Annotated in this window: 48 protein-coding genes and 1 tRNA gene (2 of these 49 only partly in view); 20 read left to right on the top strand and 29 right to left on the bottom strand. The window is 33.6% G+C overall.

Annotation, left to right across the window (positions count from 1 at the left end; translation table 11 throughout):
- Together AAFU52_RS07580 and AAFU52_RS07575 are read left to right on the top strand one after the other, a co-directional pair.
- On the top strand, positions 1–607 hold the 3' portion of the coding sequence (locus AAFU52_RS07580; RefSeq protein WP_438425999.1) for a DMT family transporter. Its footprint begins 287 nt before the window's first position; the window shows 607 of its 894 coding nt (coding positions 288–894); its start codon lies off the left edge, out of view; the stop codon is at positions 605–607.
- Positions 608–662: 55 nt separating this feature from the next.
- The gene (locus AAFU52_RS07575; RefSeq protein WP_438425998.1) at positions 663–1,472 is read left to right on the top strand and encodes an MOSC domain-containing protein; all 810 of its coding nucleotides are present in this window, start codon (positions 663–665) and stop codon (positions 1,470–1,472) included.
- 85 nt (positions 1,473–1,557) lie between these two features.
- On the opposite strand, the gene AAFU52_RS07570 is transcribed toward AAFU52_RS07575, so the two are convergent.
- Both AAFU52_RS07570 and mce read right to left on the bottom strand, forming a co-directional pair.
- Positions 1,558–1,631, bottom strand: a tRNA-Ile gene (locus AAFU52_RS07570).
- A 142-nt stretch (positions 1,632–1,773) separates the two neighbouring features.
- Entirely contained in the window at positions 1,774–2,196 is a 423-nt protein-coding gene (mce, locus tag AAFU52_RS07565; protein WP_024768381.1) for a methylmalonyl-CoA epimerase, read from the bottom strand.
- A 63-nt stretch (positions 2,197–2,259) separates the two neighbouring features.
- Between mce and rbfA the strand changes: the two genes are divergently transcribed.
- The gene (gene rbfA, locus AAFU52_RS07560) at positions 2,260–2,652 is read left to right on the top strand and encodes a 30S ribosome-binding factor RbfA (RefSeq protein WP_024768380.1); all 393 of its coding nucleotides are present in this window, start codon (positions 2,260–2,262) and stop codon (positions 2,650–2,652) included.
- A gap of 119 nt (positions 2,653–2,771) precedes the next feature.
- Positions 2,772–3,974: an ABC transporter permease gene (locus tag AAFU52_RS07555; protein WP_024768379.1), complete on the top strand. Its 1,203-nt coding sequence runs from the start codon at positions 2,772–2,774 to the stop codon at positions 3,972–3,974.
- 154 nt (positions 3,975–4,128) lie between these two features.
- Here the strand turns inward: AAFU52_RS07555 and dusB are convergent, their stop codons facing one another.
- Positions 4,129–5,121 (bottom strand): tRNA dihydrouridine synthase DusB, encoded by a 993-nt coding sequence (gene dusB, locus AAFU52_RS07550; RefSeq protein WP_438425997.1) that lies wholly within the window; start codon positions 5,119–5,121, stop codon positions 4,129–4,131.
- A gap of 349 nt (positions 5,122–5,470) precedes the next feature.
- On the opposite strand from dusB, the gene lepA reads away from it, so the two are divergent.
- Together lepA and AAFU52_RS07540 are read left to right on the top strand one after the other, a co-directional pair.
- Entirely contained in the window at positions 5,471–7,267 is a 1,797-nt protein-coding gene (gene lepA / locus AAFU52_RS07545) for a translation elongation factor 4 (RefSeq protein WP_024768377.1), read from the top strand.
- A gap of 106 nt (positions 7,268–7,373) precedes the next feature.
- Positions 7,374–8,450, top strand: coding sequence for a hypothetical protein (locus AAFU52_RS07540; RefSeq protein ID WP_438425996.1), 1,077 nt, complete (start codon positions 7,374–7,376; stop codon positions 8,448–8,450).
- Between the two features lie 5 nt (positions 8,451–8,455).
- Here the strand turns inward: AAFU52_RS07540 and AAFU52_RS07535 are convergent, their stop codons facing one another.
- A complete protein-coding gene (locus AAFU52_RS07535; RefSeq protein WP_106791044.1) occupies positions 8,456–9,268 on the bottom strand; it encodes an HAD family hydrolase in 813 nt (270 codons plus the stop codon).
- 176 nt (positions 9,269–9,444) lie between these two features.
- Here AAFU52_RS07535 and AAFU52_RS07530 point away from each other — a divergent pair, with 176 nt between their 5' ends.
- Positions 9,445–9,867 (top strand): secondary thiamine-phosphate synthase enzyme YjbQ, encoded by a 423-nt coding sequence (locus AAFU52_RS07530; RefSeq protein ID WP_438425995.1) that lies wholly within the window; start codon positions 9,445–9,447, stop codon positions 9,865–9,867.
- A 145-nt stretch (positions 9,868–10,012) separates the two neighbouring features.
- On the opposite strand, the gene AAFU52_RS07525 is transcribed toward AAFU52_RS07530, so the two are convergent.
- The 12 genes from AAFU52_RS07525 to uvrC form a co-directional block, all read right to left on the bottom strand.
- A complete protein-coding gene (locus AAFU52_RS07525) occupies positions 10,013–10,453 on the bottom strand; it encodes a hypothetical protein (RefSeq protein ID WP_024768373.1) in 441 nt (146 codons plus the stop codon).
- Between the two features lie 148 nt (positions 10,454–10,601).
- A complete protein-coding gene (locus tag AAFU52_RS07520; RefSeq protein WP_438425994.1) occupies positions 10,602–11,654 on the bottom strand; it encodes a cytochrome-c peroxidase in 1,053 nt (350 codons plus the stop codon).
- A 263-nt stretch (positions 11,655–11,917) separates the two neighbouring features.
- Complete coding sequence (locus AAFU52_RS07515; RefSeq protein WP_438425993.1) at positions 11,918–15,172, bottom strand: TonB-dependent receptor; 3,255 nt, start codon at positions 15,170–15,172, stop codon at positions 11,918–11,920.
- Between the two features lie 460 nt (positions 15,173–15,632).
- On the bottom strand, positions 15,633–17,282 hold the full coding sequence (gene pgi / locus AAFU52_RS07510; RefSeq protein WP_438425992.1) for a glucose-6-phosphate isomerase: 1,650 nt from the start codon (positions 17,280–17,282) through the stop codon (positions 15,633–15,635).
- 3 nt (positions 17,283–17,285) lie between these two features.
- The gene (locus tag AAFU52_RS07505; RefSeq protein WP_024768369.1) at positions 17,286–18,548 is read right to left on the bottom strand and encodes a peptidoglycan DD-metalloendopeptidase family protein; all 1,263 of its coding nucleotides are present in this window, start codon (positions 18,546–18,548) and stop codon (positions 17,286–17,288) included.
- 12 nt (positions 18,549–18,560) lie between these two features.
- Entirely contained in the window at positions 18,561–19,526 is a 966-nt protein-coding gene (locus AAFU52_RS07500; RefSeq protein ID WP_024768368.1) for a tryptophan 2,3-dioxygenase family protein, read from the bottom strand.
- Positions 19,526–20,305, bottom strand: a complete 780-nt coding sequence (locus AAFU52_RS07495) for a DUF3108 domain-containing protein (RefSeq protein ID WP_024768367.1) — start codon at positions 20,303–20,305, stop codon at positions 19,526–19,528. The genes AAFU52_RS07500 and AAFU52_RS07495 overlap by 1 nt, the downstream gene beginning before the upstream one ends.
- 507 nt (positions 20,306–20,812) lie before the next feature.
- On the bottom strand, positions 20,813–21,805 hold the full coding sequence (locus AAFU52_RS07490; RefSeq protein ID WP_024768366.1) for a fumarylacetoacetate hydrolase family protein: 993 nt from the start codon (positions 21,803–21,805) through the stop codon (positions 20,813–20,815).
- A 205-nt stretch (positions 21,806–22,010) separates the two neighbouring features.
- Positions 22,011–23,150: a 4-hydroxyphenylpyruvate dioxygenase gene (gene hppD / locus AAFU52_RS07485; protein WP_438425991.1), complete on the bottom strand. Its 1,140-nt coding sequence runs from the start codon at positions 23,148–23,150 to the stop codon at positions 22,011–22,013.
- A gap of 189 nt (positions 23,151–23,339) precedes the next feature.
- A complete protein-coding gene (locus AAFU52_RS07480; protein WP_024768364.1) occupies positions 23,340–24,497 on the bottom strand; it encodes a homogentisate 1,2-dioxygenase in 1,158 nt (385 codons plus the stop codon).
- A 179-nt stretch (positions 24,498–24,676) separates the two neighbouring features.
- Positions 24,677–26,959 (bottom strand): patatin-like phospholipase family protein, encoded by a 2,283-nt coding sequence (locus AAFU52_RS07475; protein WP_438425990.1) that lies wholly within the window; start codon positions 26,957–26,959, stop codon positions 24,677–24,679.
- Positions 26,960–26,961: 2 nt separating this feature from the next.
- Entirely contained in the window at positions 26,962–28,761 is a 1,800-nt protein-coding gene (gene uvrC / locus AAFU52_RS07470; protein WP_024768362.1) for an excinuclease ABC subunit UvrC, read from the bottom strand.
- A gap of 125 nt (positions 28,762–28,886) precedes the next feature.
- Between uvrC and AAFU52_RS07465 the strand changes: the two genes are divergently transcribed.
- The 5 genes from AAFU52_RS07465 to AAFU52_RS07445 all read left to right on the top strand — a co-directional run bounded on the left by AAFU52_RS07465 (position 28,887) and on the right by AAFU52_RS07445 (position 32,243).
- Positions 28,887–29,357: an ATP-dependent zinc protease family protein gene (locus AAFU52_RS07465; RefSeq protein WP_438425989.1), complete on the top strand. Its 471-nt coding sequence runs from the start codon at positions 28,887–28,889 to the stop codon at positions 29,355–29,357.
- Positions 29,357–30,229 (top strand): 30S ribosomal protein S6--L-glutamate ligase, encoded by an 873-nt coding sequence (gene rimK / locus AAFU52_RS07460; protein ID WP_438425988.1) that lies wholly within the window; start codon positions 29,357–29,359, stop codon positions 30,227–30,229. The genes AAFU52_RS07465 and rimK overlap by 1 nt, the downstream gene beginning before the upstream one ends.
- 4 nt (positions 30,230–30,233) lie before the next feature.
- On the top strand, positions 30,234–31,214 hold the full coding sequence (locus AAFU52_RS07455) for a succinylglutamate desuccinylase/aspartoacylase family protein (protein ID WP_024768359.1): 981 nt from the start codon (positions 30,234–30,236) through the stop codon (positions 31,212–31,214).
- Positions 31,207–31,776, top strand: coding sequence for a 5-formyltetrahydrofolate cyclo-ligase (locus AAFU52_RS07450; RefSeq protein WP_024768358.1), 570 nt, complete (start codon positions 31,207–31,209; stop codon positions 31,774–31,776). The genes AAFU52_RS07455 and AAFU52_RS07450 overlap by 8 nt, the downstream gene beginning before the upstream one ends.
- A 65-nt stretch (positions 31,777–31,841) precedes the next feature.
- Complete coding sequence (locus tag AAFU52_RS07445) at positions 31,842–32,243, top strand: response regulator (RefSeq protein WP_024768357.1); 402 nt, start codon at positions 31,842–31,844, stop codon at positions 32,241–32,243.
- 19 nt (positions 32,244–32,262) lie between these two features.
- Here AAFU52_RS07445 and AAFU52_RS07440 read toward each other — a convergent pair whose 3' ends face one another.
- The 8 genes from AAFU52_RS07440 to ileS form a co-directional block, all read right to left on the bottom strand.
- The gene (locus AAFU52_RS07440; RefSeq protein WP_035090110.1) at positions 32,263–32,865 is read right to left on the bottom strand and encodes a lipoprotein signal peptidase; all 603 of its coding nucleotides are present in this window, start codon (positions 32,863–32,865) and stop codon (positions 32,263–32,265) included.
- Positions 32,866–32,994: 129 nt separating this feature from the next.
- Entirely contained in the window at positions 32,995–34,443 is a 1,449-nt protein-coding gene (locus AAFU52_RS07435; protein WP_438425986.1) for a S41 family peptidase, read from the bottom strand.
- 78 nt (positions 34,444–34,521) lie between these two features.
- Positions 34,522–35,238, bottom strand: coding sequence for a hypothetical protein (locus tag AAFU52_RS07430; protein WP_438425985.1), 717 nt, complete (start codon positions 35,236–35,238; stop codon positions 34,522–34,524).
- Positions 35,239–35,273: 35 nt separating this feature from the next.
- Positions 35,274–36,029, bottom strand: coding sequence for a DUF4097 family beta strand repeat-containing protein (locus AAFU52_RS07425; protein ID WP_438425984.1), 756 nt, complete (start codon positions 36,027–36,029; stop codon positions 35,274–35,276).
- A gap of 25 nt (positions 36,030–36,054) precedes the next feature.
- On the bottom strand, positions 36,055–36,849 hold the full coding sequence (locus AAFU52_RS07420; RefSeq protein WP_438425983.1) for a HEAT repeat domain-containing protein: 795 nt from the start codon (positions 36,847–36,849) through the stop codon (positions 36,055–36,057).
- A gap of 5 nt (positions 36,850–36,854) precedes the next feature.
- On the bottom strand, positions 36,855–37,388 hold the full coding sequence (locus AAFU52_RS07415) for an RNA polymerase sigma factor (protein WP_024768352.1): 534 nt from the start codon (positions 37,386–37,388) through the stop codon (positions 36,855–36,857).
- Between the two features lie 188 nt (positions 37,389–37,576).
- Positions 37,577–37,960, bottom strand: coding sequence for a TraR/DksA family transcriptional regulator (locus AAFU52_RS07410; RefSeq protein ID WP_024768351.1), 384 nt, complete (start codon positions 37,958–37,960; stop codon positions 37,577–37,579).
- A 5-nt stretch (positions 37,961–37,965) separates the two neighbouring features.
- Positions 37,966–41,370 carry an isoleucine--tRNA ligase gene (gene ileS, locus AAFU52_RS07405; RefSeq protein WP_438425982.1) on the bottom strand — a complete coding sequence of 1,135 codons (3,405 nt, stop codon included), beginning with the start codon at positions 41,368–41,370 and terminating at the stop codon, positions 37,966–37,968.
- Positions 41,371–41,698: 328 nt separating this feature from the next.
- Here ileS and AAFU52_RS07400 point away from each other — a divergent pair, with 328 nt between their 5' ends.
- The gene (locus AAFU52_RS07400; RefSeq protein WP_024768349.1) at positions 41,699–42,481 is read left to right on the top strand and encodes an amidohydrolase; all 783 of its coding nucleotides are present in this window, start codon (positions 41,699–41,701) and stop codon (positions 42,479–42,481) included.
- Here AAFU52_RS07400 and AAFU52_RS07395 read toward each other — a convergent pair.
- Positions 42,473–44,086, bottom strand: coding sequence for an Ig-like domain-containing protein (locus AAFU52_RS07395; RefSeq protein ID WP_438425981.1), 1,614 nt, complete (start codon positions 44,084–44,086; stop codon positions 42,473–42,475). The two genes, AAFU52_RS07400 and AAFU52_RS07395, sit on opposite strands and share 9 nt — an antisense overlap.
- A gap of 178 nt (positions 44,087–44,264) precedes the next feature.
- Positions 44,265–44,945: a ComF family protein gene (locus AAFU52_RS07390; protein WP_024768347.1), complete on the bottom strand. Its 681-nt coding sequence runs from the start codon at positions 44,943–44,945 to the stop codon at positions 44,265–44,267.
- Positions 44,946–45,018: 73 nt separating this feature from the next.
- On the opposite strand from AAFU52_RS07390, the gene AAFU52_RS07385 reads away from it, so the two are divergent.
- The 3 genes from AAFU52_RS07385 (at position 45,019) to AAFU52_RS07375 (ending at position 50,830) form a co-directional block, all read left to right on the top strand.
- On the top strand, positions 45,019–45,900 hold the full coding sequence (locus tag AAFU52_RS07385; protein WP_024768346.1) for a hypothetical protein: 882 nt from the start codon (positions 45,019–45,021) through the stop codon (positions 45,898–45,900).
- 176 nt (positions 45,901–46,076) lie between these two features.
- A complete protein-coding gene (locus AAFU52_RS07380; RefSeq protein WP_024768345.1) occupies positions 46,077–47,612 on the top strand; it encodes a glycine--tRNA ligase in 1,536 nt (511 codons plus the stop codon).
- A 230-nt stretch (positions 47,613–47,842) separates the two neighbouring features.
- The gene (locus AAFU52_RS07375; RefSeq protein WP_438425980.1) at positions 47,843–50,830 is read left to right on the top strand and encodes a GEVED domain-containing protein; all 2,988 of its coding nucleotides are present in this window, start codon (positions 47,843–47,845) and stop codon (positions 50,828–50,830) included.
- Between the two features lie 5 nt (positions 50,831–50,835).
- Here AAFU52_RS07375 and AAFU52_RS07370 read toward each other — a convergent pair whose 3' ends face one another.
- Positions 50,836–51,204, bottom strand: coding sequence for a hypothetical protein (locus AAFU52_RS07370; protein ID WP_438425979.1), 369 nt, complete (start codon positions 51,202–51,204; stop codon positions 50,836–50,838).
- Positions 51,205–51,351: 147 nt separating this feature from the next.
- Between AAFU52_RS07370 and AAFU52_RS07365 the strand changes: the two genes are divergently transcribed.
- Positions 51,352–52,116, top strand: a complete 765-nt coding sequence (locus AAFU52_RS07365) for an exodeoxyribonuclease III (RefSeq protein ID WP_024768342.1) — start codon at positions 51,352–51,354, stop codon at positions 52,114–52,116.
- A 48-nt stretch (positions 52,117–52,164) separates the two neighbouring features.
- On the top strand, positions 52,165–53,124 hold the full coding sequence (locus AAFU52_RS07360) for an OmpA/MotB family protein (RefSeq protein WP_024768341.1): 960 nt from the start codon (positions 52,165–52,167) through the stop codon (positions 53,122–53,124).
- 65 nt (positions 53,125–53,189) lie between these two features.
- On the opposite strand, the gene AAFU52_RS07355 is transcribed toward AAFU52_RS07360, so the two are convergent.
- The gene (locus tag AAFU52_RS07355; RefSeq protein ID WP_024768340.1) at positions 53,190–53,594 is read right to left on the bottom strand and encodes a hypothetical protein; all 405 of its coding nucleotides are present in this window, start codon (positions 53,592–53,594) and stop codon (positions 53,190–53,192) included.
- Between the two features lie 300 nt (positions 53,595–53,894).
- On the opposite strand from AAFU52_RS07355, the gene AAFU52_RS07350 reads away from it, so the two are divergent.
- A complete protein-coding gene (locus tag AAFU52_RS07350) occupies positions 53,895–54,407 on the top strand; it encodes a hypothetical protein (protein ID WP_152538425.1) in 513 nt (170 codons plus the stop codon).
- A 293-nt stretch (positions 54,408–54,700) separates the two neighbouring features.
- Here the strand turns inward: AAFU52_RS07350 and AAFU52_RS07345 are convergent, their stop codons facing one another.
- Positions 54,701–54,937, bottom strand: coding sequence for a GIY-YIG nuclease family protein (locus tag AAFU52_RS07345; protein WP_438425978.1), 237 nt, complete (start codon positions 54,935–54,937; stop codon positions 54,701–54,703).
- Between the two features lie 689 nt (positions 54,938–55,626).
- Between AAFU52_RS07345 and AAFU52_RS07340 the strand changes: the two genes are divergently transcribed.
- On the top strand, positions 55,627–57,671 hold the 5' portion of the coding sequence (locus tag AAFU52_RS07340) for a CHAT domain-containing protein (protein WP_438425977.1). It continues 1,330 nt past the right edge of the window; only the first 2,045 of its 3,375 coding nucleotides appear in the window; it begins with the start codon at positions 55,627–55,629; its stop codon lies beyond the right edge, outside the window.

Here is a 57,671-nt window from a genome sequence, read left to right as displayed (position 1 = left end):
TGCAGTAAATGGATCTCTTATTATTGCAACTAGTCCTGCAATTACTGCTGTTTTTGCTTTTGTGTTTCAAAGAAAGAAGGTGAAACTAATGCAGTGGATCGCTATTGCGATTAGCTTTTTTGGAGTAGCAATTATTTTGGTAAAAGGAGATTTTAGTAAGTTGGCAGAATTGCAGTTCGAAATAGGAGATGTTTATATTATGGGTATGGCAATTGTATTCTCACTTTCTCAGATCATTGTGAGTAAGTATCTACCTCATATAGATGCTGTTGTAATGACAACGATCACCTCGCTTATGGCTTTTGTTTTGTTTGCGGTTTTGTCATTACCAGAATTTATAGCAACCGATATCCCTATAGATTTATCTTTTTGGGGTAGCATCTTATTTATGGGTGTACTAGGAACGGGAATTGCATATACTGCATTTTATTTCTGTGTTGTTAAACTGGGAGCGACAACCTCGACACTGTTTATGAACCTTATTCCGTTTTTTACGGTATTACTTGCCTTTCCTTTTGGGGAAAAATTATATGCTGTGCAACTCATAGGAGGAGGTATTGTAATTATTGGTCTGTTATTATTTGGGTTTACTAAAAAGAAAAGATGAACTTTACAAAACCATTCTGGTTAAACTATAGATAACAAATATCAAAAGTTAAAAGATGCTAAAAATCTCAAAACTATATGTGTACCCGGTTAAATCGCTGGGTAGAATTGAATTACAAAGTGCTACTATATCCGAAACAGGTTTTGAGTATGATCGGCATTGGATGCTGGCCGATAGCAATGGAAAACATATTACCCAGCGAGAAGAACCTAAATTAGCATTGTTTCAGGTGGCACTATCACAGGATTCATTATTGGTGACCTATAAAGAAAGTAGTATTAAAATTCGATTAGAAAATCCAACCTTAAAAGAACCTATTTTAGTTTCTGTTTTTAAAGAAAAAGTAGAGGCTATAAAAGAAGAACAGGTGGTGAATGATTGGTTTTCGGATTGTTTAGGAAAAGAAGTATATCTGGTTAGGCAATCGAGTACAGCAAAAAGATGGGTTAAACAAAATAATGATGCACGAATTCTTTTTCAGGATGGTGCCCAGTATTTGATTGTAGGAGACAGTTCTTTGGATGATCTAAATAGTAAGTTATCCTCTCCTGTTAAAATGAACAGATTTAGACCTAATATTGTCTTTACAGGAGGAAGCTCGTTTATTGAAGATCAATGGAAGAAGATTATAATTAACGATTCTACTTTCGAAATCACCAAATCATGTGCTCGGTGTACAGTAACGACGGTAAATCAGGAAACGGGAGAAAAAGGAGAAGAACCGTTAAAAACACTATCGCAATATCGATTGTCAGAGCGAAAAATCTGGTTTGGAAGATATCTTAAACTTGTCGATAGTAAAGATTTTGCCATTGCTGTGGGAGATGAAATTAGTATTAAGCAAGATAGCACTCGGGTTTTGTAAAAAGCGGGCTTATAAATAATGATAGCAGTATCATGAGTGAACAAAAAAAGCTGTTTCTAATACAAGAAACAGCTTTTTAACTAGGTGGTCCCACTTGGGCTCGAACCAAGGACCCCCTGATTATGAGTCAGGTGCTCTAACCAGCTGAGCTATGGGACCTAAAACGGAGGGCAAATTTAAGGATTTGATATAAACACGCCAAACATTTTTCTATTATTTTAATAGTCTTTTATTCCTAAGCCAGATAATGGCTTTGATTCCTCTTTAAAAAAGGAAAAAAGAGCTATAAAAACGATAGTATTTATTTTGTAATATCCTGATCAATAGGTTTTTCCTGGCATAACTCTATTAAAACCCCATTTGTGCTTTTAGGATGAAGAAAAGCAACTAATTTATTATCAGCACCAGGTTTTGGTGTTTTATTGATTAATTGAAACCCTTCTTTTTCTAATCGATCCAGCTCTAGTTCGATATTATCGACATCAAAAGCGATGTGATGAATACCTTCTCCCTTTTTGGTAATAAATTTTCCGATAGGTCCATCCTCCCGGGTACTGGCCAGTAATTCTATTTTACTATCTCCCACTTTAAAAAAAGAGGTGATTACAGCTTCGCTTTCTACGGCTTCCTGCTTATATGGAGCGACTCCCAAAAGTTTCTCATATAATGTATTTGCTTGCTCGATATCTTTGACTGCAATGCCCAGGTGTTCTATTTTATTGATATGATTCATAATATACTTTTATCACTATGTGGCAAAAATACATATAAATTGTACTTTTGCACCATGGAAACAAACAGACAGAAAAAAATTGGAGGAGTATTACAACGCGATGTAGCCGATGTGATACAACTTGCATTACGTGAAGCGGGAGTACAGGGGATTTTGGTTTCCGTTACCAAAGTAAGTGTGACTACAGATCTATCTATTGCAAAAGTATATATGAGTGTATTCCCGCATCAGGAAGGAGAAAGAGTGCTAAAAGAAGTAAACCAGGTAAGATCACAAATAAAACATCAGGTAGCACAGCGTACCAGAAATCAGTTACGCCGTATGCCAGAATTATCCTATTTTATTGATGATTCTCTTGAGTATATTTCTAATATAGAAGAAGCTGTAAAAGGGAAAGAAGATCCGATTAATAATCCCGAACTTCTCGAAAAACGTAAAAAGAAGTAATTTTAGGTAGTGCCATAAAATAGAAAAATCATAGAAAGTAGAAGAAATAGAATTTTCTTTTCTCTTATCTTTATTGCAGAATTAAAATTTCATACATATCTAATGCTCATCATAAGGATTTGAATTTTTCATACTACATCGCAAAGCGATACCTGTTTTCTCCTGGTAGTAGCAATGCTATTAATATTATTACAATTATTGCTGCGACCGGTGTAGTCATAGGAGCGATGGCATTATTTCTTGTGTTATCGGGATTTGCAGGGCTTAAGGATTTTAGCCTTCAGTTTTCTTCATATTTTGATCCCGATCTTAAGATTTTTCCGTCAAGCGGAAAGACATTTACATTTACCGATACCCAAAAAGAAAAACTAGCTAAACTTGATGGGGTTGCCAATTTTTCTGAAATTGTAGAAGAGCGTGTTTTCCTAGAGTTTATGGATAAACAAAAGATGTCCTATATCAAAGGAGTAGATGCTAATTATCATAACGTTATTCATGCCGATAGTATACTGGTATTCGGGGATTGGTTAACCAATAATGATTTTCAGGTAGTTGCGGGTAATGGCATTAGCAGGGAACTTAATATGGGAGTTGAGCAAACGTATACAAACCTGCTAAGTATTTATGTACCAAAACCGGGTAAAGGTATTCCCAGCGACCCATCAAAAGCATTTAGATCAGAGAAAGCAGTAAATATTGGGGTGTATAGTGTAAATGAAGAACTTGATAAAAAATATATTTTTGCAACTACGGGATTAGTACGAAAATTATTGGAATTACCAGAAGATAAAGTGACTCATATAGAGCTTAAACTATCACCACAAGCTAATGAAGAAGTAGTGATAGATGAATTACAGCAGATTTTTGATCATAATGTGATTGTAAAAAACAGGGTACAGCTTAATGATACATTGTATAAGATGTTAAATACCGAGAATTTAGTATCCTATCTGGTGATCACGTTGATTGCCATTATTGCCCTGTTTAATGTCGCCGGAGCCATTATTATGATGATTATCGATAAGAAAAACAATGTAAAAACACTCTATAATGTGGGGGCTTCTCTGCCGAGTATCAGAAAAATATTTTTGTTTCAAGGTTCACTTATGACCGTTTTGGGTACAGTATTAGGATTGTTATTAGGGTTTATACTTATTGTATTGCAACAGCAATTTGAATTATTAATGATCACACCTTCGTTACCTTATCCAACTCGTATTACCATGATTAGTTTTGTTGTGGTGTTTTTTACGATTACTATTATCGGTTTTATAGCTTCTCTTTTAGCTTCTAGTAGAATTAATCAGAAATTGGTGAATTAGTGTAGTCATTATTATAGATAAAGATATGGGTGTTCGGGCGGGCTATCCGTTTTTACTCCTCGATATGTTGATCTTTAGACTGGGCTCAGAATGGCAACTTTTCTGTGGGGTAATCACTACTATCCCTAACACAATGCCTTTTGGTTTTTTAAAATTATACAAACTCAAAACCGGTGAATGTAGACTGTACTTCATCAAAAGCAGCAAATACATCTTTTGGGAGGTCGCTGGTTACCATTTTGGTCCGATATTCTTTAAAATGAGGTATTCCTTTAAAGTAATTGGTATAATGTCTACGGGTTTCAAAAACACCTAGTTTTTCGCCTTTCCAATCGATTGCCATTTGTAAGTGTCTACGTGCTGCATTTACTCGTTCTTCTATAGTTGGTGGTGGTAAAAGCTTACCAGTTTCAAAATAGTGTTTTACTTCCTTAAAAAACCAGGGATAACCAATGCTGGCACGGCCAATCATAGCACCATCAAGACCATATTGATCTCTCATTTCCATAGCGCGTTCGGGAGTATCTACATCACCATTACCAAATACAGGAATGTGCATTCTCGGATTGTTTTTTACTTCGGCAATAGGTTTCCAATCTGCATTGCCTTTATACATCTGTGCCCGGGTACGACCATGAATAGAAATGGCTTTGGCTCCCACATCCTGTAGTCGCTCTGCAACTTCTACAATTCTGATAGAGTCATGATCCCAACCCAATCTGGTCTTTACGGTAACAGGTAATTTGGTATGTTTAACCATGGCTTCGGTAAGAGAAACCATAAGATCAATATCTTTAAGAATTCCTGCTCCGGCACCTTTGCTCACTACTTTTTTTACGGGGCACCCAAAATTAATATCAATAATATCAGGGCCTGATGCTTCTACAATCTCAACAGATTTAAGCATAGAATCCAAGTTAGCTCCAAAAATCTGAATACCAACCGGGCGTTCTTTTTCATAAATATCAAGCTTCATGACGCTTTTGGCAGCATCACGTATTAGTCCTTCACTAGAAATAAATTCTGTATACACTACATCGGCTCCTTGCTCTTTACACAATGCACGAAAAGGAGGATCGCTTACATCTTCCATCGGGGCTAATAATAATGGGAATTCTCCTACATCTATGTCTCCTATTTTGGTCACAGCAACTATTTTTTTGGTAAAAATACAAATTCTTTAAGACCTCACAGGTCTCTGAGATCTGTGAGGCCTTATTTTTTTGAAATGAGTAAGATCTAAAAATACAGGGAGAGATAGTATAAAGCTTCTAAAATCGATTATATTTGCAAGTTATTAAGAGTGTGAAAATTGCGTTAGGGATAGGAGCAAGCTACCATGTAGCGCAGATAGCCCGCCCCATAATGTAATGACGGGTCACGCCCTAAAACGTATTGAAAAAGAAGAATGAGACCCATAATGGGTATTTAAAAATGATTGATATACCTTTATAAATGATTATGTTAGATTTGACGGTATACAAGAGAGAGACTACATGAAAAATATTAGAAATTTTTGCATTATCGCACATATTGATCACGGTAAAAGTACACTGGCAGATCGATTATTGGACTTTACCGGATCAGTAACCGCACGCGAAGCTCAGGCGCAATTACTTGATAGTATGGATTTGGAGCGCGAGCGTGGGATTACCATCAAGAGTCATGCAATCCAGATGGAATATACGCATAAAGGAGAGGAGTATATCCTTAATCTTATTGATACTCCTGGCCATGTTGATTTTTCATATGAGGTTTCTCGTTCTATTGCAGCTTGTGAAGGAGCATTGCTAATTGTAGATGCAGCACAAAGTATACAGGCACAGACAATTTCTAATTTATATCTGGCTCTCGAAAATGATCTGGAAATTATTCCGGTACTCAATAAAGTAGATTTACCAAGTGCTAATCCAGAAGAGGTTACCGATGATATTGTGGATCTTTTAGGATGTGATGCAGAGGATGTAATTCCTGCAAGTGCTAAAACAGGAATTGGGATAGAAGAGATTCTTACTGCAATTATAGAGCGCGTTCCCTCACCAAAAGGAAATCCTGAAGAGCCATTACAAGCCCTGATTTTTGATTCGGTATATAACTCATTTAGAGGCGTAGAAACATATTTTAAGGTAGTTAATGGTGAGATTAAGAAGGGGCAACAGATTAAGTTTGTGGCTACCGGGAAAAACTATTTTGCTGATGAGGTAGGAACATTGAAATTAAATCAGGAACCTAAACAAGTAATCAAAACAGGTGATGTGGGATACCTGATTACAGGAATCAAAGATGCTCGAGAAGTAAAAGTAGGAGATACTATCACAGATGCTAAAACACCTACACAAAATGCAATCGAAGGTTTTGAGGATGTAAAACCCATGGTATTTGCAGGGATTTATCCTGTAGATACAGAAGATTATGAAGAGCTTCGTAATTCTATGGAAAAATTACAGCTTAATGATGCTTCTCTGGTTTTTGTACCAGAGAGTTCTGCAGCATTAGGTTTTGGTTTTAGATGTGGATTCTTAGGGATGTTACATATGGAGATTATCCAGGAGCGATTAGAACGTGAGTTTAATATGACTGTGATTACTACAGTACCTAACGTATCTTATCATGCGTTTACTAATAAAAATCCCGATGATATCATAATTGTAAACAACCCATCGGATTTACCTGACCCTTCTTCTATGAACAGAGTAGAAGAACCATATATCAAAGCTTCTATTATTACCAAATCTGATTTTGTAGGATCTGTAATGTCTTTATGTATTGAGAAACGTGGAGAGATTACTAATCAGACCTATTTAACTACAGAACGAGTAGAGCTTACTTTTGATATGCCATTGGCAGAGATCGTATTTGATTTTTATGATCGCTTAAAAACAGTATCAAAAGGATATGCGTCTTTTGATTATACGCCGATCGGTTTACGTGCTTCTAAACTGGTAAAGGTAGATATATTACTTAACGGAAATATTGTAGATGCGTTATCTGCATTATTGCACAAGGATAATGCTTATGATATTGGTAAAAAAATCTGTGAGAAATTAAAAGAATTAATCCCTCGCCAACAATTTGATATCCCGATACAAGCAGCAATTGGAGCTAAGTTTATAGCTCGTGAAACGGTAAAAGCTCTTCGTAAAGATGTAACAGCCAAATGTTATGGTGGTGATATTTCTCGTAAGCGTAAATTATTAGAAAAGCAGAAGAAAGGAAAGAAACGAATGCGTCAGGTAGGAAATGTAGAGATTCCTCAGGAAGCGTTTATGGCGGTATTAAAGCTAAATGACTAGAAATTTTGTTATCAGTTCCTTATAAATAGGTTCAATTTATTTGCTGTGTAATTCAAATAAAGTGTCTATTATAGCGTTGTTTTTTTATAACTTAAGAATTTATATCATGCTAAAGCCCCAACCAAAGCAGAGCCTAAAGATCTTATCTTTTGTAGGTTTATTTGTTTTTTGTTTTTTATCCTGTAGTAAAGATGATACTACCGACTCTACAGATACAGGAGTTGATCCTGATCCTGATCCATCAGGAGAACAAACTGTTTTTACAGAAGATTTTATTTTAGGCAAAGACAGCAAACTTATAAACTATGTTTTATCAGAAGCGGATTATAATAAATTTATTGCCGGAAATGGTGATTTTGCTATGGTGTCTAAAAAGGTGTATGAGCATTTAAATGACAATTTTGATTTTATTTTTATACTCTCTGTTGAAACAGAACAACCTAATGATTTGTATTATGGAGTTACTCAAAAGGTTAAAAATGATGTAGAAGGTATAGGTTCGTCCATATATAATAATACTGCTGCCTATGGATCTCAGGGCACATTGAAGAGTATCATTCATATGCCAAGGGCCGAATATATTAAAAATGGCCCCTTTTTACATGAAATAATGCATTATTGGGGGAATTATGATTTTATCCCAACTACGGTTGGTGGTCACTGGGGATATTCTAGCGTAGGAGGGCAACTTGGTGGTTTTGATGAGCTTATTGATTTAGGAGGTAATAATTATCAAGGAAAACGGAATGGTGAAAATGGATTTGGAACTTTTGCTAATGGAGGAAACACATTGCCGTATGGGAATTTAGAATTATACCTTATGGGGCTAATAAAAGAAAGCGAACTCGAATCGATTCAAGTGGCTGAGAATCCACAAGCAGTAGCAAGTGGAGGTAAATTTGCAGCAGATAAAATTACAACTTTTACAGCAGCAGACCTTATTGCAAAGAATGGAGCTCGCGTACCTTCTGAAGAGAATTCTCAAAAAAGCTTTAAAGGAATTACCGTAGTTATTTCTACTTCAAAATTAAGTGATGAAAGGATTGCATCTATTAATATGGATCTAGATAACTTTACTAAAAAAGGAACTCCTGATTGGGGTAATTTTTTCTTTAATTTTTGGCAGGCTACAGGAGAAAAAGCTACTATAGAGATTGATATTTCTCAGGCTAATATAAAATAGCAGATTTAGTTAGCTTTCTTGGCTTCAATCATTTTGTGTAACATATATTCTACACCATTGTCATTATTGCTCTTTGTCGAGTAATTAGCAATTGCTTTTATGTTTGGGTGGGCATTTTCCATAGCAAAGCTATACGTTGCTTTGGTCATCATTTCAAGATCATTGTTATAATCTCCAAAAACCATAGTCTCTTCAGGTAATATATCATTATTTTTTTGCAACTGTTGTAGCGCATGACCTTTATTAGCGAGGTTATGAGAAAGGTCCAACCAGATTTCTCCAGACACTTTTACTTTCAATTTGTTTTCCAGATGTTTTAAAGCAGGATAGAGATATTCTTCTGCTCCCTTTTGATTACAAATGGCAATTTTGAGATATTGATCATCAATTACTTCAGAAAGATCTTCTACAATTTCATACCGGTCATAAAATTCACTAAACATATCGACAAAATCTTGTCCGTAGTCTTCAATATACCCTCGTTTTCTTCCACAAACGATTACTTGTGAACCTTGTAATGTTTTAGTAATATCAAGGAGTTCCAGGTATGTTTTACGATCGATTTCTGTAATCTGAAGTTCTTTGTCTTGTTGCATGGTTAAAGCTCCATTTTCGGCAATGACATAAATGTCATCTTTAATGGGTTTTAGTTTATCAATAATACTATAGTATTGTCTTCCGCTAGCAGCAACAAAAGTTACGCCCAGGCTATTTAGCTCTTCAAAAAGTTCAAAAAAATGACGACTTACTTCACCTTTAGCGTTAAGAAGTGTGCCATCCATATCTGTAGCAACCATTTTGATTTGGGATAGATCCATAGTAGTGTATAATTTTAATTGTAAAGGTATTAGAGTTAGAATAAATACAGGGTATTATAACTGTAAAATTTGTATTAAATTGCTAGTAAATAAAGAGCTTTGATCGGTTTGATATTACCTGCCAAAGTAAATTAAATACTAATTAAAAAAATCCCGAGTCGTACTAGGACAATACCATGAAATTTTTTCAAAAAGAAATACAATTACCATCATACCCCAGAGGGTTTCATTTGATTACTTCTAAGATTCTTGCCAAGATACCCGAAATCAAACAGATACGAATGGGACAATTACAAGTGTTTATTAAGCATACATCTGCTAGTCTTACTATAAATGAGAATGCGGATCCCACAGTAAGACAGGATTTTGAAAGTCATATGAATATTATGGTTCCAGAAAATGCTTTGTATTATATTCATACCTACGAAGGACCTGATGATATGCCTGCTCATATCAAAGCTTCTTTGATGGGGACTTCTGTTTTGATTCCTATTACTAACGGAGAATTAAATCTGGGAACATGGCAAGGCATTTATCTCTGTGAACATAGAGATTCTGGAGGCCTCAGAAAACTGGTTTTAACAGCTTATGGGTCTTAGAGACTATAAGTTAATCGAGATTACTTCTGTAACAAAACCATTTTGGTTTTATTCTAATTAAACTTGTCATTCCAGCGTAGACCAGAATGACAAGCATTATAGATTTTTACAAGCCTAGTTTAGCTATAATTAAAACACTTTTGATTTAGAACCATTGTGCCCAAGGTATTCTTGAAAGCATAAGAATCCAGGCAATAGTATAGAAAATTGCTAGCATTTTAAACTTAGGTGTAGAAGTAAGTTTCTTTTTATGTTTAGAGTATCCCATTGTGATAAAAACAATGGTTAAGATCATTACCATAGGATGCTCTACATTATATAATCGTAAAGTAGCGTCCTTCATAATTTCTCCCATTTTGTGAGTTCCAGAGAACCAAACTACCAGAGGAGATACAAAGAAAATAATAATACCAATTAGAAGCTGAATATGGGTAACGATAAGCGCAAATAGAGAGACTCTAAAATCTTTTGGAGCATATTCTCTTTTGGTAAAAAATCCAGCTAGGGCATTAATAGTTGCTAGTGTAACGATAAGAACAACAAGATAAGCCCAATATGAATGGACGATTTGAATAGCTTCGTACATAATGATGTGTTTAATTTTTTCAAAGGTACATATAATGCATAAAAAAGCCTCATCCTACGAGCACAGGAGTCTTTATTTAGACTTATTCTACAAAGTGTTTGCTCTATTGAAAATTTATTTAGTCATAGCTATATATAACATACCAGTTTTATTCTAAAGCTTCTTCTGGGACCTCTCCTGTTAAGGTTTGTAAAAATAAGTGAATCTCATTAACTTGCTGTGGATTTAATTTTTGATTTAATTGAGTTTCTCCCATAATTGAGATGGCTTTTTTAAGGTCTTTAATACTGCCATCATGAAAGTAAGGTGTGGTTTTTTCAATATTAAGTAGCGAAGGAACTTTAAAGACATATTTATCAGCTTCATTTTTGGTGAGATCAAACCTACCATTATCTACTTTTTCACTATTTGTATACTCCCAATAATTTACGGTAAGCCCAAATTTTTGATACATATTACCTCCTAGTAATGCTCCTGTATGACAAGTAATACAACCAACACTTATAAAGGTTTCCATACCTTTCTTTTCATATTTGTTTAGTGCAGAACCATCTCCAGCCATATATTTGTCGAACTTAGAGGGAGTAATCAGTTTTCGTTCAAAAGCACCAATAGCTTTTTCTATATTTCTATATGTTATCGGAGTTTTTTCCTCTGGAAAAGCTTTGGCAAAAAGCTCAATATACTCATCGATTTTTGATATTCGGTCTACCACTACTGCTTCGTTAGGCATTGCCATTTCTATTGGGTTTAATATGGGGCCTCCGGCTTGTGCTTCTACATCGGGTTCTCGTCCATCCCAAAATTGAGTCATATGTAATGCAGCGTTTAAAGTTGTAGGGGAGTTACGTCCTCCCGGTTTACCATCGTTACCTATTGAAAAAGACAGATTGTCTACTCCATATGTTTTTAGATTATGGCAGGTATTACAACTTTGTGTATTGTCTTTAGAAAGTCGTTTGTCATAATAAAGTGTTTTCCCCAGAGTTACTTTTTCCTGGGTTATTGGATTGTCTGGGTTTTCTGCTATTTCGGGTAATACACCAAAAATTTCTCGGGCTTTCTTGTCAATTTCTGATACTGCAACTGTCTTATTTTCAGTTGAAGAAACTGGAACGTAATCTTTGTCTTTTTGTTTAGAATCGTTTTTACATCCTATACATATTGCAAGGATTACACCCCATTGAAGTACGTTTTTCATAGTGTTTTTTTTGTGTTAATATATATATGTTAAAGTTGGATTTTTTACTGTCGTTATCATATGGAGATACTTACAGATAAAAGGGTGTTTTTTTGAAAAAAAATAAACCGTTGTAAATATTTCGATATCAGAAATTTACAACGGTTTTTACTATGATTTAGTATTCATTATTATGGAGAATAATGAAGATCAGAAATTGAGGAGATAAAAAAAACCTCATTCGATCTTCGAATGAGGTTTTTGATATTTGATTTATAAATTTCTTAGTTGAATATATAACGTAATCCAACTTGCATTTGCCATCTTGATGATTGAAGACCATTATCATCTATTTGTTCAATTCCATCTTCAAAAGAACTAGCGTCAAAGGTAAACTCTGGATCTGCTGTTCCACCTCTTACAGTTTCAATTAATGCAACATTTCCAGGGATGAATTTACGTTTTCCCCAATCTTTATTTAAAAGATTAGTGAAGTTAAAGATATCAAGAGAAAGCTGAAGCGTATTTTTCTTTTCGCCGGTTTTGATATAAAAATCCTGTAAGAATTTTAAATCAATAGCATGACTCCAAGGACCTCTGTCTCCGTTACGTTCTGCATATCCACCTCTTCTTTTTCTTAAATAATCATTTCCTTCTATAAAAGCATTTAGTGCAGCCCATTGCTCTGCAGGAGTATCTGATCCTGGGATTATGTCTCCGTCACGATCTCTAAAAGGAACAAGGTTAATTTCACTTGCGTTTGAAGGAATATAGATAAGAGCATTATCTCTAGAATCATCATTTAAAAGGTCTCTACCTTCTCTGTAAACAAAAGAGTGAGGAGCACCTTGTGTACCTTCATAAAATAATGCAATTGTTGATTTCATAAACCCTAGGTATTCTTTTTCATAACTAACATTAGCAGAAAAACGAGACCCTTGTGAAAAATCAGATCTTGATGTTGGTAAGAATGAGTTCTTACCATTTACCGTTTGAATACCTCTCCACTGTGAACTGTTTTGTGAAGAAGTACCATCAAAAATAGCTTCTGATTCACCATAAGAATAAGATACACTTCCCTGAAATCCATTGTCAAAAGGTTTTCTTAGGGTAAAAGATGTATTATAAGAGAATCCCTCACCAGTATTGGTTCCAAGGGTTATTCTACCATAAGTATTATCAATTAAGTCTCCAAAACTATCACTATAGTATGGTCTGTTATCAGCACCATTCAAGGCTCCTTCTGGGCCGCGAATATTTAAGTTTTGATAATAAATATTAGTAATAACATCAGTATATAAAAAGTCTGCACTTGCAATTAATCCCCAAAGTGGTAATTTTTGATCAATAGCGATATTATATTTCATTACCTGAGGTAATTTTAGGTCAGGAGTGAAAATATCGATATTTCCTGCTGTTCCTCCTGTTCCTGGTGTTACAGCTACAGGTTGTTGATTAACATCTGGGTTAAACGTTATTGTAGAAGGATCTAGATTAAATCCGCCAGTAAATCCACCAGTAATACCATTATTGTTATATGAACCACCAGGCCATACTAACGGAATTCTTGAAGTAAAAATACCAAAACCACCACGTACTTGAGTAGTCTTATCATTTTTTACATCCCAGTTAAATCCAACACGAGGAGATAAATGTGCAGAAGGTCTTATTTTTTTACCTACTCTTGCTCCTTGAAGATCTTTTCCGGCAGCTTCAAGAAGAGGAATAGTTCTGTCATTAAAATCAGCATTTTCAGCACCAGCATCAAAAATAGGAACATCAACTCTTAATCCAGCTGTTAGTTTAAAATTATCAGTTACACTTATTTCATCCTGAACATAAAAACTCGGTTGGTATAATTTAAATTCTGATGCTCCGGCAGATTCATCACCTACTGCAGTACCACCTACTAGAGAATATCCTTTTTGGTATTCATCAATAACACCATTAAAGAAGTCACTTAAGTTATTAAAGGTGTAATCTCCGTAATTAAAAGCAAAGAATAAGTTTTTAATTTTTGAAAACTCATGTTGAGTACCTATAGTTACAGTATGTTTACCACTATAAATCTCAAAATTATCGGCTATATTAACAATATCCTGATCTAATAGGTTTGCAGTAGAAAATGGTTCTGCTCCAAAAGAAATTGTTCCTCCACCATCACGAATATCAACAGTTGGAAACGGGTTACCAGAAGGATCACGATCATCTCTTACTGATTTATAACCAATAAGTAAGTTGTTAGAAGCCCAGCTTCCTATAGACGAACTAAATTCTAAAGTAGTTTCATTTTTAGTACTTTCAAAAAGCTCAGAACCATTAATAAAACCAATATTTCTGTTTCCACTATTTCTTGCTTCTAGATTATCAGCTTTTACAAAATTGTGCTTTACACTTAATTGATGGTTATCATTAATATTCCAATCTAGTTTAACTGTTAACTTATCACTTTCTAATGTTCTTGTGTTATTGTCAAACCCACCAGGGTTATAGCCATATGTAGTCTGTAAGAAATTAGATAGATTTTGGATATCAGCCAAAGTAGAATTTCCTTGGTAATTACTAAAATTAAACGGCTGTGGAGTTTCTTGTTCTTCTCTCTCATAATTAACAAAGTAAAATAATTTGTCTTTTATGATTGGACCACCAATACGAGCTCCGTAAATTTTTGCAGAATAATCAGATAATTTTTCCCTTGAATCACCAGCTCCTACTAAATCTGGAGGAGTTTTTCCTGAAAGACTTTCGTTTCTAAAATATGTATAGGCAGATCCTTCGATGCTATTTGTTCCTGATCGAGTAATTGCATTTATAGCACCACCAGAAAATCCTGATTGTCTTACATCAAAAGGAGCAATGTTAATTTGAAAAGTTTCAATCGCATCGATTGAGAATGGGTTTACCCCTGTTTGACCACCATCAGTACCAGAACCAGCTAGACCAAATACGTCATTACTTACTCCCCCATCAATATACAAAGCATTGTATCTGTTATTTTGCCCAGCTAAAGAAACTGAAAAGCCATCATCTCCTTCAGTTATTTGAGCTTGAGGAGTAATTCTTACAAAGTCGGCAACAGATCTTGATACCGAGGGTAAAGAATTAATTTGTCTCTCGGTCACCGTAGTTTCTGTACCCGTTTTACCAGAATCAAATACACTATTGTTAGTTACTGTAATTATAACTTGTTCAAGTGCACTAGCTTCTTCAATCATTTGAGTGCTTATATTTTGCGAATCCCCTAATTGAAGAAAAACATTGTCTTTTACATAATCCTTAAAACCAACATATGAGATAGTAACCTTGTATGGTCCACCAGTTCTCATATTTGCTATTCTGTAAAAGCCATCAAAATCAGTAATTGCGCCATATTTTGTTCCAGATGGAGTGTGGATCGCAACTACATTGGCACCAGGAAGAGCTTCTCCTGTATTATCAGTCATTTTACCATTAATGGAAGACTTAGTTACCCCTTGCGCAAACGTTTCCCCAACGACTGCCATAAGGATTACAACAAATAAAAATGTAATCTTTTTCATGAGTGTGTTTTAATAGTTTTTAATTGTCTCATGAAACTCTTAACGATTAAAATAATTACACTAAAAGGTTTAAAATCATTTAAATCGTATACAGTTTCGTAAATAATTGATAGAGTTAATAATCTTCGCAAAAGAACGAATCTTTATGCGTGCATAGTTTATTAAAATGTTAAATTTTATACAGATTTATATTATAGTTTTTAAGATAATTTTTTTTTGTACCAGATTGATTATTAATTAATTGAAGATATTAAAAAGTTATTAACTAAGAAATTGTTAATTAAAAATTGATTCAATCTTGTAACATTGAGTAAAAAAAACGTCTAGAGCTTGGAAAACAGCCTCTAAATAGATTAATATTAACACATTACTATTTTCAAAAAAAGAGTATAAGTCTCAAATCAATTTATAATCATAAACCGATTTGAGACTTATTTTTTTATGTTATCTGAAAATAGATTTAGTATTCAGATTTCCCTAAATACCGTTGTAAAAGAGTATGTGTTGAAGAATCATGTTCTTTAATCTCACGAGTGTCGATCTCAGATAAAATAGTAGTAGCCAATTGCTTACCTAATTCTACACCCCATTGGTCATAGCTAAAAATATTCCATATAATACCTTGAACAAAAATACGCTGTTCATACATCGATATTAATGCCCCTAGGCTTTTAGGGGTAAGGGTGTCGATTAAAATAGTGGTCGTAGGTTTGTTACCTGCAAATACTTTAAAAGGTAGCAGTTTTTTCAGCTTTTCTTTAGCGGTGTTTTTAGCACTTAATTCCCGAAGCACTTCGTCTTGGGTTTTACCATTCATCAAGGCTTCTGTTTGTGCAAAAAAGTTGGCCATTAATTTATTTTGATGATCTTGATCATCAAATAAAGAGTGCTTAAAACCAATAAACTCTGCTGGAATCAATTTTGTCCCCTGATGAATTAATTGAAAGAATGCATGCTGGGCATTGGTTCCTGGTTCTCCCCAGATAACCGTACCAGTTTGGTAGTTAATAGGGTTACCATTGCGATCTATACTTTTTCCATTACTTTCCATAATACCTTGCTGTAGGTACGCTGGTAATCTATGTAAATATTGAGAATAAGGGATGACAGCCTCACTTTCTGCATTAAAAAAATTATTGTACCATATGCTAAGCATTCCTAAAATTACAGGAATATTTTCTTCAAAAGGAGTATTCTTAAAATGCTCATCCATCTCATGAGCACCTGCTAGCAGGGCTTCAAAATTTTCATAGCCTACGGATAAACTTATAGATAGTCCTACTGCACTCCATAAAGAAAAACGACCTCCAACCCAATCCCATAGCGGGAAAATATTTTCTTCTGCAATCCCAAAATTAGTAACATTAGGAATATTACTTGATACGGCTACAAAATGCTTCTCTATAGCTTCTTTTGGCGCATTTTTGGTGAACCAATTTCTTGCTGTTGTAGCATTTGATATAGTTTCTTGAGTAGAAAAGGTTTTAGATACGACTACAAATAAGGTAGTCTCTGGATCTAATTTTTTTAGGCTTTGATGAACATGATCTCCATCTACATTAGAAATAAAATGTAGAGTAAGATGATTCTTATAATAAGCTAAGGACTCGGTAATCATAGCAGGACCAAGATCAGATCCTCCAATACCAATATTTACAATATCGGTAAAAGCTTTACCTGTATATCCTTTAAGATTTCCCGAAATAACCTGGTGGCTAAAGGACTTTATTTTTTCTTTTATGTTTGTAATTTCCGGAATTACATTTTTACCATCAACATTAACTTGATGTGTTGATGGTGTTCTGAGGGCGGTATGTAGAACGGCTCTATTTTCTGTTTCATTAATGGTACTTCCATCAAAATAATGTTGTATCGCTTCATCGAGCTTTACTTCTCTGGCTAGATCTAATAACAGTTTTTTTGTAGTTTTATCGATTCTGTTTTTAGAATAATCTACATAAAAATCCTTCCATTCAATCGAAAAAACATCTGCACGATCCGGATTGTGTTCAAAAAGATCTTTAAGATGTGTTTCTTTTATGGTTTCGTAATGAGATTTTAATGCTTCCCAGGCTTTTGTGGTGGTTGGGTTAATAGTTGGTAATGTCATGGTTTATAAAATTTCCAGGGGTTTTTGTGGTTTAAAAGGAATGCTATCTAATTCGGTCTTTAAAGGCTGGACATGGTTATAAAATCCTTGTTTAAGACTATCGGCTAGTGGTTTTGAAGCCGGAAGATCTTGTTTAAATGGGTCTACTTCTTTTCCGTTTTTCCAGAATCTGTAGCATACATGGGGACCTCCTGTATTACCAGTCATCCCAATATAGCCTATAACATCTCCTTGCTTTACAAACTCACCTACTTTTACAGCTTGTCTGCTCATATGTAGGTATTGAGTGTCATAAGTGGCATTATGTCTTATTTTTACATATTTACCATTTCCACCTCTTCGCTCAGATTTGGTTATGACTCCGTCTGCAGTGGCTAATATCGGTGTGCCAATAGGAGCGGCAAAATCGGTGCCTCGATGTGGTCTTACTTTATTACCATAGTATTTGATTCTACGTTTAAGGTTGTATCTCGAAGAAATTCTACTAAATTTTACCGGAGCAGTAAGAAATGCTCTACGCAAATTATTAGCTTCTTCATCGTAATAATCTATAGAATTGTTAATTGAATCATCTATAAATCTAAAGGCATAAATAGGTTTGCTTCTATGTTCAAAATAGGATGCTTTGATCTGGTCAACTCCTGCAGGAATAGTATCGTCAATAAATTTTTCGGTATAAATTACCTTAAATCTATCTCCTGCTTGTAATCTTGTAAAATCAATAGTCCAGGCATAAATATCTGCCATGTTATATGCAACCAGAAAATTGAGATCCATATCATCAAATGTTTGCATTAAACTACTATTTATGATTCCAGAAGCAGTTTTTTCAACCAGTGTTACCGGTTTTTTACTTTTTTTGGCAATGATACTATCTCTAAAATCAATTACGGTATAATCGATTTTGTTATTTTGATATACAAACACCTGTGCTTTTTCTGTTGTATCCTTTGTTTTAAGAAGCATATAAGGTTTTCCTGCCTGAATTCTGGCTACATTAAAAGTATCTTTAATTGTATTGGTGATTTCGAATACTTTAGTTCTACTTATACCATGAGTATCCATAATGGCACCAAAACTATCTCCGGGGCGTATGGTATCTTTGACAACATTAAAATCATTTAGGACATAACCAAATTCGGTTATAACGGGGGGTGCTTTTTCTTCCTCGATAACTTCAGGAACAATAATTTTTGCTTCTTTTTTTTCTTTCTGACATGAAAATAATACTACCGCTATAAGTAGTAAATAACCTATTTGCTTCAACTGACGACTATTTTATTTTGCGGCATTAAATTGATGAGCAACCCATTGTTGGCCCCAGTTTTCTTTTTCTTCCTTGGTCCAAAGATTAGGGAAAAACATAATTCTTTGAAAACTTGGAGGCAAGAAACTTTTCCAGTTCGTTCCTCCTGTGGCCAAAACTTCACCTTTCTCTTTATTGAGATACCTATAGGCAGCACCCATGTGCATTAATAACCAATTAACATTCACATTAATGTCAAAAGTACGCAAAGCTTCGATAAGGAGCACATTATTTTGCTCTTTTTCTGGTAGTTCGAGGTATTTATGAAAAATAGTGCTGTGTTGTACCTGGTGAGCAATACGCATCATTCTTGGCGTATATCGATATTCGAATTGCTTAAGGGTAAGTGTTTTTTCACCAGTTTCTTTATCAGTAGCACCAGATTTCCAGTATAAATGTTCGAATACTTCTTCGAGGACATCTTTTTCAGAAAATAAACTTCTTTCTTTAGCACTTACAAGATTTGCAAGGGGAGTTGAATATATTTCGATCAACCTGAATTGCACCGATTGAAAACCACTTGCTGGCAGAAGAGACATTCGGTATTTAAGAAACTGTTCTTTGTCCATTCCTCTAATCATGACATCAAAAGAATTGATCAAAACTCTAAAATAACGATTTACTCGATCAATTTTAGCGGTAAAAAACGCTGCATTTTGTAATTTATCATCAATAATTTGTTTTAACTCATGTATAATGAGCTTAAAATAAAGTTCTGTAATCTGATGATAAGTAATAAAAATTTCTTCGTCGGGAAAATGCGTTCTTGGAATTTGCAAACTTAATAGAGTGTCCAGATGTATATAGTCCCAATAGGTTAAATATCGATCATGAAGCAAGCCATCCAAATATGATCCCAAATCCTGGCCAGAATTTTTAAATTTCTTTTCTAGTTGCTTTATTTTTTCAGCAATCTCTGGTTTTATAGATTCATTCATTAATCTACTATAATTTTAAATGGGTGTTTAAGTCCTTTAAATGCATCTAAATCTGCTTTTATCGAGCCTACAACAATATCAGCTTTTATTCTTACAGGCATACGATTATCATCATCACTTACCCATACAGTCATACTTTCTTCTTCTTTAAAAACTCGATCTGCTTGGACATATGGCCTAAATTTTAAACATGCAATTTTACCCATTTTGGTTTTAATTACTTCTCTTCCTAAGAATTTTAACTTAAAACGATAGCTTTCATTATCAAAAAACATATTTACATATTGTTCGTCTCCTTTTTTTAGAGAAGATGTATTAATGCTATTACGCAAGTAGTAAAAAGAAGACATCATATCCTGTACATCAGATTGTATAGGGTAAGATTTTTTTGTGTTGTGTTTTTTGTTGAAAACTAATGCTTTGTTTTCATTATGATCGAAGTTAATTTCTATATTCTTGGTATGCCCTCCTTCATTTATTTTTCGAATAAAACGATATGGTTTTACTCTATCCATGTCAATATAAGTTTCATAATAGTCTTCTACTTTAAAAAAGACACTTAAAAAACCAGATGATTTACCTGTACCAATTATATGATGTACTGGTTTCCCATTTAACTGCTCTTTTTTAATTTCAAGTGTAGCATAACTAGCTGTAAAAAGACCATAATGAATTCTGAATTTAAACCATTCTCCAGAATCGAATGCTTTATGGTTCTCTTGCGCAAAAGCAGGAACTATACTTGTTATCAAAAGCAATATTATGATATACTTTTTCATAGTTTAGGGCATTGTTATTATTTGATATACATATTATTTGAATATGCAATTACAATATCCATTCCAAAAATACTATTTAATATGAAGAGATAAAAATGAATATTGTTATCTAATCTAAAAATATAAACAAAAAAAGAGAGCCACCACAGCTCTCTTCTTTACTTTTATTAACCAACTAAAAACTTAAATTATGAGAATAATTATTGTTTTAGATATAGGCGGTAACCACTCCACCTATTATATGCAAAAATGGACTTTTTTTGAATAATTATCAAACGAAAACGTTTTTTTATTATGAAATTTAACAAAAGTTTATATCGATTGCTACGAAAATTGCATTTTTCTCAAAAATCAAAAAGTAGTTTTAATCCATAAAAAAGAGCCTATTTCAGTTATTTTTTTTAACCAAAATTCTTTCCATTTTAAATTTAAAAAGGAGATTTGATCTGCTTGTCGATAACTTGAGTTAACTTGTCTTTGATTAAAAATGTTAAATTCACAATTTATTTAATTTATAGGTTCGTATTGTTTTACTACCTGATCTATTTTTCCAAAAATTGTTTCTCCTTGTTTATTTTTCATTTCGATTTCTATACGATCGTCAAAACTCATGAAAGGAGTGGATGGTTTCCCGTTTTTTATAATTTCTAAACATCTAACTTCTGCCAAGCAACTTGATCCATCTGGACTCCCTTGGTTAGCAACAGTGCCTGAGCCTATTACGGATCCAGCCATTAAAGATCTTGATTTAGCTGCATGAGCAATCAATTGGCCAAAATCAAAAGTCATATCTATTCCTGCATTAGGTGATCCTATAACTTTAGAATTTAATGTAGAGACTAACGGTAGATGTACTTTTGCATTACTCCAGGCATCATCTAGTTCATCTGGTGTAACTACTACCGGAGAAAATGTGGTCCATGGTTTAGATTGATAAAACCCAAATTGTTTAGCTAGCTCATTAGGGATTAAATTTCTTAATGAAACATCATTAATGATTGCCACAAGTTTAATATGCTTTTGAGCATTTTTTGCACTTACACCAGCAGGAACATCATCTGTTATTACAGCGACTTCAGATTCAAAATCTATTCCCCACTCTTCTTTTTCAATTTCAATATCTTCATTTGCTCCAATGAATGCATCAGAAGCTCCCATATACATTAAGGGGTCGGTCCAGAAAGTCTCTGGTAATTCGGCATTCCTTGCTTTTCTTACTAGTTCTACATGAGTAACATAGGCGCTACCGTCTGCCCAATGATAGGCTCTGGGAATTGCAGCCATGGTTTCGGTCGAATCAAAATCAAAAGTATTTGGTAATGTATTATTTTGTAACTGATCGTACACTTTTTCTAGTTTAGGAGAAATATCATCCCAATTATCCAAGGCTTCTTGCATTGTTTGAGCAATTTCAGGAACTTTTATTGCTTTGGTTAGATCCCTGCTTACTACCACTAGTTGTCCGTCTCGGCTGTTATTTTTTATTGTTGCTAATTTCATTGTATCGTTTTTCTTTGAAGTTCATAACCTGTATTATAATTTCATTTCGAGGAAACTATTTTTACGGGAAACTTTTGTTTGATTTTTTAGAAATACTATACCATACATTATATACCAATTAAAAGATAAGTTCTAAATAATTGGTATATAAAAATGGTAAGAAAATAATAAGTCTATTTTCTTAAAATGTAGTGTTATGCTCTTTTTAAAGCGTACCTCTTTGTTCTTGTTCTCTCTCGATAGCTTCAAACAATGCTTTAAAATTACCTTTACCAAAAGACTGAGCTCCTTTACGTTGTATAATTTCGAAAAACATTGTTGGGCGATCTAAGACTGGTTTAGTAAAAATCTGAAGCAGATATCCTTCATCATCCCGATCGATTAGAATTCCTAATTCTTTAAGTGGTGCAAGATCTTCATCGATTTCTCCAACTCGATCCAAAACAGTTTCATAATAACTAGAAGGAACAGTAAGAAATTCTATTCCTCGATTCTGAAGTGAAGAAACGGTTTCAATAATGTTATCGGTAGCTAATGCTATGTGTTGCACTCCGGCACCATTATAAAAATCGATATATTCTTCAATTTGAGATTTTTTTCTTCCCTCTGCAGGTTCGTTTATAGGAAACTTTATACGGCCGTTACCATTACTCATTACCTTACTCATTAAGGCTGTGTATTCTGTAGAAATATCTTTATCATCAAAAGAGACTAATTGTGCAAACCCCATAACTTTGGCATAAAACTCGCACCATTTGTTCATCTCATTCCATCCTACATTACCTACCATATGATCAATAAACTTAAGACCTGTAGTTTCTGTTTTATAGGGTTTGTTCCAAGCCATATAGCCGGGTAAGAATATTCCGTGATAATTTTTTCGTTCTACAAAAATGTGTACTGTTTCTCCATAAGTGTGGATTCCCGAAAACACAACACGACCGTTTTCATCTTCTTCAACGGTGGGTTCCATATAGGATTCGGCACCACGTTTTACGGTTTCCTGATAGCTTTTGGTAGCGTCATCAACCCAAAGAGCTACTACTTTTACTGCATCACCATGGGCATTTATGTGTTTGTTAATATCTCCATCTGGTTGTAGAGGAGAAGTAAGAATCAATCTTATTTTATCCTGTTGTAGTACATAAGAAACACTATCCTTGCGTCCTGTTTCTAATCCGGCATAGGCTATAATTTGAAACCCCCATGCTGCTTGATAATAATAGGCCGCTTGTTTGGCATTACCTACATAGAGTTCTACATAATCTGTTCCTAATAGCGGCAAGAAATCTTCTGCTTGTGGAACTACTTTTTCTAAATTCTGAGGTGTTATGTTGGTCGACATAATGCTTTTAATTTTTATAGTTAAATAAATGAGTCAATGAGAAAAATATATTCATGATTTTTCTCGAATAGGGTAGTCTAAAAACATTACCACATGGCTCTTAAATGCGCTGTAATATCTTTCCTGTAATTTAGCATAACAAATTATCTTTTTTAAAGCTATTTTGGTTATAAAACATTTCCTGATGTGTTACTCAAGCCAGGATTTATGATAGTCTTCGTCGGCTATTTTCATAGCTTCTTCGGTAACCATAAGAGGTTTAAAGGTATCTACCATAACGGCTAATTCATCAGTTTTGGTTTTCCCAATACTTCGCTCTACTGCTCCAGGATGAGGACCATGAGGTATCCCTGCAGGATGTAAGGAAATATGTCCTGCATCAATATCGTTTCTACTCATAAAATCACCATCTACATAGTATAATACTTCATCACTATCTATGTTACTATGATTGTAGGGAGCAGGAATACTGTCTGGATGATAATCATATAGTCTTGGTACAAAAGAACAAATCACAAAAGCATCAGTTTCGAATGTTTGGTGCACTGGTGGTGGTTGATGTATTCTACCAGTGATAGGTTCAAAGTCGTGTATCGAAAAGGCATAAGGGAAATTAAATCCATCATATCCTACCACATCAAACGGATGTGTAGCATAGATCATATCAAAAATTTCATCCTGCTTTTTTACCTTGATTAAAAAGTCTCCTTTTTCATCGTTAGTTTCTAATTCGTATGGAGTCCTGATATCACGCTCACAAAATGGAGAATGTTCTAGCAATTGCCCAAACCAATTTCGATATCTTTTTGGAGTATAAATTGGTCTTCTTGATTCTACAATAAACAAGCGATTATCAGAAGTATCAAAATCAAGTTTATAAATAGTTCCTCTGGGAATCAATATATAATCTCCATATTTAAAATCGAGATTGCCTAGGTGGCTACGAAATTTTCCACTTCCGCGATGTACAAAAATTAACTCATCCGCATCTGTATTTTTATAAAAATAATCGGTAGTGGATTCCTGAGGGGCAGATAAAATAATACTTACATCACTATTGATTAGTACATTTTTTCTGCTCTGTAAATAATCCTTTTCCGGATTGACTTTAAAGCCGTGGAGTCTATAGGATTTGATATTATTTTTAATAGCTACTTTGGGAGCTACACTATAACTTCCTTTAATTTCTTTTACTTGTGTCGGTCTATGGCAATGATATGAATTGGTTGACATTCCGTCAAAACCTATTGTTCCAAATAATTGCTCATAATATAAATTACCATCGGGTTTTTTAAAGATGGTATGGCGTTTTGGGGGTATTTCCCCGAGAGTATGATAAAAAGGCATGATGTTGCAAATTTATAATATTAACTACTTTTTTTAATAAGACAATAATAAATAGCAGATCTACCTTATTCGGGATTGCGCTTAATAAGGTAGTGTAGTAATAATAGTAAATCCTGCCAAAACAAGTTCATAACAATACAAATATCGTAAATATTTCTATTCTTTTGCAGTATAATTTTTTAAAACCAAAAACCAATACTAAAAAACCAGCTACTTTCGTCTAGTTCTGGGGAATAAGAATATTTAACTTGTACGGGTCCAGCAAAGGTATCCAAGCCATAACCCAAAGCATAACCAGAAAATTCTGGGCCTTCAAACCATTTTCCGGTACTAAATAACTTATTGCCTACATTTGCAAAGTTGGCAGATGCGTTAATATGGTTATTTTTAAACATCTCATAATCTACAGATAGTAAGGCTTTCACAAAACTTTGCCCTGTCATTCCGAAAAAATCATATCCATAAAAAGGAATAAAATTATTAATAGTTTTAGCGCCAAAACCTCCAAGTAGAAAATCGAGAGAACTTAGAGAAGTATTTCCAATTTTAGTACCTGCTTCCAGGCTAATATTCATAGAAAAATCATTATATAATGGTGTAGCGAACCCTAGTTGCGCTTTGGTAATTGAGAATTCATCAAAACTTTCTGTAAAATCAGAAGAAAAGAGATAGGTGTGGATATCACCTTCAAATAAAAATCCACGCTTTGGAAAATATTTATTGTCATAAGTATCTAGTTTAATATACCCAAAGGCACTCCAATAATCGCTGTCATCAAATACAGTTCTTGGAATTTGATTTTCATCTTCTCCAAACGTTTCAGAAATAATACTAAGGCGTTTATATTCTGCACCTAATCCAACAGAAAAGGTTTGTTGTAATAAGGTTTCTGCATAGATTTGTGCATTATAGTCGGTATAATCTACATCGATAGTATTAATATCTAAATCAGGGATTTCTCCAAATCTTCCTATAAAATCAAAATCAATCGCTTTTTTAAAATTGGTATAGCGAACTTTTAGCCCGGTACTCCAATAAAAACCTTTGTCTATATAGTAGTCCAGATTATAACGAATATTATCACCTAAAGCTACATCGGCAGAAAGTACATCATTATCAAATAACAGGCTTTTTCTGGTAACATTAATTAGGGCTGCAGTTTGATATAGATCATCATAATGAAGTGCAAAACGTAGTAACATTTTGTTATCACTCTCTTTTACATTAAGTGCTAGATGCTTGCCATCTTTTGTGTCAATGAGTTTGTGACTTACACGATCAAAATTTCCCGTTGCCGATAAGTTGTTAATGCCTTCATTTAATTTTCCATAGGTAGTAACTCTAGGAGTTTTTAGTTTTAGCTTTCCCTTGATATAAGCTCTTGTATATCTTTCATTTCCTGAAATGGCCAAACTGCTGACCAATATGTTTTCTGAGCTTTTAGCAATTACAGGTTTCTTTGATCGAGGTTTTTGACGCATTGCAATTGCTTTGAGCTTTTCATAATTTGCAAAGGCAGCTTTTTCGCCATTAGCAATAATTTTATCAACCTGGTCAAAAGAGATTACCGAAAAATCCGTTATCGAAGGCTTAATGTATAAATCTGTTTCAGAAGCTTTATTTTTCATGGCTTCATAAGTTCTGAAATTGTTGATTTGAAGCATGATATTAGTTACCGAGGTTAGTTGGTCTCTAGACATTAGGCTGTCTTGTACGTCAATCCCTATTACTATTTCTGCTCCTTTTTCTTTAATTTCTTTAACAGGATAGTTATTGGTCACTCCTCCGTCTGTCATTAAAATTCCATTTAATTCTACAGGGCTGAAAACAGAGGGCAATGCACCACTAGCAGCAACAGCATCGGGCAAATATCCTTTGTCCAGCAGTACTTGTTCTCCAGTCTCAATATTAGTAGCCATACAGAAAAAAGGGATTGGCAGGTCATTAAAATCACGTATTTCACTTACATGAGCTGTAAATCTTGAGAATTGGTTATAAAAATTTTGTCCTTTAGATAGCCCTTTGGGTAAACCGATTTTAAATTTATCAAAAGGAAGGGTTATGGCATATTTTTCTGAATCTTCTCGTTCATAAAAAGTTTTAGCACTTCTCGGAAGTTCGTCTTGTATAAATGCATCAAAGTCAACAGCCCTAAAGATAGAGTCGAGTTCTGCCGCACGATATCCAGAAGCATATAAAGCTCCTACAATAGCTCCCATACTGGTACCACCAATATAATCGATACGTACTCCTGCATCTTCTATTATTTTTAAAGCACCAATATGAGCAAGTCCTTTTGCACCACCGCCACTTAAGACTAATCCTATCTTTAGATCTTCTGTAGCAGGATTATCGTGAACTTCTAAGGATTGTTTTTCTTGCGACCAAATTATATCGGGAGTGAGGAATACTAAAAGTAGTATTCCAGATAAAAAAAATCTTAATGTATTGTGTCTGGCCACGCTTATTCTTTTTTAGAAAGATAATAATTATACACTTTGGTTGCGCGCGAATCCCCTATCACTTCACTTAATTCGTGTTTAGAAGCTTCACTTATTCTTTTTACAGATCTAAAGTTTTTTAATAATTCTATTACGGTTTTTTCTCCAATCCCAGGAATTAAATCTAATTCGGTATCTAAAGCGGCTTTGCTTCTTTTTTGTCTATGGAAAGTAATTCCGAATCGGTGTGCTTCATTTCGTAAATGTTGTATGACCTTTAAGGATTCTGATTTTTTATCTAAATATAGTGGTATAGAATCTCCTGGATAATAAATTTCTTCTAATCGTTTTGCAATACCAATAATGGTTATTTTTCCTCTTAAACCCAATGCGTCCAGAGCTTTTAATCCTGAAGAAAGCTGTCCTTTCCCTCCATCTACAATCACTAGTTGAGGTAAAGGTTGATTCTCTTCTGTTAATCGTTTATATCGTCGATATACGACTTCTTCCATAGAAGCAAAATCATTGGCACCTTCTACCGTTTTTATATTAAATTTTCTATATTCTTTTTTACTGGGTTTTCCGTCTTTAAATACCACACAGGCAGCGACTGGATTAGTCCCCTGGATATTCGAATTGTCAAAACATTCGATATGTCTTGGTTCTTCGGGTAACCTCAAGTCTTTTTTCATTTGTGCCATCAAGCGTTTTATATGTCGATCAGGATCCATGATCTTGATTTGCTTAAAACGTTCTTGTCTATGGTATTTTGCATTTCTTAAAGATAAGTCTACAATCTTTTTTTTGTCACCTAATTGCGGAATTGTGATTTTTAGACCTTCTCCTACTTCTACATTAAAAGGAACAAATATTTCTTTAGATGTAGAGTTAAAACGCTGTCGGAGTTCAATAATGGCAAGTTCCAAAAGTTCTTTATCAGACTCGTCCAATTTCTTTTTAACCTCTGTAGTATGTGATCTAATTATCGCACCATAGGATAGTTGAAGAAAATTTATATACCCATAGGATTCATCTGATATGATAGAAAACACATCGACATTACTTATTTTAGGATTAACTACAGTTGATCTTGCCTGGTAGTTTTCTAGTATTTGTATTTTTTCCTTAATCCGCTGGGCATCTTCAAACTCCATTTTTTCTGCATGTATCATCATTTGACCTCTAAAGCGATTAAGAGAATCTTTAAAGTTTCCTTTTACAATTTGACGAATAGCTTCAAGGTTTTCGAGATATTCTTTTTCATCTTGTAACCCTTCGCAAGGTCCTTTACAATTACCTAAATGATATTCTAAACAGACTTTATATTTTCCATTATTTATTTTTTCCTGGGATAAATCATAAGTGCATGTTCTAAGCTGGTATAGTTCTTTAATAAGATCCAAAAGGACATGTACTGTTTTTACAGAAGTATAAGGGCCATAGTACTCTGAGCCATCTTTGATAAGATTACGAGTAAGAAATACTCTGGAGAAACGCTCTTTTTTGATACAAATCCAAGGATATGTTTTATCATCTTTGAGCATGACATTGAACCTGGGTAAATATTTTTTAATCAGATTGTTTTCTAATAACAGCGCGTCTGTTTCTGTTTCAACAACAATATGTTTTATAGTATGAATCTTCTTTACAAGAACCTTAGTTTTATAGTTATCATGATTCTTTGTAAAGTAAGAAGAGACTCTTTTTTTTAGATTCTTTGCTTTTCCTACATAGAGTATTGTATCGTCTTTATCATAATATTGATATACTCCAGGACTGGTAGGTAATATTTTAATTTGTATGTCTAAAGTAGCTTCTTGCATATTCGAATGGTAAAGTTAAGAGTTTACCTCAATTGTAATACGAATATTAGGAGTTTAAATTTTTGTTAAGTACTGTTTAGTGTTATGGTTTTCTATTAAATAGTGAGGATGTAATACAATGCTTATTGATTTTTATTACATTAGTAGCGCAATATCAATCATATCTTTTGGAGAAAGAAAAGAAAATAATTGGCAGGACTGATAAAGTGGATTTTCCTCTTTTAGAATTGAAAGATATCGATACCAAAATCGATACAGGAGTATATACTTCATCTATTCACTGTATTGATATAAGAGAGGTTGATCAAACATTGCAATGCAATCTTCTTGATATAGCGCATTCAGAACATAATGGCAAAAGATTTACATTTAAAAATTATGACATTACCGCAGTAAAAAGTAATAATGGAAAAGTAGAAGTGCGATATGCCATTAGAACACAAATTATTGTATTTGATAAAACGTATCCTATAACTCTTACATTATCTCCCCGTGATGATATGCGTTTTCCAGTGTTAATTGGCCGTAAATTTTTAAGTGGTAAGTTTTTGGTTGACCCCCAATTAGAAAATCAGTCTTATAATAGAAAACGGTAATGAATATCAAAATCTTGTCGCGTGGCGCAAATTTATATTCTACTGATGTTTTGGTTCAGGCAGCAGTAAAACGAAAGCATAATGTACAGGTAATAGATCCTCTTAATTGCGATATTATCATTGAAAAACAAAAGCCTGAAATTTATTATCGAGGTAAAAAATTAGATCATGTAGACGCTGTGATTCCCAGAATTGGAGCTTCTATTACTTTTTACGGGACTGCGGTAGTACGACAGTTTGAGTTAATGAATGTCTTTACTACGCTTAAATCACAGGCGTTACTACAATCTAGGGATAAACTAAGAAGTTTACAAATATTATCTAAAGCAGGATTGGGACTTCCGAAAACAGTATTTACCAATTATTCTAAAGATGTTTCTGAGGTTATATCTCATGTAGGAGGAGCTCCTTTAATTATTAAATTATTAGAAGGAACCCAGGGATTAGGAGTTGTGTTGGCCGAAACTAAAACTGCTGCGGAATCTGTGTTAGAAGCTTTTAATGGATTACAGGCTCGTGTAATTGTACAAGAGTTTATAAAAGAAGCCAGAGGAGCAGATATAAGAGTTCTTGTTGTTGATGAAAAAGTAGTCGGAGCTATGAAAAGACAAGGTAAAGAAGGTGAGTTTCGATCTAATTTACATAGAGGAGGTAGTGCATCGGTGATTACTCTTAGTGAAGAAGAAGAACAAGCTGCTATAAAAGCAGTGAAAGCTTTAAAAATGGGTGTAGCAGGTGTAGATATGCTACAAAGTGATAGAGGACCTCTCATTCTCGAAGTTAATTCTTCTCCAGGTTTAGAAGGTATAGAAAAAGCTACAGGAAAAGATATCGCAAAAACCATTATTCGTTATATTGAAAGAAGTTTATAATACAATGACCAAAGTAACAGGAAAAAATATACTTAATATTCTTGGTAAAGAAGTATTGCCCGGGACAAGTACAACAATAAATTTTAATATAGCCAAGTTATATACTTCTACCAAGGTAGAAATACCTATAATTATAGAAAGATCAAAAAAGCCAGGTCCTACAGTGCTTATTACTGCAGGAATTCATGGAGATGAGATCAACGGAGTAGAAGTTGTGAGGCAGATCATTGCAAAAAAAATCAATAAGCCTGCAAAAGGTAGTATCATATGTATTCCTGTACTTAACGTATTTGGTTTTTTGAGTATGGATCGTTTTTTTCCTGATGGTCGAGATCTTAATCGGGTTTTTCCAGGAACCAAAAATGGATCTCTAGCCAGTCGCTTTGCTTATCAATTTATAAATGAGATTTTACCAGCAGCAGATTTTTGTTTAGATTTTCATACCGGAGGGGCCAGTAGATTTAATGCTCCACACATCAGAGTGGATCCTAAAAATGAAAGATTGATAGCTTTGGCAAAAATTTTTAATGCTCCGTTCACTCTTTTTTCTAAGAATCTTGAAGGATCATATCGAGCTACCTGTGCCAAAAAAGGAAAAGATATATTATTATTTGAAGGAGGAAAATCCCAAAACAGTAGTAAAGAAATAGCCAGAGAGGGAGTACAGGGAACCATGCGGATACTAGATCATCTGGGAATGCTGAACACCGAATTTGAATCTCTAGTTCAGAAATCGGATACTCAAATTGTCATAAAAAGCGTATGGATGCGCGCAAAATATAGTGGTTTATTGCATATTAAAGTACCCATTGGAAAACATATAGAAAAAGGAGAGATTATGGCAACAATTACAGACCCTTATGGTAAGATGAGGCATGTGGTTAAAGCAAATAATGAAGGGTATGTGATAAATGTAAATGAATCTTCAATTGTATATAAAGGAGATGCTATTTTTCGTATAACTAAAGAATTAGTCAATGAATAAAAAAGAACTACGAGCTAAATATAAAACCCTTAGATCTCATTTAAGTAACGAAGAAGTTGAGAATCTAAGCATTGATATAGCAAATCGATTGCTCGAATTACCTATTTGGGAAAAGTCGTATTATCATATTTTTTTATCTATTGATCAAAAGAAAGAGATCAACACAGAATTTTTGTTGAATATTCTCCTGGGAAAGGATAAAAATGTCATCGTATCAAAAAGTAATTTTAAAGAGAATACATTGCAGCATTTTTTACTTACAGATACCACTGCGTTAAAAGTGAATTCTTGGGGAATTCCGGAACCAATTGATGGGATCCCAATCCCCGAAGATAAAATAGAAGTAGTTTTTGTGCCTTTATTAGCATTTGATCAAAATGGGAATAGAGTAGGTTATGGAAAAGGGTTTTATGATAAGTTTTTGGCAAAATGTAATCCCAATACTTTAAAAATTGGCCTTTCTTTTTTTTCTGCTGAAGAAGAAATAGAAAATGTAACGACAGCAGATATACCACTTGATTTTTGTGTTACTCCAACAGAGGTTTACTCTATTAAGAAGTAAATAGGATTTTCTGAAATAAAGAATACTTTTGTATATTAGATATTTTAACTTGTATCCTCTAAAAAATGCCCCAAAATATAGAAAGTGTTTGCATCATTGATGATGACCATATTTATATTAATCTACTAAGCAAGATCATTGAATTAAAAAAACTATCAGAGTCTGTTTTAGTTTTTAACAATGGTAAAGAAGCTTTAGATTTTTTTCTACAGTCTTTACTGAAAGAAGAAAACGAAGAGGTGCCACAGATTATCTTTTTAGATCTTAATATGCCAGTTATGGATGGTTGGGAATTTTTGAATGAATTCTCTAAAATCAAAAATCAAATTAGAAAAAAAATTAGCCTTTATGTAGTAAGTTCTTCTATAGATTCCAGAGATATAGAACGTGCCAAATCTATTGATATAGTGTCGGATTATCTTACCAAACCCATTAAGTTAGATGACTTCGAGAGAATATTGATATAGTTAGAATTTAATACTTATTTTATTTTTTCGGAAATGCTTTTTTGTTAAAAACAATCAATAAGAATACACCAATACTTATTGCAGAATCGGCAATATTAAATACAGGATCAAAGAATGAAAAATGTTTGCCTCCCATAAACGGAATCCAATCTGGCAGAATATCATCATAGAAGGTAAACTGAATCATATCGACTACCTTACCATAAAAAATACTTTCGTAACCACCACCTTCTGGTAAGAAACTTGCAATCTCCACAAGTGTGCTTTCACTAAATAAGATACCATAAAAGATAGAATCAATAATATTTCCAAAAGCACCAGCAAAAATTAATGCAATGCAGAAGGTAAGAATAGTAGGGCTGTTTTTGCGAACAGAATCGTACAACCAATATCCGATTCCTGTAATGGCAACTACTCTAAATAAAGTAAGAATAAGTTTTCCATAATTACCCGGAAGTTCAAATCCCCAGGCCATCCCTTTATTTTCTACAAATATGATGCGAAACCAACCGAATACTTCGACACTATCATGAAGAGTAAAATGAGTTTTAATATAAATTTTGGTGATCTGATCAATAAGTAACACTAAAATTATAACTAAAATAGATTTCTTTAAAGACATATAAGTATTAATTTGCTTGGCTGTTAAAAGCGACGGACAAAAATAGTGTTTTATTTTGTTTTATAGATACTTATTGTTTTAGCTACAAGATTTATGAATTTTTGTTCAGCATTAAGATAAAATTTATGACTAGTCTTCTTTTAGTATTTTTTCAACATATTTGATCCATTGATAATCAGGAATGCTCTTGTCGATATAATAATCTGGTTGAATACCTTTATTATCAATTGTCATTTCTGGTATTCTCATACTTTTGGATAAACTATATCCCAATTGTAGATCTTTACAGGGAGAATCAACAAAATTCATGTTTGAAATATCTAAAACACCGGTTGTAGTAGTGCCATAGAGTTTCACTTTTTTACTTTGCTTTGCTGCTAATAAAAATTGTTCTGTTGTACTGCCATTATTTTTATTAATTACAATAGCAACATTTTTTGGGTAAGGGTAGATAGTATCTATTTTTTTGATATCTATTATGGTGTCATCAAGATTTACAAATTCACCAATATGCTTATTCAATTTTTCCAACCCTTCTTTTGCCCATTTCTTTTCTTCAGCAGACCAGCTAGGGTCCTTCATGAATTTCTTCATTCGATTATTATTAAGTGGTGTCGATAGCAGTTTAACACCTACTGTGCGTATAGGGTTAGTATACAAATAAGGAATGATTTTTTTATAGCTAGCATCACTTCCTCCACCATTATTTCTTACATCAATGATGAGGTTTTTTTTACGAGTCAACTGATCGTGATTAACCATAATCAAGCTGTCTATATATTTTTTGTTAGAATATGAAAATGATGGAATTCTAAGAAGAATGGTATTGTCATTTAACTCTTTAATCATAGGGTTTTGGGCTTTGATTAACGCGAAATGTTCTTCTATCGTTTTATCAACTTCAAAATATGGTTTTAACCTTTTTAAAGTGATAAAGCCCATTTGTAGGTAATTTTTTCCAACCAATTTTATATCTTTAAATATTCTGGCAGAATGATCTTTCATGTAATAAACAGCTTCTTTCTGGTCATTTTCAGAAACTTTGACCCTAAATTTGATTTGATTTTTTTTCCAGTAAACTCCATCAGCTTCAAGAACAAATCCAATATATTCGTTTTTGGTTTTTATGACACCAATTTTATACGGTTTTGATTCCCATACCCCTTCATAAGTAGTGTTTTTTAATTTAGAAATATAGTGTTCGAATTCTTTTTCTCCTATATCATATTTTTCCCAATCCTTAAATTGATCTAAAGTTTCAGTATCAGAAGATCCATTTTGAACTTTGTTTTGTTGATTATTAATCCGTACTCCTATATGCCCAGATCTAAAAAACCGAAGCCAGTCATTTAGTACAGAAGAGCATTCCTTAATGGTTTTAACAGGTTTTATTTTAGCTCTAAATTTTTTATTATGGTTTGCATAAAGGTCTTCTCCTTTTTGCTCTAATGTATAAAGAAAACCAGCATCGTTTTCTTCAAATGTTTTCTTTAACCAGTTGAAATTATCTTCGCAAGAACAATTTTGTGAAAAAGTAAAAAATGAAGTGAAAAAGAATAAAAGAAATACTGGTTTCATTACATTGGATATTTACTGTTGTATAATAGAAAACAATTACCTTATTTTTCTAAGGCAATTGTTTTCATATTCTTCTCATTATTGTTTTCTAATAAATATACTTCCACTCACGGTTCCAAGTTTTAGCTCGCTTCTTACGTCTCCAAAAGTACCTGTTACTTTACTCCCTACTACTCTGTTTTTACCATGATCAAATTTCATGTCTTTATCAGAATAAATCATTCCGGTAACTGTTTCAGCTTTTAATCTCGATTTTGAAACATTGATGTCTATATCACCACTTATGGTTTTAAGATTAAGATCTCCATTGTAGTTTTTTATATCGATATTTCCACTAATAATATCTACAATTAATTCTCCCTGATAATTTTCAGACTGTACGTTTCCAGAAATGCTTTTTACTCTTAGAGTAGAATTTTTTGGAAGATACAAGGTGTACATAGCATCAATATCTAAATTATTACAAGGACCCCAATTGTTTTTACGGTTTGATCCACCACGTTCTTTTTTCCACTTGTCGAATAGATCACCATAGTCTGATGATATATCCAGAACAGATGAGGTGTTCTTTATTTTTAAGTTAAAATAATCGTCAAATTCACCGCCATTAATACTTACACTGGCTTTTAAAGATACGTTGCTTTTGTCCCATGTTTTGATAACGATGTCTTGGGCAAATTTAAATTCTACTTTGATTAGATCGGCAGAAGTGGTAAGTTCTTTTTGGATTACTTTCTGTGCATTTATTTGTAATGAAACAAAGCACAATAGGATGAGTTTTAATACAGTTTTCATGTTCGTTGTTTTTTTTGATTAATTGATGACCTCTACTATTTTTTTCTCAGGTAAATATTTCCTGTGGATGACCTTAGGGTAATATCAACTCCACCATTATTTATTTTGGTGTTTATAGCTCTTCTGCCACTGATTACTTTCATGTCTTTATGTTCAACGGGGAATTTTATATCAAAATCAGTATAGATTTCTCCCATAGAAGTTTTTAATTCTAGGTTTGCAGGAGTGCTAGATGGCAGACTTACATCGATCGCTCCCGTAGCAGATACAATAGAAATTGGTGAACTTTGGCTTACTTTGTCGAATACAATATTAATCTCACCTGTTGCAGTTTTGGCTACAATTGGACCTGTAACATTTTTTAATGTAATACCTCCAACATTGGTTCTTGCTTCTATTTCGGCAGAAAACCCATTAAAAGATAAGCTTCCCAGATTACTACTCTCTGTAGTGATGTTGATCTCTTTTGGGAGATAGATTTCTAAGGTCTCGCTATGCATACCTTTTAAGTTTCTGATAATAAGCGTTTCTCCTTCTTTTTGAATATAAATCCCTATACCGGTGTTGTCGCTTCCGCCAGAATACACGGCCTTTAATCCTCTGGCTTTTTCGGGAGTTTTTCTTCCTTCTCCTTTGATCAATACTTCATTTTGACTGTGAGTTTTTGCGATAACTCCAGATTCTGAAGCTATTCTTACTTTTTTGACTCCTTGTAGAGAGTGTTTATAATCTTGTGCGGTTAGATTTCCTGCTACTATAAATACTAGTAATGCGATTGCTATTTTCTTCATGACTATTTGTTTTTTGATTGTACTTTTAAATTAAATTGGGCAACCCAATTTTTACCTGATCTTTTACATAATCTGGTGTTTCTTCTTTCTGAAGTAATTTTTCCATAGAAGGAACTGCGCGTTTTTCCTGAATAGAAACTAATATTTGAATTAATTCAATTTGTATACCTGGATCTTGTTCAATATCCAAGGCATTGATTAATGCTTTACGAACCATCTCAGAATCCGAAAATTTTGCCAGTGCTTCTGCTGCAGCTAATCGCACATTGGTATGATCGTCATAATGCATTTTATTGATTAAAGCGTTTAAGATGTCATTTCCTGGTTTTTCAAATTCTTCTGCGTAGTTTACAGCCTGTAGGCGTTTGCTTGCAGATTCATTTTCTATTAAAGAAATAGTCATCGTTTGCTTCATTTGATATTTTTCTTTTTCTAATACTGCCATTTCTTCAGAAAGTGATGCGGTATTCTCTAGTTTTCCGTAGAAATACCCCGAAAGAACAAGTGCAATAGTTGCAGCGATCTGCAAAGCTGTTTTCCAGGAGCTTTTGGTTGTTGGATTTAAGGATACAATCTTAGGATCATTGACTCCCTCTTTTTCTTTCTTCAACATTTCCTCAAAGTTCATTTGTAAACTTTGATCAGGAAGTTCCTGAGAAGAAGTGTTATGTATAGCTTCAAAAACGGTTTGAAGTTCTTGTAGGGCTGTTTTGCACTGTTTACAGCTTTTGAGATGTACTTCTACTTTTTGATATGTTTCCTGATCCAGATTATGATCTATATAATCAATCAGTTGATTTTGTATGTCTTTACAGTTCATAACAGTTATATGTTTTGTAAATAATAATCTTTTAGTTTATGGATAGCCCGATGAACTTTGGTTTTTACAGCTCCTGCTGTAGAGCCCGTGATCTCGGCTATTTCCTGATACTTTATTCCTTGATATCGATTCATAACAACGAGCTCTTTATCAGTTTTATTAAGTTGATTTAATGCTCGATATAATTCCTCATTAGTCTCCTTTATTTCGATATTATCTTGCTCTTTTTGTTCTATTTTATATTCGACATTTTCAAAGCGTTGAGCGACTGTTTTTTGACTTTGATAATGATCGCTAAATATATTTCTGGCAATGGTATAGATCCACGATGAAAACTTTCCTTTTTTATAAGAGGATCTATATTTAATCGCCTTATAGAAAACTTCTTGTGTAATGTCCTGGCTGATCTCCCGATCTCTCGTCATTTTTAATAAGAAATTAAAGATTTTGATATGGTATCTTTCAAAAAGGACACTCATTACATCCAGATTACCATTGGATACCAGAATCATTAATTCTTCGTCAGTTAGATTTTTCAAGATGTTACTCTTTTGGTTGGTTTCTATTACTAATACCTTGTTTTTTTAAAAAGGTTACATTTAATATCAGATAAATCAAATTCTTTTAGTCTCATTTTATAATCTATTTAATATAAGATAAAAAAAAGACCTCACTGGTTTAAAAACCGGTGAGGTCAAATCTAAAATTATAGATTATTTTTTTGTATTTAACTCTGCATATTTTTTGCTTCGATACTTAATGTAGCATGTGGAACCAGTTTTAATCGATCAGGATTAATTAATTTTCCTGTTACACGACAAATACCATATGTTTTGTTTTCAATACGTAATAAAGCATTCTTTAAATCGCGTACAAATTTTTCTTGTCTAATAGCAAGTTGTGTATTTGCTTCTTTAGACATAGTTTCACTTCCTTCTTCAAATGCCTTGAACGTTGGTGAAGTGTCATCTGTACCGTTATTTCCGTCATTTTTGTAAGCACTTCTTATTAATTCTAAATCTTTCTGTGCTTTTTCCATTTTTTCTACGATGATTTCCTTAAACATCGTTAAATCAGCGTCGCTGTACCTTACTTTGATATCTTCTGCCATACTTCTTAATGTTTTTTTATTATCAATTGGGTTGCAATGTCGTCAAACGCAATTTCTGTACCATTTATTACATCTGATGCAAATTCAATTGTCTCGGTTAAGGTTTCATTTTTAATATAATTCTCATTAGTGGCGATAGCTTCTTTAATAGCTTCATTTTCTTGGAAAACAATTTTTATCTTATCAGTCACCTCAAGACCACTATCTTTACGAATGTTTTGAATACGATTTACAAGCTCTCTGGCGATTCCTTCTTTTTTAAGCTCAGAACTTATCGTTACATCCAATGCTACAGTCAAAGTTCCAGAATTTGCTACTAACCAACCTTCAATATCCTGAGAGCTTATCTCTACATCATCGGTACCTAATGTAATAATTTTATCATTAATTTCTACATCAAAATGCCCTGTTTGTTCAAGAATTTTAATGGTTTCTTGATCGAATGACTGTATCTTACTGGCAATCAGTTTCATATCTTTACCAAAGCGAGGGCCTAATGTTTTAAAATTAGGCTTGATTTGCTTTACCAGAATACCCGATGCATCATCTATAAGCTCTATTTCTTTAACATTAACTTCACTTTTTATAAGATCTGCAATATCATTGATTTCATTCTTTTCGGCTTCGTTTAGCACAGGAATCATAATACGCTGTAATGGCTGTCGAACTTTGATTTTTTCTTTTTGACGAAGAGAAAGTACCAAAGAAGATATAGTCTGCGCTTTCTGCATCTTGTGTTCTAAAGGTGTATCTACAAAATCCTGATTATACTCAGGGAAATGCGCTAAATGAACACTTTCAAAATCTTCTTTTTGTGTCCCTGTTACCAAATCTTTATATAATCGATCCATAAAAAATGGTGCTACCGGTGCTCCTAATTTAGCAATGGTTAACATACAGGTATACAATGTTTGATAGGCAGAAACTTTATCTTTTTGATAATCGCCTTTCCAGTATCTCCTTCTACTTAAGCGTACAAACCAGTTACTTAGATTTTCCTGAACAAAATCAGAGATTGCTCTGGTTGCCTTTGTAGGCTCGTAATCATTATAATAGGTGTCTACATTTTTGATCAAGGTATGTAGCTCACTTAGAACCCAACGATCAATCTCAGGACGTTCTGCTAATGGGATGTCGGCTTCAGTATAAGTGAAATTATCGATATTGGCATATAAAGTAAAGAATGAATACGTATTATATAGTGTGCCAAAAAATTTACGGCGAACCTCTGCAATTCCTTCAGAATCAAATTTCAGGTTATCCCAAGGATTGGCATTACTAATCATATACCATCGGGTAGCATCTGGTCCAAAAGTTTTTAAAGTCTCGAAAGGATCAGCTGCATTACCTAGTCTTTTAGACATTTTCAGTCCATTTTTATCTAATACAAGACCATTAGATACTACATTTTTATAGGCAACATCATCAAAGATCATGGTTCCTATTGCATGAAGTGTATAGAACCATCCACGAGTTTGATCTACTCCTTCGGCTATAAAATCGGCTTTTCTTCCTCCTGCTTCTACCTTTTCTTTATTCTCAAAAGGATAATGCCATTGCGCATAAGGCATTGACCCAGAGTCAAACCATACATCGATAAGATCGCTTTCGCGTTTCATAGGTTTTCCTGTAGGAGATACTAAGGTAATTTGATCTACCACATTTTTATGAAGATCAATTTTATCATAGTTCTCTTCGCTCATATCGCCAACTGCAAAGTCTGCAAATATATCTGCTTCGAGTGCCCCTGCCTTAACCGCTTTACTCATTTCGGTTTTTAATTCTTCAACAGAGCCGATGATAAGTTCTTCTTTACCATCTTCTGTTCTCCAGATTGGTAATGGAACACCCCAGAATCGAGATCGAGATAGATTCCAATCATTAGCATTAGCCAGCCAGTTACCAAAACGGCCCTCACCAGTTGCTTTAGGTTTCCAATTGATACCCAGATTAAGCTCATGCATACGATCTTTAAAATCGGTTACTTTTATAAACCACGAATCTAAAGGATAATATAAAACAGGTTTATCGGTACGCCAGCAATTTGGGTAACTGTGTACATATTTCTCGACCTTAAAGGCTTTATTTTCTATTTTTAGTTTAATGGCTATTTCTACATCAACAGATTTCTCTGGAGCTTCACCATCATCGTAATATTCATTTTTAACATATTTACCACCCAAATCACCCATTTGCAAGATAAATCGCCCTTGTAAATCAACAGTAGGTACAAGGTTATCATTTTCATCCATTACTAATAATGCAGGTACTTCGGGCTTTGCTTGTTTGGCTACTAGTGCATCATCTGCACCAAAAGTTGGCGAAGTATGTACTATCCCGGTTCCATCTTCGGTAGTTACAAAATCACCTGCAATGATTCTAAAGGCATTCTCTGGGTTATGGTATGGTTGCACATAATCTATAAGTTGCTCATAACGGATATCTATCAGATCTGCTCCTTTACATTCCTTTAAGATGAAATAAGGAATCTTTTTATCTCCTTCTTTGAATGTAGTTAGTTCTTCTTTAGTTTCTGCCTGCACAAACTTGCCGGCAAATTGTTTTCCTACCAAATTTTTTGCAAGAACAACATGAATCGGTTCAAAAGTATATTGATTAAATGTTTTTACAACTACATAATCAATTTTGAGACCTACTGTTAATGCTGTATTCGAAGGAAGAGTCCATGGAGTTGTCGTCCAGGCCAAAAAATAAATAGCTTCTTCTATCTCCTGCAAAAACGAAGGCAATGTTTCTTTTTTAGCTTTAAATTGAGCTACAACTGTTGTGTCGGTAACATCCTGATACGTACCAGGTTGATTAAGTTCGTGTGAGCTTAGTCCTGTACCTGCTTTAGGAGAGTACGGCTGTATCGTATATCCTTTGTATAATAATCCTTTTTTATAAATCTGAGAAAGTAACCACCATACACTTTCCATATATTTAGATTTATAGGTGATATATGGATCCTCCATATCTACCCAATATCCTATTTTTTGTGTAAGATCATTCCAGATATCGGTATAACGCATCACAGCTTTTTTACAAGCTTCATTATACTCTTCTACAGTGATTTTTTTACCGATGTCTTCTTTGGTAATTCCTAATTCTTTTTCTACACCAAGTTCTATCGGAAGTCCGTGTGTATCCCACCCGGCTTTACGTTGCACCTGATATCCTTTTTGTGTCTTATAGCGACAAAATATATCTTTAATTGCACGAGCCATTACATGATGAATTCCCGGTAATCCATTTGCTGAAGGAGGACCTTCAAAAAAGATAAACGGTTTTGCTCCATCTCGTTCACTAATACTTTTTTCAAATATGGTATTCTGTTGCCAGAAATCCAGTATTTCGTCAGCTACTTTAGGTAAGTCAAGTCCTTTATATTCAGGAAACTTCGTGCTCATTTGATCGTTCTTTCTATTAAGTGTGCGAAAATAAGGATTTTCTGGAAAAAAGAAGGGTGAATTTGGAATGTGATATGAAATAATTGTTAGGTAAATATGATTTTTTAACATAGAATTCAATTTTTCATTGAATTTTTATCGAAAACACACCTAGTAGTAGTAATATTAATTTTGAAATAAACGATATGTAATGTCGAATAATGAGATCTCTTTTTAAAATCATTTGCCAGCGGTTAGATTTTAGTATTTTTAGGCGACGAAATAATTACATGTGATTTTGTATTGATCTATTCAATACAGATCTGATCTCTAAATATAGTATAAACAGATGAAAGAAACTCTAGATATTGTATTACTCCAATCTCATCTGGCATGGGAAAACCCAGTACAGAATCGTGCAGCTTTTACTCAAAAAATTAATTCGATATCCCAGAAAGTAGATCTAATTATTTTACCCGAAATGTTCACTACAGGGTTTACAATGAATGCTATCGAAGTAGCAGAAAAAATGGGTGATGATACTTTACAATGGCTAGCGAAAATGGCCAAATCGGGGGATTGTGCAATTGTGGGAAGTATTATTATTGAAGAAAAAGGAAACTATTATAACCGATTGGTCTTTATGCTTCCTGATGAAACTTATGAGATGTATGATAAACATCAGTTATTTACACTAGCCAAAGAACAAGAAGTTTTTACCGCAGGCCAAAAAGATGTGATTATAGAATATAAAGGTTGGAGAATTAAGCCTCTAATTTGTTATGATCTCAGATTTCCGGTATGGGCAAGAAATACTTCGGGATATGATGTATTGTTATATGTTGCCAGTTGGCCAAAACCTCGTATTGATGCATGGGATGCATTGCTAAAAGCAAGAGCTATCGAAAATATGTGTTATTGTATCGGGGTAAATCGTGTTGGTCTTGATGGTAAAGGATATGAATACAATGGTCACTCTGGAGTATATAATGTTTTAGGAGATTCGGTTTTAGAAGAAAACCCTGTCGAGAGAGAAGCTATTTTATATGCAACATTAGATATTTCTCATGTTAAAAAAATAAGAAATAAATTACCTTTTCTTGATGATAAAGATAATTTTAAATTAATCTAATGTGAAGGTTTGTTTTATTTCCCAGTTTGCTCTAACATCTATTGGTTCTGCAAAGTAGCGGATTTCTTCAGGTTGTATTCCTTTTAAAAAATTACCGCTGTCCCACTTACCATTATTATTACGGTCAAAAACGATTCTGATGTAATATTTAGACGGGTCGAGATAATCAAAAACCAAAGTTTCCTGACGTTGCACATTTTTTTCTGAAATCACTTCTTCTTTTTCATTTGTGACTTGAACCAAAATTGGATAAGCTTCTACTTTTTGGAGTGTTAAGAAAATAGTCCCGTAATCGGTTAATTTCTTTGTCCGGAAATTGATTTTTATAGTATCATTAACATTGCCTGTGAAATCTTTAATAGCTTCTGGCAAAAACTGTAAACTGTAGGCATTATTTTCTGTTTTTTCAAAAGCTAGTTGTGCTTCATTTTTTGCGATATCTAATTTGATAGAAAAAGGAATCTCAAGTGTATCCTTATCAGTTAGAGAGATGAGTTGCTCATTAATGCTGTCCAGTGCGGTATTTGCTGTAAAAACAAAATCTTTATTAGGTGGAAGTGTAGCTCCAATATAAGAGGATACTACAAGAGAATCTTTATACTGATCTTTAAATCTGGTAAGTACAGTATCTCGATATTTTTTGACATTGGTTACTTCGAATAATAATGAATCAGCTTTAAAAAATGGTCTAAACCAATAGTGCAATGTATCTTTGTTTTTATCGGGAAAGATTCGAGTTTCAAATGTATCTGGTGCGTCACTTAGCAACTTAATTTTCATACTATCTACTTCACCTTCATATGGAAAAATAAATTTGTTTTTTGAGACTTGTTTAGGATTTAGCGCTTTAAAATCCAGGGTTTCTTTAAATATATTAAGATTAAAGACTTTAGCGGTATCTTCAGGAAGTGATATTATCTCTTCATAAAACCCTATTTTATCCTGTTTAGGTTCATAGATATAGTTATTAGAAACATCTTTTAAAGCAATGAGTTTAAATTTTCCTTCTTTCAGATTATGCAGACTAAAAGCTAAGCTATCTAAGGTATTAGTAATATATCTGGGAACAGTCTTATATACTAGTGAATCTGAGTAGTTTTCATCAATTTCATATAAAGCTACTGTAATATAAGGATCTACCTTTTTTTGAATGGCATCACCAACAGTACCTTTTATACTTAAAGAATCAAGAGAGTCTCCTGTAGAAAAAACATATCTAAAAAAAGAATTAGGGTTTTCTTCGTTATTATCTACTACACTTTCACCAAAATTAATACTATAGGTTGTGTTTTCTAATAAGGTGTCAAGAAATTTAATTTTTATGTATTTACTGGCTCCTCCCAAAGGAGTGATGGTTGGTTTAGGATCCATAGGAGGAGAAACGATGATTTGTTTTTGCGGATCTTTTAATTTTACATATTCATCAAAATAAATTCTGATCTCGTTTTTGTCAAAATTTGTAGAGAAATTGGGAGGCATAGCTTTTATAAAAACCGGAGGAGTCTCATCTTTAGGACCACCGGTTATAGAACCTTTTTTGGCACAACTAACCACGATGACAAGTGACGCCAAGGTAAGCAATATCATATTTATTCTTTTGCTCATATCTCCGCAATAATTTTAGGACACAAAGAAACAACTATATTTAAAAAACAAAAAACTTAATGAAATTCTATTTAAGAGCGAATTCAAAATTGGCATATAAATAGAAATACTTTGTATCAATCTCACTTGTATAAAAGGTTTCAAATGTAAATTTATTGTATATCAGACTTTATTCTAATTACTCTGTTATAGCTATTGTGGCGACACTTATTTTGATACCAGGAATAGATTTTAACGCATTTACACAGGATTCTATTGTTGCACCTGTTGTAACAATATCATCAACCAACAAAATATGCTTGTTTACAAGTAAGGACTCATTTTGAATCCCGAATGTTTCAACAGTGTTTATCCATCTGCTAAGTCTTCCGTGTTTGGATTGTTTTTTATTGTAGGAAATTTTTTTCAAAACAGAATCAACATATTCGGCATTTAGTTTTTTGGCAATTTCGACTCCGAATTTTCCTACTTGATTATATCCTCTTTCCTGTAATCTCTTTTTGTGTAAAGGAACTGGGATTACAGAATCAATAAACTGGTATCCAGATGTTTGAATTAACTCCTCGCCGAGCCATTTTCCTAGCTCTTCTCCTATCTCTTCTCTTCCTCGATATTTTAAGTTATGAATTAAATTTTGTACTAAGCTATCTTTATGAAATACAAATAAAGCAGTAGCATTTTCAATTTTGACGCGACCATAAAATACTTTTTCAATTTTTTTTGCGTTTACGTTATGGAAATTGCCCAAAGGAAGCTCGTGTCTGCAAGAAGTGCACAGTAACCTTTCATTAGTATATAGAGGGCTGTCACAGGCAGCACAATATATAGGATAGAATAAATACGCTAAGTCTCTTAGCATTTTATTAGGGAGATTAACATTAATTATTATATTTAGCTATTAAAATAACCATCAAAAATTATAAATCTTAATTATGACAACTCAAAACAATAACTTAACCCTTAAGATTCTTATCGGTGTTCTAGGAGCACTGTTACTTATTCTAGGGATATTTACGTATAAGTTTTACAACGAAGAGAAGCAAAATAAAGCAATTTTGCAACAAGAAAAGGATCTTATTGAAAGTGAATTAGGAGAATTGATAACAAAGTATGACAATGCTATTGCTCTTAATGAAGTAATGGATGATCATTTACTTAAGGCTAAAGAACGTATTGTAGTCTTATTAGATAGTGTAAAAGATAATGATGCTAATCTGGCTTTGATCTCTCGATACAGAAGAGAAGTAGGTAAACTTAAAAAGGAACGTGAAAGATTGTTTAAGCTTGCAGATAGTTTAACGGTTGCAAATACGCAATTAACTACAGATTTAGATAGTACTTCTGTTGCATTAAATAAAAGAATAATCTTATCAGATTCGTTACAAACTCAAAACAGTAAACTTGCTGATATTGTAGAAAGAGGTTCGGCGCTTACGGCAGCAAATATCAAAGCAGAAGGAGTACGTGTACGTAACAGTGGTAAAATATCAACAACTTCTAAAGCAAGTAGAGCAGAAAAAGTAAGAGTTTGTTTTACACTTGCACCAAATAAATTAACAGAAAAAGGAGATAAAAACCTTTATGTACAGGTAGTTAATCCTGATAATGTTTTGATAGGAGATAAAATAGCTATAAACTTTGATAGTGCTACACTTACCTATAGTGGAACTAATAAAGTATTCTATGAAAATGAAGCACTGGATGTTTGTGTATTAGTAGATGCAGCAGAAGGTGAACTAGTTAAAGGAAACTATATTGTAAATGTATTCTCTGGACCAAAAATGATCTCAAACACTCAGTTTGAACTAAGATAATTTTTTTAGATACAGAATTAAAAACCGTCATATTGCTTAAAATATGACGGTTTTTTTATGCTTTTGTCAGAAATTACTTTCGATGAGTAACCCCTGCATTAGCAACTGATGAAGATTTTAATAAAAACAAAATCAGATTCGTTTTCAAATCATTTAAATTCAGTTATTTTTGCGCAATGGCAAAGCAAGAAGATAAATTTAAAAAGGTTATTGCCCATGCTAAGGAGTATGGGTATATTTTTGGTTCTAGTGAAATTTATGATGGACTGAGTGCGGTATATGATTATGGTCAAAATGGAGTAGAACTTAAAAAAAATATAAGAGAATATTGGTGGAAAAGCATGGTAAATATGCACCAGAATATTGTTGGTCTTGATGCTGCAATATTTATGCACCCTACAACCTGGAAAGCTTCGGGGCACGTAGATGCTTTTAGTGACCCTCTTATTGATAATAAAGATTCTAAAAAAAGATATAGAGCCGATGTACTTATTGAGGATTATGCAGAGAAGCTTAATCAAAAGGCTCAAAAAGAAATCGCTAAAGCAAAAAAACGTTTTGGAGATGACTTTGATGAAGCTCAATTTGTAGCTACTAACCCGAGAGTGGTAAAATACTTTTCTAAAAAAGAAGAGGTTATACAGCGTATGGCAAAATCTTTGGATAACGAAGATCTTGCAGATGTAAAGGCATTAATAGAAGAATTAGAAATTGCTGATCCAGAGACTGGTTCTAAAAACTGGACAGAGGTGCGACAATTTAACCTAATGTTTGGTACTAAATTAGGAGCATCTGCAGAATCTGCTACCGATTTATTCTTAAGACCAGAGACCGCTCAAGGTATTTTTGTGAATTTCTTGAATGTTCAGAAAACGGGACGAATGAAAATACCGTTTGGAATTGCCCAAACCGGAAAAGCATTTAGAAATGAGATCGTAGCGCGCCAGTTTATCTTTAGGATGCGGGAGTTTGAACAAATGGAAATGCAATTCTTCGTACGTCCTGGTGAAGAAATGAAATGGTACGAATACTGGAAAGAAACCCGATTAAACTGGCATTTATCACTAGGATTAGGTAAAGAGAACTATCGTTTTCATGATCATGATAAACTAGCACACTATGCGAATGCCGCAGCCGATATTGAGTTTGATTTTCCATTTGGATTTAAAGAATTAGAAGGAATTCACTCTAGAACAGATTTTGATCTTAAAGCCCATGAAGAACACTCAGGTAAAAAATTACAATTTTTTGATCCAGAGTTAAAAGAAAGCTATGTTCCTTATGTTGTTGAAACTTCGGTTGGATTAGACAGAATGTTCCTAGCTGTATTCTCTACCGCATTACAAGATGAAGAATTAGAAGATGGTAGCAGTAGGGTGGTATTGAAACTACCTGCAGTTGTTGCGCCAGTAAAAGCAGCAATACTTCCTTTGGTTAAAAAAGATGGCCTGCCAGAGATCGCAGAACAGATTGTTGATGATCTAAAATGGAAATTTAATGTCATTTATGACGAAAAAGATGCTATTGGACGTCGATATAGAAGACAAGACGCTAATGGTACCCCATTTTGTATCACAGTAGATCATGATACTAAAGAAGATAACATGGTTACGATACGAGATCGAGATACTATGGAGCAGAAACGAGTGGCGATTACAGAGCTTAAAGCCATCATTTCTGAAAAGACAGATGCCGAGTATTGGTTAAAATAATTTTGGGATAGGTTTTCCATGATAAAGCTGCTTCATTATGAGGCAGCTTTTTTATTTTAATAAAAACATAGATAAGATATAATCATTGACAATTATTGATAATTTTTTTTAAAATTAACCGTTTTTTTATCAATACTAAGGATAAAGTGCCTTATGGTTATCGTATTTTGAAGTTTAATTGTATTTTAGTCTCTAAGTAAAGAGCCAGATCTTAATATAAATTATTGCTTATGTTATTAAAGAAAATTGTAGTAGTTTCTTTTCTGTTTTTTGTTGCCATAGGATTTTCGCAAAAGAAAGAAACCATGAATGCTAGTATGGTAACTACTGCTGCTTATATGAGGGCAATAGAGCCATTGGCAGGAAAAAAATTATTACCTGGTGAATCAAGAGAAGGTAAGATTAATCCTAGAAGAACAGATGCGAATAAGATTGTTCCGGGAAAAGGTTTTCCAAAAGGAATGGATCCTTTACTTGCAAAACAAAAGAGCAATCAGATGATGAGAGCTGGTAAAGCTCCTTCTCTTACATTTGAGGTAAATTCTAGCAATAGAGCTCCTTCAGATCCTACAGGAGCTGTTGGTCCTAATCATTATGTAAGTGCCAAAAACTTTGCTTTTGCAATACACGATAGAAGTGGTAATGAGTTAGTGGCTTCATCATCATTAGCCAATATATTCCCAGGAGAAACTCTTGGAGATCCAATTGTATTTTATGATAGTTTTGCAGATCGATTTGTGATTACTCAGTTTTCTAATACTCCAAACGGATTTTTGGTAGCTGTAGGTCAAGGGCCAGACCCTGTAAATGATGGATGGTTTACATATAGATTTAATACAGAAGGATTTCCTGATTACACAAAATTTTCAATTTGGTCTGATGGATACTATGTAACGGCAAATAAAGATCAGAATTCGGTACAAACCAGTGAAATCGTGTTTGTGATCGAAAGAGAAAAAATGCTACAGGGAGCAGCTGAAGAAAATGTAAAAATGGTAGGTTTTCCGCTTCCAGGAGCTAGAATAGGTGGGTTTTACAGCCCGGCATCATTTAATGCTTTAGGAAAAACGTTACCTCCCGATGGTGATGCGAGAATTGTTTATTTTCAGGATGATGAATGGGAAGGTGTCGATCAGGATATTTTAAAACTATGGAAAATTGATGTAGACTGGGTTTCTCCCAGTCAATCAACAATTACAGAGGCCGAAGAGCTTGCAGTAACAATTTTTGACTCTACTTTTGATGGTGGGTCTTTTGGTAACTTACCACAACCAGGTAGTGATCGAAATATTGATGCATTGCAAGGTGCAGTTATGTTTGCCAGTAATTACAGGAGGTTTTGTAATTATAACTCTGTAGTACTTAATCATGTAGTAGATATAGATGCAGATGCAGATGATGTAGCAGGAATACGTTGGTATGAACTACGACAAAGTGGAGATGGTCAACCCTGGACTGTATTTCAAGAAGGAACCTATACCTCTCCCGATGGTAAAAGTGCATGGTGCGGGAGTATGGCTATGGATATTTATGGTAATATTGGTATGGGATATACTACAATGGGTACAACCAGTACCGGAGCAAGTGCAGATAGTTTTGCCTCAATTCGATATACTGGTAGACTTGCAGGTGACCCATTAGGAACAATGACTATAGCAGAACAAGATATCAAAATAGGAACCGATATACAACGCGAAGGAGATCCGCAACGATATGGAGATTATGCGCAACTTACTGTAGACCCTGTTGATGATCAAACATTTTGGCACATTGCAGAATATTTTGAAAATACAGGAGACAACTCAAGAAATGTAGTAGGTGTTTTTAAAGTGGCTGGTACAGTTACTACCGATGTGGGAGTAGTAAGTATAGATACCCCAGGAAATGATGCTACTTTTACCAATTCTGAAAACATTACTGTAACAGTTAAGAATTTTGGATCTACAGCTCAAAGTAATATTCAGGTTACATACTCTATTAATGGAGGGCCAGTAGTTAATGAGTTATTAGCAGGTCCTATAGCTCCGTTAGGAACAGCTTCCTTTTCATTTGCTACCAATGCAGATCTTAGTACAGAAAGAGTATATACTATAACAGCAGAAACTAATGCGGCGGGAGATACTAATCCAGAAAATGATTGTAGCGAAGTAACACTCAATAATTTATTTCCTATTGATGTAGGAGTAGGAGAATTATTATCCCCCGCTCCTGATAGTGGAATTACAGCTTCTGAAGAAGCAATTACAGTTACATTGTATAATTTTGGTTCTACTGCGCAAACTAATATTCCGGTTTTTTATACTTTAAATAACGGAACCAGAATAGAAGAAGTTTTTACAGGCACCTTGCAACCACAAGCAGAAGCAAGTTATACATTTACCACTTTGGTAGATATTACAGGAACAGGAACTTTCGAATTTCAATTAGGAACAGCTTTAGCTACAGATGAGAATACGGGGAACGATATGATTACCCGAACAATAGAAAGAACGTTTTGTAGACCAACATCAAATTGCACTCGATTTGAGGACGGAATTAAGTCTTTCGAATTGGCAAATGTTACGAATACTCAAATTACTTGTGATACAGGGTATGAGGATTTCAGGAATGATTTTACCATCAATTTAAATCGATCTATAGGAAACTATACATTAACCGTACAAACAGGGTTTGCAGACAATAATGGATCAGAGCGAGTATCTATGTGGATTGATTATAATGACAATATTGTTTTTGAAGAATCAGAATTGTTGGTAGATAACCAGATTATTGAAGCTGCTAATACAGATCAGGAGTTCACTATATCAATTGCTGCCGATGCTGTGTTAGGAAGCCATTTGCTTAGGATTCGTGCAGGTGATGTTAATACCAATAGTGGAGCCCCTCTTAATAATTCATGTGGTTCGATGGACTTTGGTACGACCCATGATTATACAGTAGAGTTAGGAGAAAATAAAGAACTGGATACCGGATTGATTGTAATTACAGAACCCGATAATCAATTCTTGATCACCAAATCAGACTCAGGCTCAGAAACTGAAACGAGACTTTATATTTTTAACATTCTAGGACAAGTTATCGTTTCTAATATAGTGAGAAAAGATGCTAATGGTAGATTTGTATACGATTTAGATATGTCCTATGCGAGATCAGGAGTCTATTTTGCACGATTTGGTAACAATAGAAAAGCAGACGCTACGAGGTTTGTTGTACAATAATACACTTATTCTTTACGTGTATTGATTTCTGTAATAGAAACCGGACGAGCATTGTTGCATCTACTTGCCATTCTAAGGCTGCCAAATTTTACCCAAACATGTTTGGGAACCTCGGCTTTAAAAAACTCACTAAGATTAATAGGATCCAGATTATCTTTATATTCTTCAACATTTAGAATATAAGGACACCCTTCAGATTTACTACTCACTATGGTGCCTTTGCTAAACCCTTTTTCTACCATTTCTTTTGATGTTATAAGTTGAGTGCCACTTTTTGAATCCGAAGTATTCTTAGCATCTACTCTCTTTGCAGGAACACAATTGTATGCATTAAATAGTAGAAGCAAGCAGGCCATTTTAAGCATGTTTTTCATGATTTGTGGTTGTTTACTATAAAGATCATAAAAAATTATTACAATATGATGGGATTTATATACCAATTTAAATTCATAATAGATGATTAAAATGTATCGATATGACACTTCATTTTTTATTTTTACTAAAATTTAAACCACAATTCAATGAAAATCGTCTCCTATAACGTAAACGGAATTAGAGCAGCAATAAACAAGGGGTTTTTAGAATGGTTACAGCAAACTGACCCCGATGTGATCTGTCTTCAGGAAATAAAAGCAAATAAAGAACAGTTAGATCTCGATCTGTTTTCAGAAGCCGGATATCCACATAATTACTGGTACAGTGCTCAGAAAAAAGGATATAGTGGTGTTGCTATTCTATCAAAAACGAAACCTGATCATGTAGAGTATGGTACCGGGATTGATTATATGGATTTTGAAGGTCGTAACCTGAGAGCTGATTTTAATGGAGTATCGGTAATGAGTTTATACCTACCCAGTGGCACCAATATGGATCGTTTGGAACATAAGCTAAAATATATGGCAGATTTTCAAACCTATATAAATGAATTAAAAAAAGAGCATCCCAACCTGGTGATACTAGGAGATTATAACATCTGTCATAAAGCAATCGATATTCATGATCCAGTACGTAATAAAAAAGTATCAGGGTTTTTGCCAGTAGAGCGTGAGTGGATAGGTAATTTTATGGATAGTGGTTTTATAGATTCTTTCAGGCATTTTAATACAGAACCACATCAATATTCATGGTGGAGTTATAGAGCTAATGCCAGAGCGAATAATAAAGGATGGCGTTTGGATTATGGTATGGTATCTCAACCTTTACAAGATAATTTAAAAAGAGCCGTTATTCTATCAGAAGCCAAACATAGTGACCATTGCCCTATTGTAGTCGAATTAGATGTGTAGATTTTGTTGACGAAATTAAAAATATAGTAACCCCATAAACAACATAAAATGATAAAAAGAATTGTATCTGTTATACTTGTTGGTACTCTTATGACTTCTTGTGTTTCTTCTAAAGTATACAAAGAATTGGAAAGCAAGTATGCCCGTCTGAAGCGAGAAAATCGTAAAACCAAAGACGAATTAGCAGCTTTAGAAAAAACAAGTGATGCCACTAGAAAGGCATTAGAACAATTAGATGCCGAATATCAAAAGGTTAAAACCGAAAGAGATGATTTACAAGGAAAATATAATGCTGCACAAGCCAATTATGAAAACTTAAAAGATTCGTATGATGCGTTAGAGAAGAACAGTTCGGCGGCTATAGCAGCAAATAGTAAGAAAAACAGAGAACTGCTAAAACAACTGGAAGAAAAAGAAAGAGCTCTGGCCGAAGAACGTAATCGTTTGGATGCATTACAGAGAGATCTGGCTTCTCGTTCTAAACGAGTAGATGAATTAGAAGGATTGATTGCCGCCAAAGATGCCAAAATGCAGGCGCTTAAAAATGCAATATCCAAAGCACTACGAAATTTTGAAGGCAAAGGTCTTACTGTAGAAGAGCGTAATGGTAAAGTCTATATCTCTATGGAAAACAAACTACTGTTCGAATCTGGTAGTTGGGCAGTAGGAGCCCAAGGACAAAAAGCGGTAAAACAATTAGGTAAAGTATTGGGTGATAATACCGATATCGCTGTTTTGATAGAAGGACATACCGATAATGTACCGTATACAGGAAATGGGCAGCTATCTGGTAACTGGGATTTGTCTACCAAGAGAGCTACTGCCATTGTAAATATTTTGTTGCAAAACCAGAAAATTGACCCGCAAAACATTACTGCGGCTGGTAGAGGAGAGTTTGCCCCTGTAGCCTCTAATGATAATAGTACAGGAAAAAGTAAAAACAGACGAATAGAAGTGATCCTAACTCCAAAATTGGATGAAATCACTAAGCTGTTGAATGATATATAAGAAGTAATTAAATATAAAAAGAGCGACACATTGTGTCGCTCTTTTGTTTGAAAAAGAATTGTATTTTAATTAAATAAATCCTTCAAAATATTCTCTACATCAACATCTTGATTCTCTGCTAATGATGTCTTTAGTTTTAAAAGCTTGGCATGAAAAGTTTCAATCACACGTTCAGCATTCATTTTATCTAATAAAATATCCTTACCTGCAGTAGTCAATAGATGATATTCAAAGTGATTTAAATGCTTAGGTTTAGATGGATCTAATTTTTTTTGTACCGATATAGTTCCTTTACCAGTAATAACAGAAATCACATTACCTGCTGCAGCCACTTTATCAGTTTGTTCACCAAGATCAGTAGCTAAGGAGTATACCCTATCAAATACAACTTTTTGGGTTTTCCAATCTTCTTGAGCTTGAAGTGATAATCCTGCGCATAGTACAAATGCAAGTAGAAATAATTTTTTCATAATGTTTGGGTGTTAAAATAATGTATTATAGTTTATAGGTTAATTACACCGGTTATCAGAACGTGATAAAATTTATTTTATTGTTAAAATAACCTTAAAAATTGCCTCAAAATAGGTAATTTATTTGATAAAAACCAAAAAGCATGCCACGTATTTAGTAAACAAAAATAAAATCCTTAATTATGCATATAATGAAAAAGCATACTGTTTTTATATAAAAATATAAAAATAAGGAAAGCAAGTAACAAAAGGACGTTACCAAACGTTTATTATACCAATTAATTTAAAACTTTAGAACAAATGAAGAGGCTACCCATTTTTGTAATATTAATAGTATCCATGATCAAAGGAGTAAGCCAGGAAAGCGAAGAAGGGTACCAGAATGAAGAAGAAATACAAAGTGAAGAAGAGGTGCAGGAAGATGAAAAAGGAGAAAACAACTACTTAGACATCTATGAATATTTTAATTTCACCAATGATGAATATTCCAATGCCTTGGATAAGGTAAATGATATGGATCCAGAAGATCAAAATGTCCTATATACGTTGGTAGTAGAAGTCCAAAAAGATAAAGTATTAAAAGATCGCTTGTTCGGGGAGTTGATCGCAAAACCCAAAAAAAAGAATCCTTTTAGAGGTAAAGACAGCCCAGGGTTTACCTGTATCCTACGTGGTCTTATAGAAAACAAAACAATATATAATGAGGTTATTAAAGACGGAGGCTCTGAGGATCGGGCCAGAAATGTCGCAGCCCTCGCCGAAAGAACTGTTCGGAGAAAATGTGGTATCGCCAAAAAAGTGAATAAACCATAGCATGAATTGTTTCTATATTCCAGTAAATTCGAGTCACAGGCGGTGTAAATCAATATTTTGGCGAAAAACATGTCTGGGCAAGCTCGGTAGAACTATCGAGACCCAATTGTGGTAATTAGGTTGTATTGCATCTCGATAGCTCTGCTGAGCCTGTCGAAGTACAATTTTATCAACCGCTATCGCTAATGATAAAATTACTCGATGAGAGAGTAGGCGTATTGTGATGATTGAAGTACTATTGTCTGTTCGAGTGTTTTGTGAAACATAGTGAAGCAAAATGTATCGAGAATTGATCACTTACCGAAACGCTTCTTGCTTAAATTTGGAAGCATATCATACTCATTATTTATTAATGCTTCTTTTTTTGATTTAGACCATTTTTTAATTTGTTTTTCTTTTTCAATAGCGATATTAATGTCGGTAAACTCACAGTAAAAAACTAAATGTACTGGTCTTCTTGATGAGGTATAAGAATTCTTATAGCATCCCGAATGATGCTGAAATAATCTTTTTTCAAGATTAGAAGTCACTCCTGTATAATAAGTTTTATCCGAGCATTTTAATATATGCGTAATAAATTTTCACTTTAGTAAAATTACAAATTGAAACGCTTCTCGATACAATTTATTTTCCGTTACCACTACAAATAAACCACTCGAAGAGACAATAGGGTACATTGTGATGATTGAAGTACTATTGTCGGATCGAGTGTTTTGTGAAACATAGTGAAGCAAAATAGTACTTCGGCAAGGCCTGTCCTGAGTTTATCGAAGGGGTATCGTCCTAAGTTTATATATTTTTGTTAATCCTAGCAATGTGAGTCCGATATAACTTTTAAGCTAATCAGAAGCCGTCAAATTGAGTGGTTTTTCGGAATGAAATGGAGAAAAATTGTATCGAAATTAGGCTTTTGATGAAAAATTCACTTGTCTTCTATAGCTCTGCTGAGCTTGGTCGAAGTACAATTTTCTATCGAAAATTACATATTACAAAGTAGACGCTACATCGAATCTGTTGACAAGCAAAGAATAAAAAATAAGTAATGAGACGATATAAACCTATATCTTTGTTATCAATCCTACCCAAAGATCATCTATAGAGAAACATACTTTTATTAGATGATCTATTTTTAGAACAGTACACTTCTCTTTAAAGAGATAGAACTATGTATGTGATAAAATATAAAACTATAATTTCGTTTATTGATCAAAGCTCTCTTATGAAAAAATTAGCATCGATTTTTCTAACCTCCTTTTTCTCTATTATTTTGTGTGTTTTATCGTTACAGGCTACTCATGCACAAGTAACAAATGATACTTTGCTAGCTTTTCAATACTATAAAAAAGCAGATTCGTTATTGGTACATAGGTATTCAGATAGTTCTATCGTTTATTTTAAAAAAGCTTTGTCTATTTATGAAAAAGCCAAAGCCCAGGAACGTGTTGTAGCTTGTTATAACGGATTGTCATCAAACTACATCTTTTTAATTGAAGATGAAAAGGCAATGTCTTCTATGCGACAGGCATTGTCTTTATGTAATACTCATAAATTAGATCAGCAAAAATCAAAAGTTCTGGATAATTTAGGAGATTATTATTATTACATAAAATCCAATAATAAAAAAGCCGAAGAATATTATAAAAAAGCATTAAACATTCGAGAAAAACTAGCTTTTCAATACCCTTCAGATTTATACAATTTCTATATTAATTTGGCCAGGATAAATATTTATAAAGGTAAGTATGAAGACGTAAGAAAAAATGTTGAAAAGGCACTTGCTTTAATTACTAAACATCATGGATCTAGTCATTATAAAATAGCAGATATCTATGATATAAAGGGGCATTATCATCTCCGAAAATGGAATTTCGAACAAGCACGTGATAATTTTGAAAAAAGTCTTAACATCAGGAAAAAATATTTTGGCGAAAACAATTTGCAAACAAGTTCTTCTATTAGTAAATTGGGAATATATCATTATATTAAGGGAGAAATCGATACTGCAATCAAGTATCAAAATAAAGTATTAGCTATTGAAAAATCTTTTTTTGGTGAAGGCCATTTAAAACTAAGAAAAGTTAATGTTAATCTGGCCAATTCATACAAAGAACAAGGGTTTTATGACCTGGCGTCAGAAATATTAGTGAAGACTTCGAAAATGATCCGAAAGGAGTTAGGAGAGGATCACTTAGACCTTTATCTTGTTTATTATAATCTTGCCAGTATATATTATTTTACAGGGCGTTTGAATATGGCTCTTGACTTCAATCGGAGAATCATTCGTCTATTAGAAAAAAACAATCAAGACGATAGAGAGTTTGCTTTTATTTATAACAAAATGGGGCTTATTTATATAGAAATGGACAACTATATAAAAGCAATAGAGTGTTTAAAAAAGTCAATTGATTTAAAAGAAAAAGTTTATGGGGAAAGTCATATCGCTATTGCAGATGGTTATAATAACTTAGGAACAGTATATATGCTTAAAGATGAAAAGGATAAAGCGCTTCAATTTTTCATGAAATCCCTAAAGATTAAAAACAAAAGATATAAAGGAAGTCATGTATCTCTTGCCAATAGTTATAAAGAAATAGGTCAATTATATACTAGAGGTAAGAATATAGATCTTGCCTTAAAATACCTTCAAGATGCTTTAGAAATAAGAATTAGTGAATATGGAGAAAATAACCCTAGAGTATCTCATATTTACAACCTAATAGGAAATGCTAATTTGGCTAATGATAACTATATTTTGGCTATTTCTAACTTCAAAAAAGCAGTTGGATCAAACCAAAGATCTAATTCTTCAACAGAAGTAAAGTTTTCTAATTTTTTGAATCATAGTATTTTATTGAGTTCTTATGAAGGGCAAGCTAAAGCATATTTATTGGCATACAGAAAAAGTTTGAATACGAATAACCTTTTGAAAAGCCAGAAACAATGTAAAATTTCGGATTCTTTGATACGTTTTGCAAGGTTTCATAATACGAATTACAAGGACAAAGTATTTTTTTCTAAAAAGGCTAAAGATATTAATAAGATTGCAATAGAAGGATCATTGTTGCTGTACAATAATGATATTTTAGATTTACAAGATGTTCTTTATTTTTCTGAAAAAAGTAAAGCAAACACTTTAATAGAATTGATTAATAATGATTCTAAAAGGTTTTCAGGATTACCTGAAAAGATAATAAAATTCGAAAAAAAATTAAAAATTGACAGATCCTATTATCAATCAAAAATCCAAAAAGAAAAATCTGAATC

The sequence above is a fragment of the Aquimarina macrocephali genome, assembly GCF_051627225.1.
Lineage (GTDB): Bacteria > Bacteroidota > Bacteroidia > Flavobacteriales > Flavobacteriaceae > Aquimarina > Aquimarina macrocephali.
This window is presented reverse-complemented; position numbering and strand designations above follow the sequence as displayed.

What these genes read in the sequence shown, in the direction of transcription:
- AAFU52_RS07575 (WP_438425998.1), top strand. Translation starts at nt 663, where the DNA reads ATGCTAAAAATCTCAAAACTATATGTGTACCCGGTTAAATCGCTGGGT.
- rbfA (WP_024768380.1), top strand. Translation starts at nt 2,260, where the DNA reads ATGGAAACAAACAGACAGAAAAAAATTGGAGGAGTATTACAACGCGAT.
- lepA (WP_024768377.1), top strand. Translation starts at nt 5,471, where the DNA reads ATGAAAAATATTAGAAATTTTTGCATTATCGCACATATTGATCACGGT.
- AAFU52_RS07540 (WP_438425996.1), top strand. Translation starts at nt 7,374, where the DNA reads ATGCTAAAGCCCCAACCAAAGCAGAGCCTAAAGATCTTATCTTTTGTA.
- AAFU52_RS07535 (WP_106791044.1), bottom strand. Translation starts at nt 9,268, where the DNA reads ATGGATCTATCCCAAATCAAAATGGTTGCTACAGATATGGATGGCACA.
- AAFU52_RS07530 (WP_438425995.1), top strand. Translation starts at nt 9,445, where the DNA reads ATGAAATTTTTTCAAAAAGAAATACAATTACCATCATACCCCAGAGGG.
- AAFU52_RS07525 (WP_024768373.1), bottom strand. Translation starts at nt 10,453, where the DNA reads ATGTACGAAGCTATTCAAATCGTCCATTCATATTGGGCTTATCTTGTT.
- AAFU52_RS07520 (WP_438425994.1), bottom strand. Translation starts at nt 11,654, where the DNA reads ATGAAAAACGTACTTCAATGGGGTGTAATCCTTGCAATATGTATAGGA.
- AAFU52_RS07515 (WP_438425993.1), bottom strand. Translation starts at nt 15,172, where the DNA reads ATGAAAAAGATTACATTTTTATTTGTTGTAATCCTTATGGCAGTCGTT.
- pgi (WP_438425992.1), bottom strand. Translation starts at nt 17,282, where the DNA reads ATGACATTACCAACTATTAACCCAACCACCACAAAAGCCTGGGAAGCA.
- AAFU52_RS07500 (WP_024768368.1), bottom strand. Translation starts at nt 19,526, where the DNA reads ATGAATGAATCTATAAAACCAGAGATTGCTGAAAAAATAAAGCAACTA.
- AAFU52_RS07495 (WP_024768367.1), bottom strand. Translation starts at nt 20,305, where the DNA reads ATGAAAAAGTATATCATAATATTGCTTTTGATAACAAGTATAGTTCCT.
- AAFU52_RS07490 (WP_024768366.1), bottom strand. Translation starts at nt 21,805, where the DNA reads ATGAAATTAGCAACAATAAAAAATAACAGCCGAGACGGACAACTAGTG.
- hppD (WP_438425991.1), bottom strand. Translation starts at nt 23,150, where the DNA reads ATGTCGACCAACATAACACCTCAGAATTTAGAAAAAGTAGTTCCACAA.
- AAFU52_RS07480 (WP_024768364.1), bottom strand. Translation starts at nt 24,497, where the DNA reads ATGCCTTTTTATCATACTCTCGGGGAAATACCCCCAAAACGCCATACC.
- uvrC (WP_024768362.1), bottom strand. Translation starts at nt 28,761, where the DNA reads ATGCAAGAAGCTACTTTAGACATACAAATTAAAATATTACCTACCAGT.
- rimK (WP_438425988.1), top strand. Translation starts at nt 29,357, where the DNA reads ATGAATATCAAAATCTTGTCGCGTGGCGCAAATTTATATTCTACTGAT.
- AAFU52_RS07455 (WP_024768359.1), top strand. Translation starts at nt 30,234, where the DNA reads ATGACCAAAGTAACAGGAAAAAATATACTTAATATTCTTGGTAAAGAA.
- AAFU52_RS07450 (WP_024768358.1), top strand. Translation starts at nt 31,207, where the DNA reads ATGAATAAAAAAGAACTACGAGCTAAATATAAAACCCTTAGATCTCAT.
- AAFU52_RS07445 (WP_024768357.1), top strand. Translation starts at nt 31,842, where the DNA reads ATGCCCCAAAATATAGAAAGTGTTTGCATCATTGATGATGACCATATT.
- AAFU52_RS07440 (WP_035090110.1), bottom strand. Translation starts at nt 32,865, where the DNA reads ATGTCTTTAAAGAAATCTATTTTAGTTATAATTTTAGTGTTACTTATT.
- AAFU52_RS07435 (WP_438425986.1), bottom strand. Translation starts at nt 34,443, where the DNA reads ATGAAACCAGTATTTCTTTTATTCTTTTTCACTTCATTTTTTACTTTT.
- AAFU52_RS07430 (WP_438425985.1), bottom strand. Translation starts at nt 35,238, where the DNA reads ATGAAAACTGTATTAAAACTCATCCTATTGTGCTTTGTTTCATTACAA.
- AAFU52_RS07425 (WP_438425984.1), bottom strand. Translation starts at nt 36,029, where the DNA reads ATGAAGAAAATAGCAATCGCATTACTAGTATTTATAGTAGCAGGAAAT.
- AAFU52_RS07420 (WP_438425983.1), bottom strand. Translation starts at nt 36,849, where the DNA reads ATGAACTGTAAAGACATACAAAATCAACTGATTGATTATATAGATCAT.
- AAFU52_RS07410 (WP_024768351.1), bottom strand. Translation starts at nt 37,960, where the DNA reads ATGGCAGAAGATATCAAAGTAAGGTACAGCGACGCTGATTTAACGATG.
- ileS (WP_438425982.1), bottom strand. Translation starts at nt 41,370, where the DNA reads ATGAGCACGAAGTTTCCTGAATATAAAGGACTTGACTTACCTAAAGTA.
- AAFU52_RS07400 (WP_024768349.1), top strand. Translation starts at nt 41,699, where the DNA reads ATGAAAGAAACTCTAGATATTGTATTACTCCAATCTCATCTGGCATGG.
- AAFU52_RS07395 (WP_438425981.1), bottom strand. Translation starts at nt 44,086, where the DNA reads ATGAGCAAAAGAATAAATATGATATTGCTTACCTTGGCGTCACTTGTC.
- AAFU52_RS07390 (WP_024768347.1), bottom strand. Translation starts at nt 44,945, where the DNA reads ATGCTAAGAGACTTAGCGTATTTATTCTATCCTATATATTGTGCTGCC.
- AAFU52_RS07385 (WP_024768346.1), top strand. Translation starts at nt 45,019, where the DNA reads ATGACAACTCAAAACAATAACTTAACCCTTAAGATTCTTATCGGTGTT.
- AAFU52_RS07380 (WP_024768345.1), top strand. Translation starts at nt 46,077, where the DNA reads ATGGCAAAGCAAGAAGATAAATTTAAAAAGGTTATTGCCCATGCTAAG.
- AAFU52_RS07375 (WP_438425980.1), top strand. Translation starts at nt 47,843, where the DNA reads ATGTTATTAAAGAAAATTGTAGTAGTTTCTTTTCTGTTTTTTGTTGCC.
- AAFU52_RS07370 (WP_438425979.1), bottom strand. Translation starts at nt 51,204, where the DNA reads ATGAAAAACATGCTTAAAATGGCCTGCTTGCTTCTACTATTTAATGCA.
- AAFU52_RS07365 (WP_024768342.1), top strand. Translation starts at nt 51,352, where the DNA reads ATGAAAATCGTCTCCTATAACGTAAACGGAATTAGAGCAGCAATAAAC.
- AAFU52_RS07360 (WP_024768341.1), top strand. Translation starts at nt 52,165, where the DNA reads ATGATAAAAAGAATTGTATCTGTTATACTTGTTGGTACTCTTATGACT.
- AAFU52_RS07355 (WP_024768340.1), bottom strand. Translation starts at nt 53,594, where the DNA reads ATGAAAAAATTATTTCTACTTGCATTTGTACTATGCGCAGGATTATCA.
- AAFU52_RS07350 (WP_152538425.1), top strand. Translation starts at nt 53,895, where the DNA reads ATGAAGAGGCTACCCATTTTTGTAATATTAATAGTATCCATGATCAAA.